This is a genomic window from Acidovorax sp. FW305-C-20-28, from assembly GCF_058783375.1.
Genome location: NZ_JBYSYM010000009.1, coordinates 1 through 55,407 on the forward strand (window position 1 = coordinate 1; position 55,407 = coordinate 55,407).

Annotated in this window: 50 protein-coding genes (1 of these 50 only partly in view); 26 read left to right on the forward strand and 24 right to left on the reverse strand. The window is 68.2% G+C overall.

The window, feature by feature from the left end:
* Window positions 1-131: 131 nt before the first annotated feature.
* Window positions 132-992 carry a MurR/RpiR family transcriptional regulator gene (locus tag AC3WOH_RS12260; protein WP_492229615.1) on the reverse strand — a complete coding sequence of 287 codons (861 nt, stop codon included), beginning with the start codon at window positions 990-992 and terminating at the stop codon, window positions 132-134.
* Window positions 993-1,105: 113 nt separating this feature from the next.
* On the opposite strand from AC3WOH_RS12260, the gene AC3WOH_RS12265 reads away from it, so the two are divergent.
* Entirely contained in the window at window positions 1,106-2,110 is a 1,005-nt protein-coding gene (locus AC3WOH_RS12265; protein WP_492229616.1) for a Bug family tripartite tricarboxylate transporter substrate binding protein, read from the forward strand.
* Between the two features lie 7 nt (window positions 2,111-2,117).
* Window positions 2,118-3,074, forward strand: a complete 957-nt coding sequence (locus AC3WOH_RS12270; protein ID WP_492229617.1) for a M14 family metallopeptidase — start codon at window positions 2,118-2,120, stop codon at window positions 3,072-3,074.
* Here the strand turns inward: AC3WOH_RS12270 and AC3WOH_RS12275 are convergent.
* Window positions 3,071-3,847 (reverse strand): AraC family transcriptional regulator, encoded by a 777-nt coding sequence (locus AC3WOH_RS12275; protein ID WP_492229618.1) that lies wholly within the window; start codon window positions 3,845-3,847, stop codon window positions 3,071-3,073. The two genes, AC3WOH_RS12270 and AC3WOH_RS12275, sit on opposite strands and share 4 nt — an antisense overlap.
* A gap of 335 nt (window positions 3,848-4,182) precedes the next feature.
* On the opposite strand from AC3WOH_RS12275, the gene AC3WOH_RS12280 reads away from it, so the two are divergent.
* The 3 genes from AC3WOH_RS12280 (at window position 4,183) to AC3WOH_RS12290 (ending at window position 6,347) form a co-directional block, all read left to right on the forward strand.
* Complete coding sequence (locus AC3WOH_RS12280) at window positions 4,183-4,842, forward strand: MSMEG_1061 family FMN-dependent PPOX-type flavoprotein (protein ID WP_492229776.1); 660 nt, start codon at window positions 4,183-4,185, stop codon at window positions 4,840-4,842.
* On the forward strand, window positions 4,829-5,560 hold the full coding sequence (locus AC3WOH_RS12285; RefSeq protein ID WP_492229619.1) for a siderophore-interacting protein: 732 nt from the start codon (window positions 4,829-4,831) through the stop codon (window positions 5,558-5,560). Before AC3WOH_RS12280 ends, AC3WOH_RS12285 begins: the two co-directional genes overlap by 14 nt.
* A 130-nt stretch (window positions 5,561-5,690) precedes the next feature.
* A complete protein-coding gene (locus AC3WOH_RS12290) occupies window positions 5,691-6,347 on the forward strand; it encodes a 2'-5' RNA ligase family protein (protein ID WP_492229620.1) in 657 nt (218 codons plus the stop codon).
* Window positions 6,348-6,414: 67 nt separating this feature from the next.
* Here the strand turns inward: AC3WOH_RS12290 and AC3WOH_RS12295 are convergent, their stop codons facing one another.
* The 5 genes from AC3WOH_RS12295 to AC3WOH_RS12315 all read right to left on the reverse strand — a co-directional run bounded on the left by AC3WOH_RS12295 (window position 6,415) and on the right by AC3WOH_RS12315 (window position 12,861).
* Window positions 6,415-8,223, reverse strand: a complete 1,809-nt coding sequence (locus tag AC3WOH_RS12295; protein ID WP_492229621.1) for a methyl-accepting chemotaxis protein — start codon at window positions 8,221-8,223, stop codon at window positions 6,415-6,417.
* 18 nt (window positions 8,224-8,241) lie between these two features.
* Window positions 8,242-8,766: a chemotaxis protein CheW gene (locus AC3WOH_RS12300; RefSeq protein ID WP_492229622.1), complete on the reverse strand. Its 525-nt coding sequence runs from the start codon at window positions 8,764-8,766 to the stop codon at window positions 8,242-8,244.
* A 244-nt stretch (window positions 8,767-9,010) separates the two neighbouring features.
* Complete coding sequence (locus AC3WOH_RS12305; RefSeq protein WP_492229623.1) at window positions 9,011-11,545, reverse strand: sensor histidine kinase; 2,535 nt, start codon at window positions 11,543-11,545, stop codon at window positions 9,011-9,013.
* Between the two features lie 2 nt (window positions 11,546-11,547).
* Window positions 11,548-12,324, reverse strand: a complete 777-nt coding sequence (locus AC3WOH_RS12310; protein ID WP_492229624.1) for an ABC transporter substrate-binding protein — start codon at window positions 12,322-12,324, stop codon at window positions 11,548-11,550.
* Window positions 12,325-12,489: 165 nt separating this feature from the next.
* Window positions 12,490-12,861: a response regulator transcription factor gene (locus AC3WOH_RS12315; RefSeq protein WP_492229625.1), complete on the reverse strand. Its 372-nt coding sequence runs from the start codon at window positions 12,859-12,861 to the stop codon at window positions 12,490-12,492.
* A gap of 142 nt (window positions 12,862-13,003) precedes the next feature.
* Between AC3WOH_RS12315 and AC3WOH_RS12320 the strand changes: the two genes are divergently transcribed.
* From AC3WOH_RS12320 to AC3WOH_RS12375, 12 genes are all read left to right on the forward strand, one after another.
* The gene (locus AC3WOH_RS12320) at window positions 13,004-13,708 is read left to right on the forward strand and encodes a response regulator (RefSeq protein ID WP_492229626.1); all 705 of its coding nucleotides are present in this window, start codon (window positions 13,004-13,006) and stop codon (window positions 13,706-13,708) included.
* A gap of 51 nt (window positions 13,709-13,759) precedes the next feature.
* The gene (locus tag AC3WOH_RS12325; protein ID WP_492229627.1) at window positions 13,760-14,470 is read left to right on the forward strand and encodes a response regulator; all 711 of its coding nucleotides are present in this window, start codon (window positions 13,760-13,762) and stop codon (window positions 14,468-14,470) included.
* A gap of 203 nt (window positions 14,471-14,673) precedes the next feature.
* Window positions 14,674-15,588, forward strand: a complete 915-nt coding sequence (locus AC3WOH_RS12330) for a nitrilase family protein (RefSeq protein WP_492229628.1) — start codon at window positions 14,674-14,676, stop codon at window positions 15,586-15,588.
* A gap of 64 nt (window positions 15,589-15,652) precedes the next feature.
* Window positions 15,653-16,816, forward strand: coding sequence for a substrate-binding protein (locus tag AC3WOH_RS12335; RefSeq protein WP_492229629.1), 1,164 nt, complete (start codon window positions 15,653-15,655; stop codon window positions 16,814-16,816).
* 124 nt (window positions 16,817-16,940) lie between these two features.
* Window positions 16,941-18,587 carry a methyl-accepting chemotaxis protein gene (locus AC3WOH_RS12340; RefSeq protein ID WP_492229630.1) on the forward strand — a complete coding sequence of 549 codons (1,647 nt, stop codon included), beginning with the start codon at window positions 16,941-16,943 and terminating at the stop codon, window positions 18,585-18,587.
* 8 nt (window positions 18,588-18,595) lie between these two features.
* Window positions 18,596-19,756, forward strand: coding sequence for a substrate-binding protein (locus tag AC3WOH_RS12345; RefSeq protein WP_492229631.1), 1,161 nt, complete (start codon window positions 18,596-18,598; stop codon window positions 19,754-19,756).
* Window positions 19,757-20,174: 418 nt separating this feature from the next.
* Window positions 20,175-21,008, forward strand: coding sequence for a branched-chain amino acid ABC transporter permease (locus AC3WOH_RS12350; RefSeq protein ID WP_492229632.1), 834 nt, complete (start codon window positions 20,175-20,177; stop codon window positions 21,006-21,008).
* Between the two features lie 10 nt (window positions 21,009-21,018).
* Entirely contained in the window at window positions 21,019-22,818 is a 1,800-nt protein-coding gene (locus tag AC3WOH_RS12355; protein ID WP_492229777.1) for an ABC transporter permease subunit, read from the forward strand.
* Window positions 22,815-23,534 (forward strand): branched-chain amino acid ABC transporter ATP-binding protein, encoded by a 720-nt coding sequence (locus tag AC3WOH_RS12360; protein ID WP_492229633.1) that lies wholly within the window; start codon window positions 22,815-22,817, stop codon window positions 23,532-23,534. Before AC3WOH_RS12355 ends, AC3WOH_RS12360 begins: the two co-directional genes overlap by 4 nt.
* 12 nt (window positions 23,535-23,546) lie before the next feature.
* Window positions 23,547-24,554 carry an asparaginase gene (locus AC3WOH_RS12365; RefSeq protein ID WP_492229634.1) on the forward strand — a complete coding sequence of 336 codons (1,008 nt, stop codon included), beginning with the start codon at window positions 23,547-23,549 and terminating at the stop codon, window positions 24,552-24,554.
* A 9-nt stretch (window positions 24,555-24,563) separates the two neighbouring features.
* On the forward strand, window positions 24,564-25,724 hold the full coding sequence (locus tag AC3WOH_RS12370) for a transporter substrate-binding domain-containing protein (protein WP_492229635.1): 1,161 nt from the start codon (window positions 24,564-24,566) through the stop codon (window positions 25,722-25,724).
* A 4-nt stretch (window positions 25,725-25,728) separates the two neighbouring features.
* The gene (locus AC3WOH_RS12375; protein ID WP_492229636.1) at window positions 25,729-26,358 is read left to right on the forward strand and encodes an ANTAR domain-containing response regulator; all 630 of its coding nucleotides are present in this window, start codon (window positions 25,729-25,731) and stop codon (window positions 26,356-26,358) included.
* Window positions 26,359-26,382: 24 nt separating this feature from the next.
* Here AC3WOH_RS12375 and AC3WOH_RS12380 read toward each other — a convergent pair whose 3' ends face one another.
* From AC3WOH_RS12380 to acnA, 3 genes are read right to left on the reverse strand one after another with little or no spacing between them, the layout of a single operon-like run.
* Window positions 26,383-27,123 carry an ABC transporter substrate-binding protein gene (locus AC3WOH_RS12380; protein WP_492229637.1) on the reverse strand — a complete coding sequence of 247 codons (741 nt, stop codon included), beginning with the start codon at window positions 27,121-27,123 and terminating at the stop codon, window positions 26,383-26,385.
* Entirely contained in the window at window positions 27,120-28,052 is a 933-nt protein-coding gene (locus AC3WOH_RS12385) for a GntR family transcriptional regulator (RefSeq protein WP_492229638.1), read from the reverse strand. The genes AC3WOH_RS12380 and AC3WOH_RS12385 overlap by 4 nt, the downstream gene beginning before the upstream one ends.
* 34 nt (window positions 28,053-28,086) lie before the next feature.
* Window positions 28,087-30,735, reverse strand: a complete 2,649-nt coding sequence (acnA, locus tag AC3WOH_RS12390) for an aconitate hydratase AcnA (protein ID WP_492229639.1) — start codon at window positions 30,733-30,735, stop codon at window positions 28,087-28,089.
* 109 nt (window positions 30,736-30,844) lie between these two features.
* Here acnA and AC3WOH_RS12395 point away from each other — a divergent pair, with 109 nt between their 5' ends.
* A complete protein-coding gene (locus AC3WOH_RS12395) occupies window positions 30,845-31,843 on the forward strand; it encodes a Bug family tripartite tricarboxylate transporter substrate binding protein (protein ID WP_492229640.1) in 999 nt (332 codons plus the stop codon).
* A 15-nt stretch (window positions 31,844-31,858) separates the two neighbouring features.
* On the opposite strand, the gene putA is transcribed toward AC3WOH_RS12395, so the two are convergent.
* On the reverse strand, window positions 31,859-35,602 hold the full coding sequence (putA, locus tag AC3WOH_RS12400; RefSeq protein ID WP_492229641.1) for a trifunctional transcriptional regulator/proline dehydrogenase/L-glutamate gamma-semialdehyde dehydrogenase: 3,744 nt from the start codon (window positions 35,600-35,602) through the stop codon (window positions 31,859-31,861).
* 130 nt (window positions 35,603-35,732) lie between these two features.
* Between putA and AC3WOH_RS12405 the strand changes: the two genes are divergently transcribed.
* From AC3WOH_RS12405 to rlmD, 3 genes are all read left to right on the forward strand, one after another.
* The gene (locus AC3WOH_RS12405; protein ID WP_492229642.1) at window positions 35,733-36,206 is read left to right on the forward strand and encodes an Lrp/AsnC ligand binding domain-containing protein; all 474 of its coding nucleotides are present in this window, start codon (window positions 35,733-35,735) and stop codon (window positions 36,204-36,206) included.
* An 83-nt stretch (window positions 36,207-36,289) separates the two neighbouring features.
* Complete coding sequence (locus AC3WOH_RS12410) at window positions 36,290-36,592, forward strand: hypothetical protein (RefSeq protein ID WP_184861069.1); 303 nt, start codon at window positions 36,290-36,292, stop codon at window positions 36,590-36,592.
* A 70-nt stretch (window positions 36,593-36,662) separates the two neighbouring features.
* A complete protein-coding gene (rlmD, locus tag AC3WOH_RS12415) occupies window positions 36,663-38,126 on the forward strand; it encodes a 23S rRNA (uracil(1939)-C(5))-methyltransferase RlmD (RefSeq protein ID WP_492229643.1) in 1,464 nt (487 codons plus the stop codon).
* A gap of 58 nt (window positions 38,127-38,184) precedes the next feature.
* On the opposite strand, the gene AC3WOH_RS12420 is transcribed toward rlmD, so the two are convergent.
* Entirely contained in the window at window positions 38,185-38,547 is a 363-nt protein-coding gene (locus AC3WOH_RS12420; protein ID WP_492229644.1) for a hypothetical protein, read from the reverse strand.
* Between the two features lie 105 nt (window positions 38,548-38,652).
* Window positions 38,653-39,348, reverse strand: coding sequence for a Bax inhibitor-1/YccA family protein (locus tag AC3WOH_RS12425; RefSeq protein WP_492229645.1), 696 nt, complete (start codon window positions 39,346-39,348; stop codon window positions 38,653-38,655).
* Window positions 39,349-39,605: 257 nt separating this feature from the next.
* Here AC3WOH_RS12425 and AC3WOH_RS12430 point away from each other — a divergent pair, with 257 nt between their 5' ends.
* Entirely contained in the window at window positions 39,606-40,013 is a 408-nt protein-coding gene (locus tag AC3WOH_RS12430) for a GlcG/HbpS family heme-binding protein (RefSeq protein WP_184861054.1), read from the forward strand.
* 80 nt (window positions 40,014-40,093) lie between these two features.
* Here the strand turns inward: AC3WOH_RS12430 and AC3WOH_RS12435 are convergent, their stop codons facing one another.
* The 10 genes from AC3WOH_RS12435 to AC3WOH_RS12480 form a co-directional block, all read right to left on the reverse strand.
* The gene (locus tag AC3WOH_RS12435) at window positions 40,094-41,293 is read right to left on the reverse strand and encodes a fatty acid desaturase family protein (RefSeq protein WP_492229646.1); all 1,200 of its coding nucleotides are present in this window, start codon (window positions 41,291-41,293) and stop codon (window positions 40,094-40,096) included.
* 394 nt (window positions 41,294-41,687) lie between these two features.
* Complete coding sequence (gene hemP, locus AC3WOH_RS12440; protein ID WP_184861050.1) at window positions 41,688-41,897, reverse strand: hemin uptake protein HemP; 210 nt, start codon at window positions 41,895-41,897, stop codon at window positions 41,688-41,690.
* Between the two features lie 225 nt (window positions 41,898-42,122).
* On the reverse strand, window positions 42,123-42,530 hold the full coding sequence (locus AC3WOH_RS12445) for an ExbD/TolR family protein (protein ID WP_184861048.1): 408 nt from the start codon (window positions 42,528-42,530) through the stop codon (window positions 42,123-42,125).
* A 3-nt stretch (window positions 42,531-42,533) separates the two neighbouring features.
* Complete coding sequence (locus AC3WOH_RS12450) at window positions 42,534-43,253, reverse strand: MotA/TolQ/ExbB proton channel family protein (RefSeq protein ID WP_492229647.1); 720 nt, start codon at window positions 43,251-43,253, stop codon at window positions 42,534-42,536.
* 15 nt (window positions 43,254-43,268) lie between these two features.
* Complete coding sequence (locus AC3WOH_RS12455; protein WP_492229648.1) at window positions 43,269-43,964, reverse strand: energy transducer TonB; 696 nt, start codon at window positions 43,962-43,964, stop codon at window positions 43,269-43,271.
* A gap of 101 nt (window positions 43,965-44,065) precedes the next feature.
* A complete protein-coding gene (locus AC3WOH_RS12460; RefSeq protein ID WP_492229778.1) occupies window positions 44,066-44,338 on the reverse strand; it encodes a (2Fe-2S)-binding protein in 273 nt (90 codons plus the stop codon).
* 121 nt (window positions 44,339-44,459) lie between these two features.
* Window positions 44,460-45,593 (reverse strand): alpha-hydroxy acid oxidase, encoded by a 1,134-nt coding sequence (locus AC3WOH_RS12465; protein ID WP_492229649.1) that lies wholly within the window; start codon window positions 45,591-45,593, stop codon window positions 44,460-44,462.
* 24 nt (window positions 45,594-45,617) lie between these two features.
* Window positions 45,618-46,304 (reverse strand): Fe2+-dependent dioxygenase, encoded by a 687-nt coding sequence (locus AC3WOH_RS12470; RefSeq protein ID WP_492229650.1) that lies wholly within the window; start codon window positions 46,302-46,304, stop codon window positions 45,618-45,620.
* A gap of 39 nt (window positions 46,305-46,343) precedes the next feature.
* Window positions 46,344-48,596, reverse strand: coding sequence for a TonB-dependent receptor (locus AC3WOH_RS12475; protein WP_492229651.1), 2,253 nt, complete (start codon window positions 48,594-48,596; stop codon window positions 46,344-46,346).
* 309 nt (window positions 48,597-48,905) lie between these two features.
* Window positions 48,906-49,238 carry an SWIB/MDM2 domain-containing protein gene (locus AC3WOH_RS12480; protein WP_184861038.1) on the reverse strand — a complete coding sequence of 111 codons (333 nt, stop codon included), beginning with the start codon at window positions 49,236-49,238 and terminating at the stop codon, window positions 48,906-48,908.
* Window positions 49,239-49,563: 325 nt separating this feature from the next.
* Here AC3WOH_RS12480 and rraA point away from each other — a divergent pair, with 325 nt between their 5' ends.
* Entirely contained in the window at window positions 49,564-50,076 is a 513-nt protein-coding gene (rraA, locus tag AC3WOH_RS12485) for a ribonuclease E activity regulator RraA (protein WP_492229652.1), read from the forward strand.
* On the opposite strand, the gene AC3WOH_RS12490 is transcribed toward rraA, so the two are convergent.
* Window positions 50,062-51,021 (reverse strand): DMT family transporter, encoded by a 960-nt coding sequence (locus tag AC3WOH_RS12490; RefSeq protein ID WP_492229653.1) that lies wholly within the window; start codon window positions 51,019-51,021, stop codon window positions 50,062-50,064. The genes rraA and AC3WOH_RS12490 overlap by 15 nt on opposite strands.
* 115 nt (window positions 51,022-51,136) lie before the next feature.
* Here AC3WOH_RS12490 and AC3WOH_RS12495 point away from each other — a divergent pair, with 115 nt between their 5' ends.
* The 3 genes from AC3WOH_RS12495 to thrS all read left to right on the forward strand — a co-directional run.
* On the forward strand, window positions 51,137-51,556 hold the full coding sequence (locus AC3WOH_RS12495; RefSeq protein ID WP_492229654.1) for a gamma-glutamylcyclotransferase family protein: 420 nt from the start codon (window positions 51,137-51,139) through the stop codon (window positions 51,554-51,556).
* Between the two features lie 345 nt (window positions 51,557-51,901).
* On the forward strand, window positions 51,902-53,221 hold the full coding sequence (gene aceA, locus AC3WOH_RS12500) for an isocitrate lyase (RefSeq protein ID WP_492229655.1): 1,320 nt from the start codon (window positions 51,902-51,904) through the stop codon (window positions 53,219-53,221).
* Between the two features lie 386 nt (window positions 53,222-53,607).
* Window positions 53,608-55,407 carry the 5' portion of a threonine--tRNA ligase gene (gene thrS / locus AC3WOH_RS12505; protein WP_492229656.1) on the forward strand. It continues 120 nt past the right edge of the window, so the window shows 1,800 of its 1,920 coding nt (coding positions 1-1,800); it begins with the start codon at window positions 53,608-53,610; its stop codon lies off the right edge, out of view.

Sequence of the window (55,407 nt, forward strand, 5' to 3'; positions counted from 1 at the left end):
CCGTTCTTCTGCGCCAACCCGGACAACGCGACGCTGAGGCTGTCGTTTGCGACGGCGGATGTGGAGAAGATCCGCGAGGGCGTGGCGCGCCTGGGGCAGGCCGTGTAGCGCGGGTTGCGCTGGGGGGCGCGTCAGGCGCTGCCTTCCTTCCAGTGCCGGGCCCACAGGGCCTCGCCGCGCTCCAGCGTGGCACCCAGCTCCTTCTTGCGGCGCTGCGCCACGGCCATCACGAGCGCATTGGCCACCGAGAGCGCGGCCGTGTACGAATCGAACGGCGAGGCGCTGGAGGTGCGCACCAGCAGCACATGGTCGGCCGAGGCGACCGCAGGCGCCGTCGGGTCGTCGGTCATGAGCACCACCTTGGCACCTTGCTCCCGGAAGTATTTCGCCGCACGCGTGATGGCCAGCGAATGGCGGCGGAAGGTGGGGGCCAGCAGCACGTCGTGCTCGCCCAGCCAGAGCATCTCGTCTTCGATGAACAGGGGGCTGGTGGCCGCCATCAGGCGCACCTCGGGCAGGCACATGTTCAGGTGCAGCGCCAGGTGGCCGGCAATGGGGGTGCCATGGCGCTGGCCCAGCAGGTGCACGCGCGCCTTGCGCTGCGTGAGCAGGCGCACCGTGGCCTCGAAGGCCACCACGTCCAGCGCGGCAAAGGTGGTGGCCAGGTTGTGCTGGTCGTGCAGCAGCACATTGTCCAGGCACGAGCGGATGGAGGTGTCGTCGCCAATGACAGCATCGGCCCGCGTGCCCGGGGTGGCGAGCAAGGCCGTCACCTCCGATCGGGCCTCCATCTGCGCCTCTGCGTAGCTCGCATAGCCCAGCTTGGTGAGCAGCCGCACCACCGTGGAGGCGCTGGTGTTCACCTTGCGCGCCAACTGGGTGGCCGATTCGAGCAGGCCCTGCGGGTGCTGGGCCTGGAGTTCGGCGACCAGGCGCTGTTCGCTCTTGGTGAGCTTCTTGCCGTAGCTGGCGATGCGTTGGTTCAGGTTCATGGCCATGGGATTGTGCGCAGATCGGGGCAATGTCCATTTTGCGCGTGTTGTTGCAAAATTAAAATCAAACTGCAAGAATGCCGTCAAATTTCATACATCCCTCCAGGAAGCCCATGAACTCCACATCCCCTGCCTTCACCCTGCGCCGCCGCGAACTCCTGGGTGCGGGCCTTGCTGCAGCCACGGTGGCATTGCCCTTGGCGGCCCGTGCGCAGGCCTTTCCCTCCCGCCCGGTCACCCTGGTGGTGCCATTCCCCGCCGGGGGCTCGGTGGACCTGATCGCGCGGCTTTATGCCGAGCCGCTGGCCAAGGCTCTGGGCACCCCGGTGGTGGTGGACAACCGCGCGGGGGCGGGCGGCTCCATCGCCAGCGCCCAGGTGGCACGCGCCAAGGCCGATGGCTACACGCTGGTGGTCTCGTCGCAAAGCTCGCACCTGGCCAACCCGCTCACGCAGGCCAATGTGGGTTACGACCCGATCAAGGACTTCGCCTCCATCGCCCAACTGGCGCGCACGCCCAATGTGCTGACGGTGAACCCGGCCGTGCCGGCCAAGACGGTCAAGGAATTCATCGCGCACCTGAAGGCCAACCCGGGCAAGCTCAACTACTGCAGCGCAGGGCCGGGCAGCATGGGCCAGCTCAACGTGGAGCTGTTCAAGAGCACCACGCAGATCGATGCGGTGCACGTGCCTTATAAGGGCGGCGGCCCCATGATCACCGCGCTGGTGGCCAACGAGGTGCAGTTCGCTCTCGACAACCTGGGCCCCTTCCTGCAGCAGATCCAGGCCGGCAAGCTGCGTGCGCTGGCAGTGGCTGCGCCCAAGCGCCTGGCCGTGCTGCCCGAGGTGCCAACCTTCGAGGAACTGGGCTACCCGCTGAGCAACGCCACCTCGTGGATCGGCCTGGCCGCCCCGGCCAAGACGCCGCCCGAGGTGCAGGCCGCGCTGTACAAGGCCGTGCGCGCCGTGGCCGAGCAGCCCGCGATGGTGGAAGGGCTGCTCGGGCGCGGCATGCTCGCGCCCGAGGCCCTGTCGTCTGCCCAGTTCACCGCCATGATGGGCGAGCGCCTGGCGGTCTATGGCGATCTGGTCAAGCGCCTGGGCATCCGCGGTGAGTGAGCGGCCCATGCCCCCGCAAGCGGCCTTCGCCCTCGACGATTCGCCCCTGGAGGTGCTGCCGCGCGACCTGTCGGCCTACCGCCGGGGCAACACCGGCGTCGACTACGTGCACCGCTTCGAATCGGGCCGTCCCGGCCCGCATGTGCTGATCAACGCGCTGACCCATGGCAACGAGATCTGCGGCATGGTGGCGGCCACGCACCTGCTGGACACGGGGGTGCGCCCGAAGATCGGTACGCTCACGGTGAGCTTTGCCAATGTGGAGGCCTACGAGGCCTTCGACATCGAGCGCCCGTACGAGAACCGCCAGCTGGTGCACAACCTCAACCGCATCTGGTCGCCCGAGATGCTTGACGGCAGCGAGCACAGCCCCGAGCTGCGCCGCGCGCGTGAGCTGCGCCCGGTGCTGGCCGCGGCCGACAGCATCCTCGATATCCACTCCACGCGCGCGCCGGTGCAGCCCTTCTGGGTCTACCCGGAGTTTGCGCGCAATGCCGCGCTCACCCTGGCCGTGGGCAACCCGCTGGTGCACCTGGTCATGCCGCCGGGTGCCGCGCCAGGTACTGGCGTGATGTCCTATGGCCGCCATGGCGATCCGGCCAGCGCCAGCCAGGGCGCGGTGGTGGTGGAGTGCGGCCAGCATTTCGCCCGCTCGGCGGCCGAGCTGGCCACCGATGTGACGCTGCGCTTTCTGGCGCACCACGGCCTCATCGAGGCCCTGCCGGCCCCGGCCGACGCTGCGCCTGCACGGCGTTTTCGGCTGCTGGAGGTGCACCTGGTGCAGACGCCGCAGTTCGCCTTCACGCGGCCGGTCATCGGCTTCGAGACCTTTGCCAAGGGCGAGCTGATCGCCACGGATTCCGGCAAGGAGATCCGTTCGCCTTGCGACGACTGCACCATCTTCATGCCCACGCGCGACCCCGTGGTCGGGCGCGAGGGCGTGTACCTCACGGTCCAGATCTAGAGCCGCAGCCGGTACACGGCCGGCGTCTCGCCGAAGGTGCGCCGGAACAGGGTGACGAACGCGCTGGCCGTGGCATAGCCCAGGTCCAGTGCAATGGCGTTCACTGGCACGCCGGCGGCCAGCATCTCCAGCGACCGCATGAGGCGCGCGCGCTGCCGCCAGGCGGTGAAGTGAAAGCCCGTCTCTTCCACGAAGCGCCGGCTCAGCGTGCGCGAGCTCGTGGCCGCCCAGCGCGCCCAGGCCTCCAGATCGCGCGCGTCCGCAGGGTCGGCAATCAGGGCGCGGGCAATGCGCTGCAGGCGTGCATCGCGTGGCAGCGGCAGGCCCAGGGGCTCGACGGGCAGGCTGCGGATCTCGTCCAGGATCACCCCGGCCACGCGCGACTGGACCGCATCGAGTGGCCCCAGTGGCCATTCGGCAGCGCGCAGCACGGCCTCGCGCAGCAGGCCCGAGGTGCGCAGGGTGCAGGCCGTGGCGGGCAGCGTCCGGCAGGCCTCTGGGTCGATGTAGACGCTCCAGCCATGGAAGGGCCCGTGCGATGCCGCCGAATGCCGGTGGTGCGGCGGCAACCACACGGCATGGATGGCCGGCACCACCCACACGGCCTCTTCCACCTTCACCGAGATCAGCCCGCGCAGCGAGCCGAACAGCTGGCCGCGCTCATGCTGGTGCGGCTCGGACATGCGCTCGCTGTCGTCCGAGCCCGCCGCCGCGATGAGCAGCGGGCCACCGGGTGCATCGATGACCCGGGGATCGAGTTTCAGGTCGGACATGGCGCGGGCGTGGAATGGCGGATACGAGCAATTGATTGGCTTGGATAGTTTACAACCGCCAAGTGAATGCGTCCTATTCTTGTCTCCATCGCAACCCTAGGAGCCAGACCATGCGCGCACAGGATGTACTGCCGGACCATGTCAACGAAGTGGAGGCGGGGGGTGTCACCGTCCGCAAGGGATCGGTGGGGGCCTTCCTCGCCAATGCACGGGTGCTGCAGGACCCTGCCACGCCAGCCGGGGAGCGCGACGCGGCGCGGCGCGACATCGGGGCGCTGGCCCCGGGGCTGCGCGCGCTCGGCCTGTTCGATGTGCTCGAAGTCCGGGACCCGCAACTGCGTGCGCTGGTGGCGCAGCCGGCCGCGGCCCGGGCCGATGCCGCCGACCTCGATGCGCTGTATGCGCCCCCGTCGGAGATGATCCAGAAGGCGGTGCTTGACCGCCTCATCGGTTTCCACGAACAGTACCTGAAGGCCGCGACCTTCTTCTGCCTGGCCACGGGCAGTGGCCAGGGGCTCGACGCCTCGCCGCGCGGCGGTCCGCCAGGCTTTGTGCGGGTGCTCGATGCCCACACCCTGGCCTTTGCCGACTGGCCGGGCAACAACCGCATCGAGTCGCTGCGCAACCTGCAGCACGACGATCGCGTGGGCATGCTGTTCCTCTTTCCCGGGCTGGAGGTGTTCCTGCGCATCAACGGCCAGGCCCGGGTGTCCACCGCGCCCGAATTGCTGGCCGAGCTGGCGGAGCAGGGGCGCACGCCCAAGACCGCCACGGTGGTGGTCATCAGCGAGGTGCTCATGCACTGCGGCAAGGCGGTGAACCGCGCCAGGCTCTGGGCACCCACGTCGCAGGTGGACCGCAAGGCGCTGCCCACGGTGGGGCAGATGCTGGCGGAGCTCACGCGGCTCGGGGATGCCGGCGCGCAGGTCAGCGAAGAACAGGTGGGCCAGATCGACGCGCACTACGACCACGAGGTGCGCCATGCACTTTACTGAGCCGCGCAGGCAGGGCCTGCTGGAGCGCACCTTCGATCGGCTGCTGCTGCGGGGCACCCGGGTGGCTGCGGTGGAGCAGGTGGCAGAACGCTTTCGGCTCATCACCCTGGAGGGCGAGGCCCTGCAGGGCGCGCCCTGGGCCCCTGGGCACAAGCTGCAGGTCAAGGTGGCGGGGCCCTTCACGGCGCGCACCTTCACACCCATCTTCTTCGATGCCGAACGCGGGTGCACGCGCATCCTGGGCCATGCCCATGGCGCTGGGCCGGGCAGCGACTGGCTGTGCCGCGTGCAGGTGGGCGATGCCTGCCAGGTTTTCGGGCCGCACCGCTCGCTGGCGCTTGGCGACCTCGCCGGGCCCGTGGTGCTGCATGGCGACGAGACCTCGTTCGGCCTGGCCGCGGCGGTGGGCGCGGCGATGGCCGGCAAGGCCTCGCCGCGTTGCGTGTTCGAGGTGGAGTCCAGAACCGAATCCGCCCAGGTGCTGCAGGCACTGGGCGTGGCACCCGCGCTGCTGGTGGAGCGGTGCGACGAGGCTGGGCGGCTGCAGGCCATCGGCGGGCTGTGGTCGCAGTGCCGTGGCGATGGCACGCGCTTCGTGCTCACGGGCCGGGCGCAGTCGATCCAGCAGGCGCGCCAGGCGCTCAAGGCGCGCGGCGTGCCGGCATCGCGCATCGTTGCCAAGGCCTATTGGGCGCCCGGCAAGGCGGGCATGGACTGAGTGAGGCTTTCCAGCCTGGTCGGTGCCCGGGGGCGTTCGCCCGCAGGTCCTGGTTACAGCTGTTCCCGTTGCGCACTGGACAAGCGGGCGCGCGAGCGCTAGTGTGGGGACCAGTCCATGGAGCCATGCCATGCCACACCAGCTGTCCTTGCCCGGGGTGGAGCCTGCCGAGCCACGTTCATCACGGCCGCACCCCCAGCCTGCTCCCGAGCGGCGTGCCCGGCCCCACCACCTCTTCTTTGCCGTGCTCGCGGACCCCGCGACCGCGTGGTGTGCGGACCGCATGCGCCGCGACCTGGTCGCGCGCCACCAACTCTCCGGCAGCGAGGTGCGCACCGAGCGCCTGCACCTGACCCTGGTCTCGCTGGACTGGCATGCCGAGTTTTCCCCGGCACTGGCCCTGTGGGCCGCGCGGGCCGCCAGCGGGGTGGACATGCCGGCCTTCAACATGCGGCTTGACCGGTTTCTGAGCTTTCACCGGCGCCGCGGCAATCGCCCGCAGGTGCTGTGCGGCGAGGGCGAGGGGGTCGCCGGCTTCCTGGCGCTGTACCAGGCGCTGCACGAGGCGTTGCAGGCGGCCTGGCCGCAACCGCACTTCGCCCGCAACGCGCCGGTCATCACGCCGCACATGACCCTGTTCTACAGCCCGCGCGACGTGCCCGAGCACCCGGTGGAGCCGCTGTGCTGGACGGTGCACGGCTTCCAGCTGCTCTACAACCGGCTGGGCTCGGGTGGCGCCTACCAGGTGCTGGGGCGCTGGGCCCTGGACCACCATCGGTTCCACTAGCCCGCTGACTGGACGCCGCGACCATCCCTCACGGCGCCCCCTGAATGGGCGGCCGGGAAGGCCGCGGTCAGAAGCTTTCCCAGTTGTCGTCCCCGCCTGCCGTGACTGCCTCTGGTGCGGCGGCCCTGGCGTGCTGCTGGCCGGCGGGCCCGGAACCCTGGATGCGGGCCATGGCGGGGTTGCCTGCGCGGGGCAGCTTGCGGCGCTCCGTGGAGATGCGGGACGGTGGCACCGGTTGCGGCATCGCGCTGCGTGGCGCACCACGGGTACCCTGCGGGGCGGGGGCGGTCAGAGCCATGCCATCGCGCGCGGGCAGGCGGAACACGGCCACGGCCTGCACCAGTTGCTGCGCCTGCAGTTGCAGGCTTTGCGCGGCGGCGGCGCTTTCCTCGACCAGGGCGGCGTTCTGCTGCGTGACCTGGTCCATCTGGGCCACCGATTGGCCCAGCGAGCCCACACCCGTGCTCTGTTCGCGGCTGGCAGCGCTGATTTCTCCCATGATGTCCGTCACGCGGCGGATCGAGTCCACGATCTCCTGCATGGTGTGGCCCGCCTGGTCCACCAGGGCGGAACCCTGCTCCACCTGGGTGACGCTGTCGGTGATCAGGGTCTTGATCTCCTTGGCGGCCTGCGCGCTGCGCTGGGCCAGGCTGCGCACTTCGCTGGCCACCACGGCAAAGCCCCGGCCCTGTTCGCCGGCGCGGGCCGCTTCGACGGCGGCGTTGAGCGCCAGGATGTTGGTCTGGAAGGCGATCGAGTCGATCACGCCGATGATGTCGACGATCTTCCTGCTGCTGTCGTTGATGCCCTTCATGGTGCCCACGACCTGGTTCACGACCTCGCCGCCCTTCACGGCCACTTCCGATGCCCCCACGGCCAGCTGGTTGGCCTGGCTGGCGTTGTCGGCGTTGTGGCGCACGGTGGTGCCCAGCTCCTCCATCGTGGCCGCCGTCTGCTGCAGGGCGCTGGCCTGTTCTTCGGTGCGCTGGCTCAGGTCGGTGTTGCCGGTGGCGATCTGGGTGGATCCGGTGGCGATCGAGTCCGAAGCGCCGCGCACCTGGCCCACGATCTCGGCCAGGTTGGCCTGCATGGTGGCCAGCGATGCCAGCACGCTGCTGCCGTGTGCCGCAGCGGCCCCGGGCACCGGGCTCAGGTCGCCGCTGGCCACGCGCTGTGCCGCATCGCCCAGTGCTGCGGGCTCGGCGCCCAGGGCGCGCGTCAGGCTGCGGGTGATGAGCACGCCGGCAAGCGTTGCGGCCAGGAACGCCACCACACAGGCGGCCAGCAGCAGGTTGCGCTGCAGGGCAAAGCGTGCGGCCGACTCGTCCATCATCTGCTGGGCGCGCTTTTCGGTCACGCGGCTGTATTCGCGCGTCTTGGCGATCAGTGCGGCCAGCAGGGGGCGGCATTCCTCGTTCATCTTGGCGATGGCCTCATCGCGCTTGCCGTTGAGGGCCAGGTCCACGATGGCCAGTGCCACGGGGCCGTACTTCGCCTCGATGGCATCGATCTCCTTCACCAGGGTGCGTGCCTGGTCGCTGGAATCGTCGGCGCCGGCGATCATGGCCTTGAGCTTGCCCAGTCGCTCCTGGACGTCCTGGTGCGCCTTGACCACTTCGGCCTTTTCCTCAGCGATCGCCTGCGGCGTGGTCACCAGCACCAGGTTGCGTGCGGCGATGGCGCGGCGGTCCACGGCGGTACGCACTGTCTGGGCCATATCGCCGCGTGCATTGATGCCCGTCACGTAGTGGTCGAAGGCGGTGTTGGCGTCCGACAGGGCCTTCCAGGACAGGCCCGAGACCAACAGCACAAGGATGGCGAGGCCCCCGAAAGCTGCGCCCAGCTTGGCGCGCACGGTCATGTTGCCGAAGTTCATGGTATCTCTCGTTTCTTGTTACAGCGAGATGCCCTTGCCTGAATCGACATGGGCTGCGAGCAATTGGGGGAGATCCAGCAGCAACAGGGTGCGTTCCAGCCCCTCTTGCGTGATGGAGGCGAGTCCGGTGACGTGGTGGGTGCTGCCGTGCTCGCCCAGCGAGGGCATCTGCCGGAACTGGCCGGCCTGCAGTGCCACCACGTCCGACACGGAATCCACCACCAGGCCCACCGTCTGGCGGCCAGCGGGGTTGATCACGACCGTGACCGTGCCAGCGTCGAAGGTCGGCGCCAGCCCGACGCAGACGCGCAAGTCGATGACGGGGACGCTCACGCCCCGCAGGTCGAGAACGCCCAGCACGTGGGGTGGGGCGCCAGCGATGCGTGTGGGTGGCTCGTAGAACCGTATTTCCTGGATGCCCAGGATGCTGATGCCGTAGGACTCGGTACCCAGCCGAAAGGCCAGGTATTCACCTGCTTCGTGGGCAGTGGCTGCAGTCCCGGACGCCACGGTGGGGGCGCTGGAGGCTGAACGGGGTGGCATGGCACGCTCCTTCAAAGTGATCGAAATGATATTTTCTATATTTTAATGATAAATATCATTTTTGCAACTTCGAATTTTTCTTTTCCTGGGGTCGATGGGACGCGTGCCCCGGTGCGGGGGGCGGTGGCCATGAGGGTTGGGGTGAGCAGCCGCGGTGCGGCGCGACAGGCCAAGGGGCGGGAAATGGCGGTGGATTCAGGGAGGGCGCGGCCCGCCTGCCTGTATGGCTGCCTGGCCAGCGGCCTTAGAGTTCTGCCGAAATGGTCTCGCTCGAACCCCGCGCCGGCAACACGACGTGGAACACGGAGCCGCGCCCGGGGGCGTTTTCGGCGTAGATCTGCCCGCCCATGGCTTCCACGATCTTCTGGCAGATCGCCAGGCCCAGGCCTGTGCCGCCCGAACCGTCCTTGGTCTTGCTCGATTGGCGGAAGGCCTCGAAGATGCTTTGGAGCTCCCCGGGCGGTATGCCCGGGCCGTAGTCGCGCACGGCCAGGCGGATCTGGCCGATGCTGTCCACCCGGCCCAGCAACTGGATGGCCGATCCCTCGGGCGAGAAGCGGATGGCGTTGGCCAGGATGTTGCGCACCACCTGTTGAAAGCGCACCGGATCCACCTTGGCGATGAGCGGTACCTCGCCCAGGCGCACGTCCAGGTACAGCCGGCCCGGGGCCAGCAGCGGCTCGAGTTCGCGCAGCACGGGGCGGATCACGCCGCGCAGGTCCAGCCGCTCCAGGTGAAAGGTGCCGACGGTGCTCTCGATCTTGGCCACGTCCAGCAGGTCGTTGACCAGGCTGAGCATGCGTTCGCCCGAGCGGTGGATGTCCTCGAACATGCCGGACAGCCGCGCGTCGGCCTTGGCGCGCAGCAGGCCCAGTTCGGAAAATCCGATGATGGACTGCAGCGGCGTGCGCAGCTCGTGGCTCATGTTGGCCACGAACTCCGACTTGGTGCGGGAGGCTTCCTCGGCCGCATCGCGGGCCTCCTGCGTCACGCGCTCGGCCTCGCGGAAGTCGGTCACATCCATCAGCGTGCACAGGATGCCGGTGGCTTCGCCCTGGGCGTTGAACACCACGGCCTTGGTCACGCGGGTGTCGCGCAGCGAGCAGTCGCCATGCAGGATGCGCGTCTCGAACTGCACCTGTCCTCTCTGGCTGAGCAGCATGCGGTCCGCACGGGCATGCACCATGGCCTCGTCGATGGGCAGGAAGTCTTCCAGGCGCAGGCCGACCACGTGCTTGCGCTGGCGGCCTTGGTACTCTTCCCAGGCGTGGTTGACCAGCACGATGCGGCTGTCCATGTCGGTCAGCGAGATCGGCAGCGGGTTCATCTGCAGCATCAGGTCGCGGAACTCGAGTTGGTTCTGCAGGTTGCGCTGCGCCGCCCAGCGCTCGGTCACGTCCACCGCACTGCCCGCGAAGCCCAGCACCCTGCCGTGCTCCAGCAGCGGTACCACGGCCACGTCGAACAGCAGGCGACGCCCTGTGCCCAGCTGGATCATGGCCTGGCAGGTGCGCACTCCCCCTTGTCCGCCGCGCTCGAACAGCTGGGCCGCCTGGCTGCGGTCCTGTTCGTCCACCAGCTCTGGCAGCAGGCGGCCGATGGCGGCCGATTCGTTGCCCCCGCTCAAGGCCGCCCAGCGCGCATTGACGAAGGTGATCACGCCGGACGCGTCGGTGCGAAAGATCAGCTCCTGCACACTGCGCATGAGAACGGCCAGCTCCCGCTCGCTGTGCGCGATGCGGGCCTGTGCCTGGTCGGCCAGCCGGTGCGCCGTCTCGCGCGCACGCAGGCTGCGCCAGGCCACCAGCGTGAGCAGCAGCAGCAAGGCGCTGGCGGCCGCGCCCACGTACAGGAAGCCCATTGAATTGTTGAGCCAGCGGCTGGCGGAGATCGCATGGCTCTCCTCCACCACCACGACCAGCGGTTGCGTGCGGGAAGCCCGGAACGCAACGATCTGCCTTGCGCCGCCCATGCCGGCACCGACGTAGCTGGCATGCTCCATGCCCGGCAGGTAGTCCCGGAACACCGGCAGCGCTGCCAGATCGCGCCCTGCCAAGGCAATGCCCGAGCTGACCAGCACCTCGCCGTCGTAGGAGGCGATGGCCGAGCCGAAACCCTCCTCGCCCACCGCGAGCTGCTGCCGGTTGGCCAGCGAGTCCGGGTTGAGCAGGCCCACCAGCTGCAGCGGCCGGCCGGCATCGTCCGCATAGCCCCGCACCAGGGGAATGAAGCCCAGGCCGCCGGGGGCGCTGAGGTCTGGCGCATCCCTGGCCAGGCTGGCCAGCCCGCGTCCGCGCAGGAAGGGGCCGATGGTGCTGCCGCCGTTGGACGGCACGGGCCCCAGTTGCTCGACCTTGATCACCAGCTCGGCTTCGCCCGCGAGGCTGCTGGCGATGACGCGGCCGCCGATGTCCACCACCGCAATGGCGCGCAGGTAGGGCGTGCCGGCCAGGGCCTGGCGCAGTGCCGTTTCGGTCTGGGCCGGTTCCTCCAGGGGCTTGCGCAGGGCGGCTGTCTCGGCCAGCGCCCCGAGCGCAAAGATGCCGCCCTCCACGGTGCGCGTGGTCTGGTCCTCCAGCATGCGCGCCAACAGTTCGGCCTTTTCCTGGTCCCAGCGCAAAGCGTTGGCCCGGTCGCCGAGTCCCACCAGCGTCGTGGCCACGGCCACCGCGACCGTGAGCAGCAGGCCGCTGGCCAGTGCCAGGGCGCTGACGCTGCGCCGCACCCGGGCCAGGGCGCGCAGCGCCTGCTGGAAGCGGGGCGGCGCCTGGGTGCCCATGTTCAGCGGATCACGATCTCGCGCAGGCCGTTGCGGCTGGCGGCGGCGTCGAGCCGTCCGTCGCGCTGGATGCGTGCCACGAAGTCGTCCAGGGCCTTGAGCCAGGCCTCATCCCCGGGTTTGGCGGCATAGGCATAGGGCAGCACATGCACGGGCTGGGGCGGCGCCACCAGCCGCGCCCAATCGGCGTTGTCCAGCAGGCGCCGGCTGTAGGGGTAGTCGGTCATGAACACGTCCACCCGGCCGCCCTCCAGCTCCCGCTCGCGCGTGGCGGGCGGGGTCACCGTGACCACCTTGGCGTGCTTGAGCAATTCGGCCATGGCCGGCCCCATGAAGGTGCCTGCCTGCACGCCCACCAGCACACCGGGCTTGTCGATGTCGGACCACTGCCGCACCACGGGGTTGCTCTTGGTCGTGATGCCATAGATCCCGCTGGCCAGGTAGGGGCGGGTGAACTTCAGGTGCTCCATGCGCTCGCGCGTCATGCCGATGGCGAACATGCCTGCATCGCAGCGGTCCGCCTTCAGATCCTGCACCAGGGTGGCGAAGGAGGATTCGACGTACTCCACCTTCATCTGCAGGTCCCGGCCCAGCTCGGCCGACAGATCGATGTCGATGCCGCTCAGCTGGCGTGTGCGCGGGTTGCGGAAGGTGACGCCATAGTAGTCAGGCCAGATGCACACGCGCACACTGTGGCGCGCCTTTACCCGGTCCAGTACCGGGCCGGCATGGGCACTGGCACCGAGCACCGCGGCCAGCAGGGCGGCGCCGAACAGCATGGCCCGGCGCAAGAAGGGGCTGCGCGGCAGGAGCGGGGGGCGAAGGGGCAGGGCACGCATCGATCCGTCAATCCGTCGGTGGTGGGGTGGGGCCAGGGGGTGCCCCGAGTATCGGCAATTCCACCGGAGCAGGCGAGGCCTGCATTGCCATGCCCGCCCGCCCCGTCACATGGCAGCTTCCAGCCGGTAGATGGAGGCCAGCACCTCGGCGGTGCGAAAGGGCTTGACCAGGTAGTCGTCTGCACCGGCCTGCAGGCCTTGCAGCTGGTCCTGCGCCTGGCCGAGCGCGCTCAGCATGATCACCTTGGCGTGCCGCAGGGCCGGGTCCGCCTTGATGATGCGGCAGACATCCAGGCCGGAGCAGGAGCCCGGCATCATCACATCCATGAGCACGATGTCTGGAACATGTTCACGCGCCATCGCCAGGCCGGTGGCGCCATCGGCGGCTTCGTGGATCTCGAAATCGTCGAACTCCAGTGTCATGCGCAGCAGTTTGCGGATGTCGGCGTGGTCTTCGACGATCAGTACCTTTTTCATGCAGTGGTGGCTTGCGTGCCCGGGTCTTGGGGCGGGGTAGGGAAGCAGCGGAGCGAATTTCTGACGGAAGTTCATCAGAAAAATCATTTTTATCAAATGCAGAGTGTAGTGCAAACAGTGAAAGCGTTAAACTGGCGAAGTCATGAAAAGTGAAACATCCTCTGAACCCGAGTTGTCTGGCCAAGCGCACGTGAGCACCTTCGAGGCCGCTCGCATGCTGGGCTTGGCCGTGCGTTCGGTGCAGCTGATGGTGGATCGCAACGAGCTGCGTGCCTGGAAGACCCCGGGCGGCCATCGGCGCATCTCGCGTGAGTCGGTGGAGCAGTGGCTGCGTGGCCGAGCGGGTGGTGGCGCAGTGCCTGCCGGCAGCGAGTGGGGGGGGCTCACCGGGCCTGCACCCCTGGCCGTGGTGCCGTCGGCGCCGCCCATGCCGCAGCCTGCGCCCACGCTGGCCCGTGAGGGTGCTGCGCAGGTCCTGCTGATCGAGGATTCCATCCATTTCCAGAACCTCGTATCGCTGCTGGTAGAGCAGAATTTCCCCGGCGTGCAACTGCACATCGCCAACGACGGCATCACGGGCCTGGCCATGTATGGCCAGATCCAGCCCGACGTGCTGATCGTGGACATCCTGCTGCCCGGCATCGATGGCGGGGCCCTGATCACCACGCTGCGTTCGCACCCGCAGTTCGCCAAGAGCCGCCTGATCGTCGTGACCTCGCTGGACGAGTCGCAGCGTGCGCCCTATGCGTTTGCGCTGCAGGGCGTGAACGTGATCCACAAGCCTCGCCTGGTGGCCGAGCTGCCGGCCCTGCTGGCCAGCGACCTGGCATTGAAGGCCGCCGGGTGAGCGCGTGAAAGCGTTCCAGGTACCAGGCACGCAGTCCATGGAGCCCCTGGCATGAAGAACCGGCGCGTGCTCCTGGTCGAGGACGACGCCTCCATCTCGCGCTTCGTCGCCATGGCGGTCGAAGACCTGGGGGTGGAGCTGGTACCCTGCGCCGATGTGGCTTGCGCGCTGGCCGAGCTGCAGGCCCGGCCCGCCCGCCTGCTGATCACCGACCTGATGCTGCCCGGCCTGTCGGGCTTTGACCTGCTGCAGCGTCTGCAGGCCGACCCGGCCCTGCAGGGCGATGCCAAGGTGGCGATCTTCAGCGCCGGTATCAATGCTGCCGTGCTGGCCCAGCTGGAGGCACTGCCCGTGTGGCGCGTGCTGCGCAAGCCGGCCTCGGTGGTGCAGTTGCAGACCTGTGTGCAGGACGCCCTGGCGGACGCAGAACCGCCCGCGCTGCCGCAGGCCCCCGCCGTGCCGGACGACGGCGATGTCGTCACCACCTACTTCGCCGGCAACACAGCTTTGTTCCACGCCTACCGTGCCAAGTGCCGCGTGCAGTTGCCGCACGACCTGCAGGCCGGCGATGCGGCGCTGGACCTGGGGGACCTCGCGGCCCTGCAGCGCCTGTCGCACAGCCTGGCCACGGTGCTGCGCACCCTGGGATGGAGCGCCGACAGCGTGGTGGCCAAGCAGATCGAAGCGGCCGCGGGGGCCGGCGACCAGGCGGCCGCCAGGCAGGCCTGGGAGCGGCTGCGTCCCCGCCTGTTGAAGGTATAGATTTGCTGCATGGTGCGCGGGCGCGGCATGCACGCCATGTGACAAGTTGTTGACGCGCCATTTTTCCGCGTCCATAATTTGCAGCACCGGCGCGGTATCCGCCGCACCGGGACCTCAGCAACATTGCTGACCACATACCGGCTATGAAAGCCCCTGACATGCGCTACCGCGCGGTCAGGGGCTTTTTGCTTTTTGGAGCTTGAATGTCATCTTTGTCGTCTGCCCCGGGACACCGCCTTGCGCCGGGACCGTCCGCGCGCCTGGTCACCGTGGCCAGCATCCAGATGGAGCCGCGCATCGGCCGCAAGGAGGAGAACCTGGCGCGCTCCGTGGCCCTGGTGGAGCGTGCCGCCGCCAGTGGCGCAGCCCTGGTGGTGCTGCCCGAGCTGGCCAACAGCGGCTACGTGTTCGACAGCCGCGCCGAGGCCTTCGCCCTGGCCGAGGCCGTGCCGCACGGGCCCACGGCAGCGGCCTGGGCCGAGGTCGCGCAGCGCTGCAACATCCATATCGTGGCCGGCATGGCCGAGCGCGACGGCGACCGGCTCTACAACGCTGCCGTGGTCATCGGTCCCACCGGGTGGCTGGGCACCTACCGCAAGCTGCACCTGTGGGGCGACGAGCACCTGTTCTTCGAGCCCGGCAACCACGGCCTGCCCCTGTTCCATACCCCCTGGGGCCGCCTGGGCGTGGTGATCTGCTACGACGGCTGGTTCCCCGAGGTCTACCGCCTGCTGGCCATGCAGGGCGCCGACGTGGTGGCCATGCCTACCAACTGGGTGCCCATGCCGGGCCAGCCTGCGGGCAGCCCGGCCATGGCCACCACCCTGGCCATGGCCAGCGCCCACAGCAATGGCCTGAACATCGTCTGCGCCAACCGCACCGGCACCGAGCGCGGCCAGCCCTTCATCGGGCAAAGCCTGATCGTCGATGCCCAGGGCTGGCCGCTGGCCGGGCCCGCCGCCGTGGAGGGCGCGGACACCGTGCTGCTGGCACAGCTCGACCTGGCGGCCACGCGCCGGGCGAGGCAGCTCAATGCCTTCAACCACGTGCTGCGCGACCGGCGCGACGACCTGTACGACCCCATGCTGGGCACCGGCTGGCCGCTGCCGCGGCACTGATTCCATTTTCTTACCCCCTGTCCCTTTCCGTTCTGTTATCCCTCTTCAACCAAGGAGCCTTCTGATGAAAACCATCGCTTCCCTCGTGCGCTACGGCGCCATCGCCCTGGCCGCCGCGCTGGCCCTGCAGGCCCAGGCCGCAGACCCCATCCGCATCGGCGTGGCCGTGGGCCTGTCGGGCGCCAACAGCGTGGTGGCACCGGCCGTGGTGCAGTCCTCGCAACTGGCGGTCGAGGAGATCAATGCCGCGGGCGGCATCCTCGGGCGCAAGGTCGAGCTCGAGATCGTGGACGACGCCTCGGGCGCCGTGGGCGCGCAGAAGGCTTTCGACACCCTGGTGTTCCAGAAGAAGGTCGACGCCATCATCGCCATGGAGACCAGCGCCGCGCGCAACGCGGCCCTGCCCATCGTTTCGCGCGGCAAGGTGCCCTACATCTACACCTCGTTCTACGAAGGCCGCTCGTGCAACCCCTGGATGTACGTGAACGCCTGGGTGCCCGAGCAGCAGGTGGCGCCCATCGTCAACTATTTCTGGTCCAACCTCAAGGCACGCAACTTCTTCCTGGTGGGCAACGACTACGCCTTTGGCCGCGGCATGCTGGACTTCACCAAGAAATACATCGAGAAGAATGGCGGCAAGGTGGTGGGCGAAGAGTACCTGCCCATCGACGGCTCCGACTGGACCTCGGTGATCAGCAAGATCCGCGCAGCCAAGGCCGATGCGCTGATCAGCGCCACGGCCGGCGGCGCGCCCAATGTCTCGCTGGCCAAGCAGCTGCAAGGCTCGGGCCTGAACCTGCCCTACGGCAACCTCGCCATCGACGAGGCCACGGCCAAAAACATGGGCGATGTGGCCACCGGCATGTACATGTCGGCCTCGTACCTGACGACCATCGACACGCCCGAGAACCAGAAATTCATGGCGGCGATGACCAAGAAGTTCGGCGCCGACCTGAAGACGCCCAACGAGCTGTCCGAGCCGCAGTACGAGGCCTTCCACCTCTACAAGGCCGCCGTCGAGAAGGTGGGTGCGGTGGACAAGGACAAGATCATCAAGGCCCTGGCCGAAGTTGCCTACACCGGCCCGCGCGGCGAGGTGCGCATGGACAAGAGCCGCCACGCCCCGCTGGCCATGCGCCTGGGCCAGATCCAGGCCGGGGGCGCCATCAAGATCCTGCAGACCTTCAAGGGCGTGGACCCTGGCGTGCAGTGCCCTGACCTGAAGTAAGCGCCTCGTTCCCCTCCGGCGCCTGCGGTGCCGGATTTCTCCCCCTCCCATCCCCTGCCCAGGCGGGCGCACCGCGCCGCCCGCTGGCGCAGCCATGCCCACCGTCCTGTCCGAGGAGCCTTGCATGCCCTTGCACCGTTTCACCCATTCCATTGCAGGCCGCCTGGCGCTCGGGTTCGGCTGCCTGCTGGCGCTGATCGTGGCCGTGGCCGCCATGAACGCCTGGTCCTCGCAGCGTGTCGGCCAGCAGGTGCGCCAGATCGTGGAGGTCAACAACCAGCGCGCCACCCTGGCGCGCGAGCTGCTGGACAACATCAACCTCATGGCCGTGCAGGTGCGCTCCATCGTGCTGCTGTCGGACATGGCGGAGCTCAAGGCCGAAGTGGCCGTGCTGGAGAAGGCGCGCAGCGACTATGTGCGCACCGAGAAGGCGCTTGCCGCCGCGCTGGCCGAGGCCCGTGCCGACGAGCGCCGCATGGCGGCCGACACCGCCCTGCGGGGCGCGCGCGGCATGGCCCTGGTGCAGCAGGCGGCCCGGCACGGGCTGGCAGGCGCCAACATCGACGCCACGGCCACGCTGGCGGAGTTGCGGCCCGTGGAGGCGCAGTGGCGGGCCGGGATCAATGCGCTCATCGCCCTGCAGGCCGAGCGCAACGCCGCGCTGGCCACGGAGGTCGGCGCGCAGATCCAGCGCGCCACGGCCATCGGCGCCTTGCTGGCGCTGGCCGCAGTGGCCCTGGGCGTGCTGGTGGCCTGGCGCATTGCGCGTGGCATCCAGCGGCCGGTGGAGCGCGCGGTGCGCATCGCAGAGCGCATTGCCGAAGGCGCGCTGGACAACGCCATCACCCCCGCCGGCCAGGGAGAGGTGGGCCGGCTGCTGGACGCCATGGCCACCATGCAGCGGCGCCTGCGCGGCCTGGTGGCCGACATCCGCGATGCGGCGGTGAGCATCGACGCCGCCAGCGGCGAGGTGGCTGCCGGCAACCTGGACCTGAGCCAGCGCACCGAGCACGCAGCGGCGCGCCTGCAGGAGGCCGCGCATGCGCTGGACCAACTCGCCGGCCGGCTGCACGGCAGCGCCGAGGCGGCCGGGCAGGCCAACGGTCTGGCGGGCAGCGCAGCGGCGGTGGCCCGGCGCGGCGGCACGGCCATGGAGCAGGTGGTGGCCACCATGGGCGAGATCGACCGCTCGTCGCGGCGCATCGCCGACATCATCGGCGTGATCGACGGCATCGCGTTTCAGACCAATATCCTGGCGCTCAATGCGGCCGTGGAGGCGGCCCGCGCCGGCAATGCGGGGCGCGGCTTTGCCGTGGTGGCGGGGGAGGTGCGTGCATTGGCACAGCGCAGCGCCGTGGCGGCCGCCGAGATCAAGGGCCTGATCGCCGACAGCCTGGCCCATGTCACGGCCGGTGCGCGCCTGGTGCAGGGCGCGGGCACCACCATGGCCGATATCGTGGCCAGCGTGGGGCAGGTGTCGGGCCTCATCGGCGAGGTGGCCATCGCCTCCACCGCGCAAAGCGGGCGCATCCAGGGCATCAACCAGGCCATTGCCGAGCTGGACGATGCCACGCAACAGAACGCCGCGCTGGTGGAGGAGGGCGCGGCCGCAGCCGGCAGCCTGCAGGAGCAGTCGCGCCGCCTGCTGGCACTGGTGTCCACCTTCCGCCTGGATGCCAATGCCGGCATCGGATTGCCCAGGGACTTGGCCGTAGCCACTGCGCCCCGGGCGGTTGCACCATGGCCCTTGCCCCTGGTGGCCGCACGATGAGCCGCGCGATGGCAAGGCCGATCCACCTTCTCGCCTGGCTGCTGTGGGCCGCCGCCGGTGCCGCACCTGCGCAGCCGCGCGCGGGCGAGCCCATCCGCATCGGCGTGGCCGTGGGCCTGTCGGGCGCCAACAGCGTGGTGGCACCGGCCGTAGTGCAGTCCTCGCAACTGGCGGTCGAGGAGATCAATGCCGCGGGTGGCATCCTGGGCCACCTGGTGCAACTGGAGGTCATGGACGACGGTTCGGGTGCGGAAGGGGCTCGCAAGGCGGTCGAGGCGCTGGTGTCCCACAAGCGCGTGCATGCCCTGATCGCCATGCAGACCAGTGCCGCGCGCAATGCGGTTCTGCCCATCGTCGCGCGCGCCCAACTGCCTTACATCTACACCTCGTTCTACGAGGGGCGTTCGTGCAACCCCTTCATGTACGTCAACGCCTGGGTGCCCGAGCAGCAGGTGGCGCCCGTGGTCGAGTACCTGGCGCGGCAGCGCAATGCGCGCAGCTACTTCCTCATCGGCAGCGACTACGCGTTCGGCCGCGGCATGCTGGAGTTTGCGCGCCAGACCATCCAGAAGGCGGGCGGCAAGGTCGTGGGCGAGGAGTACCTGCCCATCGACGGCAGTGACTGGACCGCAGTGATCGCCAAGGTCCGCGCGGCCCACCCCGATGCGCTGGTCAGCGCCACGGCCGGTGGTGCGCCCAATGTGTCGCTGGCCCGGCAGCTCAGGGCGGCCGACGTGCGCCTGCCGCTGGGCAACCTGTCCATCGACGAGGGCACGGCGCGCGAGATGGGCAGCACGGCCACGGGCATGCTGATGGCGGCGTCGTACTTCCCGTCCATCGACACCGCACACAACCGGGCCTTCCGCATGCGCATGCTGGTGCGCTTCGGCGCCGATCTCAAGGCACCGAACGAACTGTCGGTGCCGCAGTACGAGGCCTTCTTCCAGTACAAGGCCGCGGTGGAAGCAGCGGGCAGCACCGATGCGGCCAAAGTCCTCAAGGCGCTGGGCGAGGTCACGGTGACCGGCCCGCGCGGCACCCTGCGCATGGACAAGGGGCGGCACACGCCGTTGCCCATGCGCCTGGGGCAGGTGCGCTCGGACGGCAGCATCCGCATCCTGGAGACCTTTGCCAGCGTGGACCCGGGCGCGCAGTGCCCGGGCCTTTGAAGCACCTGTCCGGCGCGCAGGCGCTGGACGCACTGACAGGAGGAAATTGCGGGGCAGGCCGCCCCGCGCTTGGTTGACGCTGGTGTGACCGGCTGTCATAATCGATTCGACTGCACTGGCACAGCCACGGCAGTCCTTCAGCAGCATTGCTGACCACATACCGGCTATGAAAGCCCCTGACATGCGCGCACCGCGCGGTCAGGGGCTTTTTGCTTTCTGGAGTCTGAAAAATGTTCCGAGTGGGATCCCTCCCGCCACCACCACCGCTACGGCTACCCCAGCGCACGCCGCAGGCACGGCCTGTGCATTGCGCTTTGCGCTCTCTCGCCCCTCACAAGAATCCTGGAGACCACCGATGACAAGAACAACCCCCCGCACCCGCTTCGGCTGCACCCACCCCTTCGACTAGGAGCACACCATGGTTCTATTGCTGGATCTGCTCACCACCGCGGCGATGCTGTTCGTCGTCACGGCGGGTTTGATGATGGTCTTCGGGGTCATGAAGATCGTGAATTTCGCGCACGGCGCGCTGCTCACTTTGGGCGGCTACGCGAGCTATGTGGTCACGCGGCTGCAGCTCGATCCCTGGCTGGCCTGGCCGCTGGCCATCGTGGTCGGCGTGGCCGTGGGCATGCTGGTGGAGGCGCTCATCGTGCGCCCGCTGTACAAGCGGCCGCTCGACGCCATCCTGGCCACCTGGGGCCTGGGCATCGTGATCGGCCAGCTCATCGTGATGGCCTTTGGCCGCGAGGTGCAGTTCGTCGGCGCACCGCTGTCGGGCACCTGGCGCGTGGCGGGCGTGGACTACTCGGCCTACCGCCTGGTGCTGGTGCCGGTGGCCATCGCCCTGTGCCTGGCGCTCACCGGCCTGCTCAGCGGCACGCGCTTTGGCGTGCGCACGCGCGCCGTCATCATGAACGAGGACCTGGCCAGCAGCCTGGGCATCCACTCGGGCCGGGTGCGCTTCATCACCTTCAGCCTGGGCGCGGGCCTGGGCACGCTGGCTGGCGCCATGATCACGCCGCTGTCCAGTGTGGACCCCAACATGGGCCTGCCCTGGCTGGTCAGCGCCTTCATGCTGGTCATGGTCTCGGGCCATTCCATGGCCAGCCTGCTGCTGACCTGCGCCGTGTTCGGCGCGGCCCAGGTGCTGGTCAGCACCTATGCCAGCCCCGTCCTGGGCGGGCTCACCATCGCCGTTCTTGCAGCCGTCACGCTGCGCATCCGTCCCAAGGGGTTTGCCCGTGGCTGATACCACCCTCATGAACCATGCTTCTGCGCCGCAGTCCGCGGCCGCGGCGCCGCCCGGCGCCACCTACCGCTTCGTGGTGCTGGTCGCCATCGGTGCGGTGCTGCTCATCGCCGGCCCGTGGATGTTCGACACCTACCTGCTCAACATCCTGATCAAGGCCTTCTTCTTCGCCATCGCGGCGATCACGGTGGACATCCTCTGGGGCTACACGGGCTACCTGAGCTTCGGCCAGTCGGCCTTCTTCGGCATCGGCGCCTATGCGGCCGGGCTGGTGTTCACGCATGGCGGGTTCAGTGCGTTCACGGTCACGTTGGCGCTGGGCGCCACGCTGCTGGCCAGTGCGGCCGTGGCCGGCCTGGTGGGCTGGCTGTCGTTCTACCGCGGGGCCTCGCCGTTCTTCGCCACGGTGATCTCGCTGGTGCTGCCCATCGTGCTCACCCAGTTGCTGCTGTCGGGCGGCAGCGCCACGGGGTCGAGCTCGGGGCTCACCGGCTACCCCACGTTCGACTGGTCCATCGAGGCCTGGTATTGGGTGGCCGGCGGCATGCTGGCCGTGGCCGGTGCCATCGGCTGGGTGCTGGTGCGCAGCGACGCGGGCCGCGTGCTGGTGGCCATGCGCGACAACGAGGTGCGCTGCACCTACCTGGGCATCGACACCTCGCGGGTGAAGATCGCGCTGCTGGTTGCCATGGGCGCCATGGCCGCCGTCGCGGGCTTCGGCTATGGCAGCTTCAGCGGCGTGGTGGCGCCCGAACTCGCGGGCTTTGCGCTGGGCACCGAGCTCATCATCTGGGTCGCGCTGGGCGGGCGGGGCACGCTGTGGGGGCCGCTCGCAGGCGGGGTGCTGATCAACGTGGCCACGGCCTACCTGAGCAGCAGCATGCCCTTTGCCTGGCAGCTGATCCTGGGCGCGGCCTTCGTGGTGGTGATCGTGCTGTTTCCTGAGGGGCTGATCCCGCTGCTGCTCAAGCCCTTCGGCCTGCTGCAGGGCGCGGGGCGCAGGCCGCTGCTGCAGGAGCGGGCGCCCGCTGCCGAGGCCAGTGCGCCTGGCGCGGCGGCCATCCGCATGCAGGGCGTGACCAAGCACTTCGGCTCCCTGAAAGTGCTGCAGGGCATCGACTTCGAGGCGCGGTCCGGCGAACTGGTCGGGCTGATCGGCCCCAACGGTGCCGGCAAGACCACGCTGATGCGCTGCATGAGCGATGGCGCCGAGCGCAGCGGCGGCGTGGTGGAGCTGTGCGGCAGCGATATCGGCCAGCTGCCGCCCGAGGCCTGCGTGCGCCTGGGTCTGGGGCGCAAGTTCCAGAACGCCAACATCTTCGAGTCGCTGACCGTGGCCGAATGCCTGCGCATTGCCGGCACGCGCCTGTCGCGCCCCTCGTTGCTGCGCCAGGACCCTGTGCTGCGCCTGCCGCCCTACGCGCTGCACGTGGTGCGCACCACGGCGCTGGAAGGCAAGCTGGCCACCGTGGCGCGCGACCTCTCGCACGGCGAGCAGCAGGCGCTGGAACTGGCCATGGTGCTGGCGCTGGAGCCGCGCGTGGTGCTGCTCGACGAGCCCACTGCCGGCCTGACCAAGACCGAGCGCACGCAGATCGGCGAAGTGCTGTCATCGCTGGCGCAGCGCTATGGCCTGTGCTGCCTGCTGGTGGAGCACGACCTCGACTTCGTGGAGTTGATCTCCACCCGCATCGTCGTGCTGCACCAGGGCGCCATCGCCATGCAGGGCAGCTTCCAGGAGGTGGTGAACTCACCCCTGGTCAAGACCATTTACTCGGGCAGTGCCCACACCCCCCAGGAGGCCGCATGAGCGCCACCCCTTTTCCGCCCGCGCTGGCACTCGACGGCGTGACCAGCGGCTACCGTGCCTCCGTGGTGCTGCGCGACCTGTCGCTGCAGGTGCGCAAGGGCGAGGCCGTGGCCCTGCTGGGCAAGAACGGCATGGGCAAGAGCACCTTGCTCAAGACGGTGATGGGCTTCCTGGCCAAGAAGGCCGGCGCCGTGCACCTGAACGGCGAGAACATCACGCGCCTGCCGCCGCACCGCATCGCGCGCCAGGGCATCGCCTACGCCTCGCAGGAGCAACCGCTGTTCGCCGACCTGAGCATCCGCGACAACCTGCGCCTGGGCCTGGCGCAGGAGTCGCTGTTCGAGGAGCGCTTTGCCGCGGTGGAGCCGCTGGTCCCGGTGTTCAGGAGCCGCCTGGCGCAGTACGCGGGCACGCTCTCGGGCGGCGAGCAGAAGATGCTGCTGCTGGCGCGCGCGCTGATGGTGCGCCCCTCGGTGATCCTGCTCGACGAGATCACCGAGGGGCTGCAGCCCTCGGTGATCGACCGGCTGGCCCAGGCCCTGCTGCACGAGCGCGCGCAGCATGGCACCAGCCTGCTGATCGTGGAGCAGAACGTGCCCTTCGCGCTGCAGGTGGCGGACCGCTATGTGGTCCTGAAGCAGGGCGAGCTGGTGGACGAGGGCCTGGCCAAGGCCGAGGGAGCGGTCGAGTCCGTGTTCAACCATTTGAGGGTCTGACGGATGTTTGCCATGGACCACCTGGCCCCGGTGGCATCGCCCCTGCCGCTGTGCCAGCTCATTGCCACGGGCGGCACTATCGCCATGAAGATCGACCCCGATCGCGGCGGCGCCGTGCCTGCCCTTTCGGGGGCGGACCTGCTGGTCGCCGTGCCGGCCGTGGCCCGCGTGGCCCGGCTGGAGGTGCGCGAGCTGTTCAACATCCCCTCGGACCACATGGATGCGGGGCGCTGGGTGGAGCTGCAGCGGGCGGTGGACGAGGCGCTGGCACGCCCCGAAATCACTGGCGCCATCGTCTCGCACGGCACCGACACGCTGGAGGAGACCGCCTGGTTCCTGGACCTCACCCTCGCCAGCGACAAGCCGGTGGTGCTGGTGGGGGCCCAGCGCAATGCCTCGGTGCCCGATTTCGACGGGCCGCGCAACCTGCTCAATGCGGCGCGCATCTGCGTGGAGCCGCGCGCGCGGCGCCAAGGCGTGCTGGTGGCGATGAACAACCAGATCCACGCCGCACGCGAGGCCACCAAGACCCACACGGCCGATGTGGAGGCCTTCAAGTCCGGCGACTTCGGCCTGTTGGGCGTGGCCGACGAGGACCGGGTGGTCTTTTCGCGCCAGCCCGCGCGGCGTATGCACCTGCCACTGCAAGCGGGGGAGCTGCCGCGCGTGGAGATCGTGCCCATGTTCGCGGGGGCCAGCGGCGATCTGTTGCGCGCTGCAGTGGCGCTGGGCGCGCGCGGCATCGTGGTGCAGGCCCTGGGTTTTGGCAATGTGAACGCCGATATGCTGGCCGCCGTGCGGGAGGCGATTGCGCACGGGGTGGCCGTGGCCATCTCCACCCGTGTGCCCAATGGCCGCGTGCAACCGGCCTATGGCTTCGAGGGCGGGGGGCGCACGCTGCAGGCAGCGGGCGCGGTGTTCGCCGACAATCTGAGCCCGCACAAGGCCCGCATCCTGCTCATGCTGGCGCTGCAGAGCGCCAGGACCACCCACCAGCTGCAAAGCCTGTTCGACCAATGAAGGAGCGCCATGCCCGATGACCTTTCCCTGCCGCCGCAGCCCGCCCAGGACGAGGGCTGGCGCGTGGGCGTGCTGTTCTCCCGCTCGGGCCCCACGGGTGTCACCGAGTCGGAGCACTTCTTCGGCACGGCCCTGGCCATCGAGGAGATCAACCAGCTGGGCGGCGTGCTCGACCGGCCGCTGGTCCCCGTGGTCTACGACCCCAAGGGCGACATCGCCGAGTACCGCAAGCTGGCCACGCGCCTGTTGCTGGAGGACGAGGTCACCGTGGTCTTCGGCTGCTCGCGCTCGTCGAGCCGCAAGGCGGTGCTGCCGGTGGTGGAGCGCAACAATGCCCTGCTGTGGTACTGCTCGTTTTACGAGGGCTTCGAGTACTCGCCCAACGTGATCTACACGGGCGCCGTGCCCAACCAGAACAGCGTGCAGCTGGCCGCCTACCTGATGCAGAACCGCGGCACGCGCTTTTACCTGGTGGGGGCCGACTACATCTACCCGCGCGAGTCCAACCGCATCATGCGCGACATGGTGGAGCAGCACGGCGGCGAGATCCTGGACGAGGTCTACCTGCCCATCGAGGCGGGCAGCGCCGAACTCAAGGAGGTGCTCGCCGACATCCGCGCCCAGCAGCCCGACGTGGTGTTCTCCACGCTGGTGGGCCAGTCGGCCCGGCTGTTCTACCAGCTGTACCGGGATTTCGGGCTGGACCCGAAGAAGATGCCGATCGCCAGCCTGTCCATGGCCGAGGAGGAGATCCGCCTGATCGGCCCGGCACTGTGCGAGGGGCACATCACCTCGGCCACCTACTTCGGCTCGGTGCAGAACGAGAGCAACCAGCGCTTCACGGCGCTGTGGCGTGAGCGTTTCGGCGACCGGCCGACCAGCACCTGGTCCGAGATGGCCTACACCCAGGTGCACCTGTTCGCCCGGGCCCTGCAGCGCGCCGGCAGCATGGACCGGCGCAAGCTGGTGGAGGCGGCGCGCGCCGTGTCCTTCGACTCGCCCGAAGGCCGCGTCACGGTGGACGCCGAGAACAACCACTGCACCCTGACGCCGCGCATCGGCATCTGCCGGGCCGACGGGCAGTTCGACATCGCCTGGGAGGCCTCGGAGCCGGTGCGGCCCGATCCGTACCTGTCTACTTTTGGTTTCTCAGAGTTTTGGCTGAGGTAAGTCGATGAGTTCCAGCCTTCGCCGTCTTTACGAAGACCTGCGCAGCATCAGCGTCACCGTGGTCTACCCGCCGGGGGAGGACCGCGACGTGGTGGTGCAGCAGTTGCAGCGCATCGGCTGCCGCCTCAAGGTGGTGTGGCCGTTTCCTGCCGAGCCGCCCACGGGGGTGGACGTGATCTTCTTCCAGGTCTCGCAAGACCTGGAAGGCAGCAGCGCCTGGAACGCCAGCGCGGTGGACGCAGCCTTCGTGGCCCTGTCGGACTACGAAAGCCCCACCACGCTCAAGCTGCTGCTGGATACGCGGGCGCACGGGGTCATCACCAAGCCGTTCCGCTCCTCGGGCATCCTCAGCACGCTGGTGCTGGCGCGTGCGTCCCAGGGTTTCCAGCAGCGCCAGCAGGGCAAGATCGAGAAGCTCGAATCCACCATCAAGTCGCGGCGCCAGATCGAAAAGGCCATCCGCGTGCTGGTGGACTACCAGCGCATGACCGAGGCCCAGGCCTACGAGCACATGCGCGAGCGCGCCACCGGCCTGCGCGTGACGGTGGCCGAGGTGGCCGCCATGCTGCTGGAGACGCACGAGGCCATGGAGAAGCTGGGCTTCGGCGCGGCCAAGCCGGCCGGCCGCAAGTAGCAGGGCGCGGGCGCCAAGGGCCGCCTACGCGGCCGGGGCGACGCTGGCGCCTTCGATCCCGTGCCGCGCCAGGGCCTGGGCGACGAAGCCGCCGGTCTTCATGGCCTCGACGAAATCGCGCAGGTACTGCACGGCGGCGCCATCGCGTCCCTTGGGCAACCCCATGGCCTGCTGGATCACCATGAACCGGCCGGGCAGCAGGCGCAACCCGCCGATGCGCTGTGCATCGGCCTGCAGCTGCTGTTTGACGCCGGCCGCCACGGCCAGGCGCTGGGCGATGAAGGTGTCGACCACGGCGGGGGAGGTCGGGGCGCGCACGATCTGCGCGTTCTTCAGCTCCCGCGTGAGGTACAGGTCGTAGGCGCTGCCCTGGCCCACGGCCACCGTATGGCCGGCCTGGTCCACCTCTTCGTTGCTCTGCAGGGGCGAATCACCACGCACCAGGTAGGCCCCTTCGATCAGCACATACGGGGCGGTGAAGGCGATGCCGGCGCCGCGCACCGGGTCCACGGCGAAGAAGCCCACATCGGCCCGCTCCTCGGTAACCACGTCCACGGACTTGCCCGCCGCGTCGACCACGACCAGCTCGATGCCCGTTCCCAATTGCCGCGCCAGTTCGCGTGCGAGATCGACCGACACGCCTGCGGCCTGGCCATCGCTGTCGCGGCGCGCGAGGATGGGGTTGCCCAGGTTGATGGAGGCGCGCAGCACGCCGGTGGGCGCGAAGGCGCGGACGATGCCGGAAGAGGCTGCAGCAGGGTTCATGGTGTTTGGGAAGGGGGTTGAGCAGGGGCGGGGCGGGCCTGCAGGAGGTCGCTGATCTGCGCCAGGTTGCGCAGGGTGCTGGACAGGTGTTCGCGCATGGCATCGGACGCTTCCTGGTTGCGCTCGTGCTCCAGCAGCTGCAGGATGTGCAGGTGCTGCTCGCAGTGCTGCTGGTAGCGGCTGCGGTCCTGCATCGAGCGGTACGAGAGCAGGCGGCGCACGCGGTTGACGCGGCGGATGGTGTCGATGAAGAAGGCATTGCCCGAGGCTTCCACCAGCGACTCGTGGAAGCGCACCCCCCGGTCGTGCAACTGGTCGGCTGTGTCGGTGGCGATGCCGCCCTGCAGCAGGTGCATCTCGGCGGCGCGGCAGCGCGCTAGCACCTGGGGGTCGAGCCGGTAGCCCGGCTCCAGCAGCGCGGCGGGCTCCAGCGCCAGGCGCAACCGGTAGGACTGCAGCAGGCTGTCGGGTGTGGTCAGCATGGAGGTGAACTCCCACCCATAGCCGGGCTTGCGCTCGGCCCAGCCCTCCTGGGCGATGCGGCCCAGCACGGCGGTGAACTGCCCCAGCGTGAGCTGGTAGCGCGCGCGCAGGGCCGTCTCGGTGATGCTGTCCGGCAACTGGCCGCGCAGCCGGTCCTCGGCGATGCGGAAATAGGCCGTGCCCACGGCATCGGTCTCGGACACGCCGATCTCCTCCAGCGTCTCGCTCGACAGGTCTGCGGGCAGGGCCGAGAGAAAGTAACCGCGGTTGCGCTCGCGCGACAGCACGCCTTTCTCGGCCAGCAGCTGCAGCGCATCATTGATGGGCGAGCGCGACACGCGCAGGCGATCGGCCAGGCCCTGGGCCTTGAGGTGCGTGCCCAGCGCCCACTGTTCGGATTGGGCCAGCGCGATGATCTGGGCCGCGATGGTGGATTCGGTCTTCATGGGGACCGATTTTCCACGCCCGGCGGCCTTGGGCCTATGCCGTGACCGGTGCGTTCGCATGGGCGGCCACGGTCTGGCGCAGGATCAGCGGGATCACGCCGCCGTTCCTGAGCAGTTCCACCTCGAGCTGGGTTTCCACCCCGGCGGTGGTCACCAGGGATTCGCGCGTGCCGTTGGCCCGCAGAATCTCCACGCGCACCGGGCAGCGCGGGCGAAGATCCTCTGCCCGAGCATCCACCACGATGCGGTCGCCCGGCTGCAGGTCCAGCCTGTCGGGGCCGACGCCTGGCGCAAAGCGCAGCGGCAGAATGCCCATGCCCACCAGGTTGGAGCGGTGGATGCGCTCGAAGCCCATGGCCAGCACGGCGCGGATGCCCAGCAGGCGCTGGCCCTTGGCGGCCCAGTCGCGCGAGGAGCCCGTGCCGTAGCGCTCACCCGCCACCAGCACCACCGCATGGCCTTCCTCGCGGTAGCGGGCTGCGGCCTCCCAGATCGGTAGCACCTGTCCGCTGGGGGCGTGCAGGGTATGGGCCACGGGCGCGCCGGGCGCGAGCCGGTTCACCAGCGTCTTGCTGTGGAAGGCCGCGCGCAGCATCACCTCCCAGTTGCCGCGCCGCGAGGCGAAGACGTTCAGGTCGTCGCGGTCGTCGCCACGCGCCACCAGGAAGTCGGCCACCAGGCTGTCGGGCGGAATCGCGCTGGCGGGCGAGATGTGGTCGGTGGTGATGTCGTCGCCGACCACCAGCAGCGGGTAGGCCGTGTAGCGGCCCAGCTGGCTGCCTTCGTCCAGTGCGGCGAACGGCGGGCGCCGCAGCGCGGTGGACGCCGGGTCCCAGGGAAAGCGCGGCGTGGCCGGCGCGTCCAGCCGGTGCCACAGCGGTGACTGGCTGGCGAGGCGGAAGTCGCGCGCAAAGTCGGGCGCCTGCACCGCATGCGCGGTGAGTTCGGCGATCTCTTCGTGGCGGGGCCAGAGGTCGCGCAGGAACACCGGGCGCCCGTCGGCCAGCGTCTGAATGGGTTCCTCGCGCAGGTTGCGCTCGGCATCGCCCGCCAGGGCGAAGGCGATGACCAGCGCCGGCGACATGAGAAAGCCCAGGTCCAGGTCGGGGTGCACGCGCCCGGGGAAGTTGCGGTTGCCCGAGATGGCCGCCACCGGGCGTATGCGGCCCTGGGCCAGCTCGCTGCGGATGGTGGCGGGCAGGGGCCCGGGGTTGCCGATGCAGGTGGTGCAGCCGTAGCCCACGATGTCGAAGCCCACGGCCGACAGGTCTTCCAGCAGGCCCGCGCGTTCGAGGTACGAGGCCGCGGCCGGCGAGCCGGGGCCGAGCGAGGTCTTGACCCAGTGGGGCACCTGCATGCCCAGCGCGCGCGCCTTGCGCGCCACCAGGCCGGCGGCGACCAGCAGGGCCGGGTCCGAGGTGTTGGTGCAGCTGGTGATGGCCGCGATGGCAATCGCATGGCGCGGCAGCCCGGCACCGGGCCCAGCATCCGCGCGGGGGGTGAAGCCGATGGCGCGCAGCACGCGCGCCGCATCGCCATGATCGAGCAGGTCCTGGGGCCGCTGGGGGCCGGCGATGTGCATGCCCACCGTGGCCAGGTCCACCGCGATGCTGCGTGTGAAACTGGGCTCGGCCTCGGGGTCGAACCACAGCCCCGCGAAGCGCAGGTAGGCCTCGGCCCGCCGCACGTGTGCCGCGCTGCGGCCCGTGCTGAGCAGGTAGTCGGTGGTCTGGCCGTCCACCGGGAAGAAGCCGGTCGTGGCGCCGTACTCGGGCGCCATGTTGGCCACCACGCTGCGCTGGCCGGCGGTCAAGGTGGACACGCCGGGGCCGTAGAACTCCACGAATTCTCCCGAGACACCGATCGCGCGCAGGCGCTGCGTCACGGCCAGTGCGAGGTCGGTGGCCTGCACGCCAGGCGCGAGGGTTCCTGTCAGCTTCACGCCGATGACGTCGGGGATGCGCAGCATGGTCGGCATGCCGAACATCACCGTCTGCGCCTCCAGCCCGCCCACGCCCCAGCCCAGCACGCCGATGCCGTTGACCATGGGGGTGTGGCTGTCGGTGCCGATCATCATGTCGGGCACGGCCCAGCGCAGGCCGTCGCGCACTTCGGTGGTGACCACGGTCGCCAGCTGCTCCAGGTTGATGGTGTGCATGATGCCCGTGCCCGGCGGGTGGATGCGCACGCCGTCGAGCACCGCGGCCGCCCAGCGCAGGAAGCGGTAGCGCTCGCCGTTCCGGCGGATTTCGTGCTCCAGGTTGCGCGCCAGGGCATCGCGGCGGGCGTGGATCTCCACGGCCAGCGAGTGGTCCACCGAGACATCGACCGGCAAGCCTGGGTTCAGCACCGCCGGGTCGACGCCGGCCTCGGCGAGCGCATCGCGCATGCCGGCAATGTCCACCAGGGCCGGGGTGCTGGTCGTGTCGTGCATGAGCACGCGGCCCGGCTGGAAGGCGATTTCCGCCGTGCTGCTGCCCGTGTCCAGCCAGGCCAGCAGGGCGTTGACGGCGGCCTCTCGCTCCGCCCCCCGCATGTTGCGCACGGCGTTCTCCAGCAGCAGGCGCAGCACCACAGGCAAGCGCATGAGGCGTGGGCCGAACAGCGCAGGCAGATCCACGGCGCGCAGCACCTCGCCATCGACTTCGAAGGGCCTCGAAAGGCAGGTATCGGTGTTTTCCATAGGTTCTATTTTTGCACATTACAACCGTAAAATGCAATTAAGCGCGAACCCGAAGTGCACTTTGGGGTCCGCCGGACCGCACACCTCACCTATGGATGGAGAACAGAACATGCACCTCATGCACCCCCGATGGACCCGAAGGACGGCGATTGCCGCCGCGCTGATGGCTTGTACGGCACCAGGCCTGGCCCTTGCGCAGCAAGGGGCTGCGCCCTACCCGGCCAAGGCCATCACGATCATCGTGCCCTTCGCCGCAGGCGGAAACACGGACGTCAAGACGCGCCTGGTGGCGCAGCAACTCTCGGCCATCCTGGGCCAGCCGGTGATCGTGGACAACAAGCCGGGCGCCAGCGGCAACATCGGCACGGAAATGGTGGCCCGCGCCGCGCCGGACGGCTACACCATCGGCATGGGCAGCTTCGGGCCCCTGGCCGTGAACCCCTGGATCTACCCCAAGCTGAACTTCGCGCCCGACAGCCTGGTGCCCATCATCCTGCTGGAGAAGAGCCCGCTGGTCTTGTCGACTCCCGCCAGCAAGCCGTACAAGACCGTGGCCGACATCGTCGCGGCAGCCAAGAAATCCCCCAATGCGCTGAACATTGCCAACGCGGGGCCCGGGGGCGCGCACCATCTTTCCGCGGAGCTGTTCGAAAGCACCGCAGGCATCGAGATGACGGGCATTCCGTTCAAGGGCGGCGGCCCCGCCGCCACGGCGCTGCTGGCCGGCCAGGTGGACCTGATGTTCGAGCAGACGGGGGCAGCGCTGCAGTCCATCAAGGCCGGCAAGATCCGGCCCATCGCCGTGACCTCGGCCAGGCGCCTGTCGACCCTGCCAGACACGCCCACCTTCGCGGAGCTCGGCTACCCGCAGGTGACCGTGTCCAACTGGATGGGCTACGTGGCGCCCAAGGGCACGCCGCCGGCCATCGTGGCCCGGCTGCACGAAGCCTTTGCCAAGGCGATCGAGCGGCCCGAGGTCAAGGACGTCATCCAGTCGCAGAACAACGAGTTCGGCGGCGGCACGCGCGAGGACTTCGCCCGCTTCATCGCCAGCGAGAGCGAGCGCTGGGCCCGGCTCATCAAGGAGCGCAACATCTCCATCGAATGAGCCGGTGCCGCGGGGTCAGCCGATGGTCATCAGGCTGGCATTGCCGCCGGCCGCCGCCGTGTTCACGCTCAGCGCGCGCTCGATCACCAGGCGCTCCAGTGGCACATCGGTGCTGCCCGGGTGCACCGCGGTGACGGCGACGATGGGGCCGGCGCGGCGCGCCAGCTGTTCGCAGGTGCTGCGCAGCGCCTCGCTGCTGCCGTGGTGCAGCACGGCAGCCAGTTCGACGCCGCCATCCGTGAGCGCATTGGCGGTGGTCGCGATGCGCGCCTGCACCTCGGCGGGCAGGGTGGTGCGCAGGGCAGTGTGGGCGTCGCTCCACACGGCCTTGCCGCCGCTGGCCAGCACGGCGGCCAGTTGGGTCAGCAGGTCGTCTTCGGTGCTGGCGATGCACAGCACCGTGGCGCGCGGCTGCAGGCTGTAGACATTGCGCTCGCCCGTTGGGCCGGGCAGGGTGCGGGCGGTGCCGCTCTGGCTTTCGCTGGCAAAGCGGCGGCAGGTGGTGGCCAGCGCGGCCTTGTTCTCCATCTGCGCCCAGCGCTCCAGCGCCCGCAGCGGTGCCAGCAGTCCCTCGCGCGCGGCCATGTCGGGCGGGGCGGCGCGGTCGGCCGTCGCAAAGGTCTGGGCCAGTGCGTTGGCCGGGCGCTCGGCCAGCAGGCGCAGCAGGTACAGCGGGCCGCCGGCCTTGGGGCCCGTGCCTGACAGGCCTTCGCCGCCGAAGGGCTGCACGCCCACCACGGCACCCACCATGTTGCGGTTGACGTAGACGTTGCCGGCATGCGCGCGGTCCACCACGCGGGCGATGGTCTCGTCGATGCGGGTGTGCACGCCCTGGGTCAGGCCGTAGCCGGTGGCGTTGATCTGGTCGAGCAACTGGTCCAGGTCCTTGCGCGCATAGCGCACCAGGTGCAGCACCGGGCCGAAGACCTCGCGCTGCAGTTCCCCGATGTGCTTGAGCTCGATCAGCGTGGGCGGCACGAAGGTGCCCTCTGCAACCTGGGCGGCTTCGCTGCGGCAGTGCTGGAACACGCGGTGGCCGCGCTGCTTGAGGGCCTCGATGTGCTTTGTGATGCCGGCCTGGGCCTCGGCGTCGATCACCGGGCCCACGTCCACCGCGAGGGCGCCGGGGTTGCCCATGCGCAGCTCGCCCATGGCACCCTGGAGCATCTCGACCACGCGGTCGGCGGCATCCGCCTGCACGCACAGCACGCGCAGTGCCGAGCAGCGCTGGCCCGCGCTGTCGAAGGCCGAAGACACGGCGTCGGTGACCACCTGCTCCACCAGGGCCGAGGAGTCCACGATCATGGCGTTCTGCCCCCCGGTCTCGGCAATCAGCGGGATGGGGCGGCCGGCCGCGTCGAGCCGGCCGGCGATGGTCTTTTGCAGGATGCGCGCGACTTCGGTGGAACCGGTGAACATGACGCCCATGACGCGCGCATCGCCGATCAGGCGTGCGCCCACGGTCTCGCCCTGGCCGGGCAGCAGCTGCACCGCGCCGCGTGGCACACCCGCGCGCCAGAGCAGGCGCACGGCTTCGGCGGCGACCAGCGGCGTCTGCTCGGCCGGCTTGGCCAGCACCGGGTTGCCTGCGGCCAGGGCCGCTGCCACCTGGCCCATGAAGATGGCCAGCGGAAAGTTCCAGGGGCTGATGCAGGCCACGGGGCCCAGCGGGATGTGCGTGGCGTTGTCGAAGGTGGTCTCGACCTGGGCTGCGTAGTAGCGCAGAAAGTCCACGGCCTCGCGCACCTCGGCGATGGCGTTGCTGGCGCTCTTGCCGGCTTCCCGCATCAACAGGCCCATCAGGGGTTGCATGCGGTCTTCGAGCAGGTCGGCCGTGCGCTGCAAGGTGGCGGCACGCTCGGCGGGGGCGATGGCGGCCCAGGCGGGGGCCGCCTGCTGCGCGTTCTGCAGGGCCAGGTCCACGTCCTCGGCCGTGGCTTCCTGCACCTGGCCGACCACATCGCGCAGGTCGGCGGGGTTGCGCACCGGGGCCGTGGGGCCTGTGGGGGCATCGGCGGCCAGCAGGGGGCCGGCCTTCCACTCGTGCAGCGCACTGGCCTGCAGCGTGGCGCTCAGCTGGGCCAGCACGGCGTCGCTCGCAATGTCCAGGCCCTGCGAATTGGCACGGCCGCTGCCGTACAGACCCTCTGGCAGCGCAATGCGCGGGTGCGGCAGGCCGGCCCGGCCTTCGCGGGCGGCGGCCTCGTCCACCACCTGCACGGGGCTGCGCACCAGTTCGGCCAGGGGGATGGTCTCGTCGGCGATGCGGTTCACGAAGGAGGTGTTGGCGCCGTTTTCCAGCAGGCGGCGCACCAGGTAGGCCAGCAGCGTCTCGTGCGTGCCCACGGGGGCGTAGATGCGGCAGGGCCGGCCCAGCTTGCCGGCGGTGACAGCGCCCACCACCTGCTCGTACAGCGGCTCGCCCATGCCGTGCAGGCACTGGAACTCGTACTGGCCCGCGTAGTAGTTGCTGCCCGCCAACTGGTAGATGGTGGCCAGGGTCTCGGCGTTGTGCGTGGCGAATTGCGGGTACACGGCCTCGGGGGCGGCCAGCAGCTTGCGTGCACAGGCCACATAGGAGATGTCGGTGTGCACCTTGCGCGTGTAGACCGGGTAGCCTGCGAGGCCATCGATCTGGGCGCGCTTGATCTCGCTGTCCCAGTAGGCGCCCTTGACCAGGCGCACCATGAGGCGGCGGCGCGTGCGCCGGGCCAGGTCGATCACGAAGTCGATCACGTACGGGCAGCGCTTCTGGTAGGCCTGGATCACGAAGCCGATGCCGTTCCAGCCGGCCAGGCTTTCGGCATGGCACAGGCGCTCCAGCAGGTCGAGCGAGATCTCCAGCCGGTCGGCCTCCTCGGCGTCGATGTTGATGCCGATGTCGTAGCTCTTGGCCAGCTCGGTCAGGCGCAGCACCAGGGGGTAGAGCTCGTCCATCACGCGGCCGAACTGCGCGCGGCTGTAGCGCGGGTGCAGGGCCGACAGCTTGATCGAGATGCCCGGCCCCTCGTAGATGCCGCGCCCGGCCGATGCCTTGCCGATGGCGTGGATGGCCTGCTCGTAGGAGGCGTAGTAGCGCTCGGCGTCGGCCGTGGTCAGGGCCGCCTCGCCCAGCATGTCGTAGGAGTAGCGAAAGCCCTCGGCCTCCATGCGCCGGGCGTTGGAAAGCGCCTCGGCAATGGTCTCGCCGGTCACGAACTGCTCGCCCATCATGCGCATGGCCATGTCCACGCCCTTGCGGATCAGCGGCTCGCCGCCCCGGCCGATGAGCCGGCCCAGCGACGCGCCCAGGCTGCCCTCGCTGTGCGTGGCCACCAGCTTGCCGGTGATGAGCAGGCCCCAGGTGGCGGCGTTGACGAAGAGCGAGGGGCTCTTGCCCAGGTGCGGCTCCCACTGGCCGTTGCTGATCTTGTCGCGGATCAGCGCATCGCGCGTGGCCTTGTCGGGAATGCGCAGCAGCGCCTCGGCCAGGCACATCAGGGCCACGCCCTCCTGCGAGGAGAGCGAGAACTCCTGCAGCAGGCCCTGCACCAGGCCCGCACGCCCGGTGCCCGCCTTGCGCTCGCGCAGCGCGCCGGCAATGCGCAGCGCCAGCTGCTGCGCGGCGGCGGCCACGTCCTGCGGCACGCGGGCCTGCTCCAGCAGCGGCGCCAGGGCCTCGGACTCGGGCCGGCGGCAGGCCGCGGTGATGGCGGCGCGCAGCGGGCTGGCCAGCGGGGTGCGCGGGGCGAAGTCGGTAAAGGCGGTGGTGGGGGTCATGGCAGCGGGATCTCTCTGGTAAGGATTCGGGTCCGGCAGTTGCCGGGCCCACTGCAATGGATCATCTCTGGACTTTTGGCGAATAAATGTTCGAAAATTGCCAGATTCAACGAACTATTCACTGGCACTAATGGGCAACGAAGCCGATCTGGACCGTATCGACCGCAGAATTCTGTCAATCCTGCAGGAAGACGGGCGCATTGCCAACCTCAAGCTGGCCGAAGCCGTGGCCCTGTCGCCCACGGCCGTGCTGGCGCGCGTGCAGCGGCTCACGCGCGACGGCTTCATCCTGGGCTACGAGGCGCGGCTGAACCCGCTCAAGCTCGGGGCGGGCATGCTGGTCTTCGTGGAAGTGCTGCTGGACCGCACCACGCCCAATGTGTTCGACCAGTTCAAGGCCGCCGTGCAGGTGCACCCGGAGATCATGGAGTGCCATATGGTGGCGGGGGGATTCGACTACCTGCTCAAGACCCGCTCGGCCGACATGAATGCCTACCGCGTGTTCGCCGGCGACGTGCTGTGGCAGCTGCCGGGTGTGCGCGAGACGCGCACCTATGCGGTGATGGAAGAGGTCAAGCACACCAACCACCTGGTGTTGCGGTAGGCACGCGCGCAACGCTTGCATTGGCGAGCGGCCCCCCAGCCGCCATAATGGGCGCAATACCGAAAGTTGCAGGAGGAGTTCCCATGTCCGCATTCAAATACGCTGCAGCCGCCCTGGTGGCCGCCTGCTTTGGCCAGTCTGCCTCTGCCGCCTGCTACGTGGTCTACAGCCCGGCCAAGGAAATCATCTACCGCTCGCCCGAGCCACCGGTGGACATGTCCTACCAGATCCACGAGGTCCTGCCCCGCGTGGCGCCCGGCAGCACCCTGGTGTTCACGCTGGACAACCATGGCTGCGACCTGCGCATCAACGAGCTGCCCCGTTTCGCTCCTGCCAGCATGACCGGCCCCGGCGGCCGCCGCGCACCGCGTGCTGACCGCGGCTGATTGCGCTGGCCTCCCCCTGCCGCCTGCAAGGGGCGGCGGGCAGGTTCGCGGCCTCTGAGACAATCGGGGGATGAGCGAACCCAAAGAATTGTCCCCCTCGTATGAACCCGCCCAACAGGAAGCGGGAGAACTGCCGGAAGGCTGGCTGTCCGTGCAGTCCCTGGACCTCGAAGCCCAGGGTGTGGCCCGCAAACCCGATGGCAAGGTGGTCTTCATCGATGGCGCGCTGCCCTTCGAATACGTCAGCGCCAACACCCACCGCAAGAAGAATAACTGGGAGCAGGCCAGCCTGACGGCGATCCACCGCGAATCGTCGCAGCGGGTGCGCCCGGGCTGCCAGCATTTCGGCCTGCATGCCGGTGCCTGCGGCGGCTGCAAGATGCAGCACCTGCACGTGGGCGGCCAGGTGGCCGTCAAGCAGCGCGTGCTGGAGGACAACCTCTGGCACCTGGGCAAGGTCAGGCCCCAGACGGTGCTGCGCCCCATCGAAGGGCCGGCCTGGGGCTACCGCTACCGCGCACGCCTGTCGGTGCGCCATGTGATCAAGAAGGGCACGGTGCTGGTCGGCTTCCACGAGCGCAAGAGCCGCTACGTGGCCGACATGCAGACCTGCCCGGTACTGCCGCCCCACGTGGATGCCATGCTGATGCCCATGCGGGCGCTGATCGCCTCCATGGACGCACGCGACACCTGCCCGCAGATCGAGCTGGCCTGCGGCGACAGCGTGACCGCGCTGGTGCTGCGCCACCTGGAGCCGCTGAGCGCCGCCGACATGGGCCGCCTGCGCGCCTTCGCGGCCGAGCACCAGGTGCAGTGGTGGCTGCAGCCCAAGGGCCCGGACACCGTGAAGCTGATGGAAGAGGGCGGCGAGCAACTGTCCTATGGCCTGCCGGACTTCGGCATCACCATGCCCTTCAAGCCCACCGACTTCACGCAGGTGAACCCGCACATCAACCGGGTGCTGGTCACGCGTGCGCTGCGCCTCTTGGATGTGCAGAAGACCGAGCGCGTGATCGACTGGTTCTGCGGCCTGGGCAACTTCACGCTGCCCCTGGCCACGCAGGGCCGCGAGGTGCTGGGCATCGAGGGCAGCGAGACCCTGGTGGCGCGCTCGCGCGAGAACTACCGGCTCAACCAGCGCCTGGTGGCCGAGGGCGGCAAGGCGCTGGCGCCCACCGATTTCGTGGCGCGCAACCTGTTTGACATGACGCCCGAGATGCTGGTCGCCGACGGCTCGGCCGAGAAGTGGCTGGTGGACCCGCCGCGCGAAGGCGCCTTTGCGCTGGCCAAGGCGCTGGCGGACATCGAGCAGGCACGCATCGGGGCCGAAGGCGCAGCGCCGCTGCCGGCCGGCGCCGAGCATTGGACGCCGCCCAAGCGCATCGTCTACGTGAGCTGCAACCCCGCCACGCTGGCGCGCGATGCGGGCCTGTTGGTGCACCTGGGCGGCTACCGCTGCACGGCGGCGGGCATGGTCAACATGTTCCCGCACACGGCGCACGTGGAGAGCATGGCGGTGTTCGAACGGGACTGAGGCCCGGGTTCATTGCAGCAAAAAGAAGGGGGCCTCGGGCCCCCTTCTTTTTGCGGTTTCAGTGCTCGGCGGGGGCGGACGCCCGCGGCGCCGCGCGCTTGGGCGGCGGCTCAGCCGGCCTGGCCACCACCGCGGGCGTGCCCTCGATCTTGTTGTCGCGCATGTACTGGTCCATCTCCTTCCAGCCGTCGAACACCGCGGCCTTGGGGGCCTTGGGGTTGAGGGTGTAGCAGTCTTCCACGCCGCGCAGCGCGTGGCGGCAGGCGCCGCCGATGGCCCGGGCCTCGGTGTCCTTCTGCTGGGCCTCGTTCAGCCCCAGGCTGGCAGTGATCTTGTCGCACCCGGCCAGTGCCAGCAGGACTGCAGAGGCGGCCAGGAGGCGCACGAGGGGCTGAGGGGCAAGGAAGGAGGTAGGGTGCATGTACTTCCATTATCGGCAGCAGCCCGCCCAGGTTGAGGGGTGACCACTGCGCGAGGTCAACAAAAAGGCTCCCGAAGGAGCCTTTGTGCAGGGAGCGGGGCGATGTCAGTCGCGCTCGCCGCCCATGATGCCCAAGAGGGCCAGCAGGCTCTGGAACACGTTGAAGATGTCCAGGTACAGGGCCAGGGTGGCGCTGATGTAGTTGGTTTCACCGCCGTCCAGGATCTGCTTGAGGTCGTACAGCATGTAGGCGCTGAAGATGCCGATGGCCGCCATGGAGATGGCCATCATGCCGGCCGTGGAGCCCACGAAGACGTTGATGATGGCGCCAGCCATGAGCACCAGGGCGCCCACCATGAGCCACTTGCCCATGCCCGAGAGGTCGCGCTTGATCACGCTCGCCAGGCTGGCCATCACGAAGAACACGCCTGCCGTGCCGGCGAAGGCCGTCATCACCAGTTCGGTGCCGTTCTTGAAGCCCAGCACCATGCCGATCAGGCGCGAGAGCATCAGGCCCATGAAGAAGGTGAAGGCCAGCAGCACGGGCACACCGGCGGCCGAGTGCTTGGTCTTTTCGATCGCGTACATGAAGGCGAACGCGCCGCCCAGGAACACGATCAGACCCACGCCGCCGCGCAGCGACTGCGTGATGCCCGTGGCGACGCCGATCCAGGCGCCCAGCACGGTGGGAATCATGCTCAGAGCGAGCAGCCAATAGGTATTGCGCAGCACCTTGTGGCGCTCTTCCTGCGAAATGCCATAGCCCGCCGACGGGTTCAGGGTGGTGACTTGGTCATTCATCTGTGTCTCTCCTTGTGCCTGCACGGTACAGGCCTGGACAAATTCTAGGTGGAGGCGTTCTCGCCAATGGCAATACCCGCACCGGCCAACGGGCTTGCGGTGGGAGGAGCAGGGGGCGGGGAGGGGGATTGCGCTGTCCCTGGTCACTATTCTTTCGCCCCAGGCAGGCTTGGTGGCACCCGCGGGAGCCGCTATGCTTGCCGGTTTCCATCCCTTGGGGGGCGCGTTCGCACCCCCTCCAACCTCGCACCGCATCCATGAAGACCAAGCACGAACTCGAACTGGCCGACGTCAAGGCCATTGCAGCTGCCGCCGAAGCCGAAGCCCTGAAGAACAATTGGGCCGTGACCATCGCCATCGTGGACGATGGCGGCCACCTGCTGTGGCTGCAGCGCCTGGATGGCGCCGCTGCCGTGTCCTCGCACATCGCCCCCTCCAAGGCCCGCACGGCCGCCCTGGGCCGCCGCGACAGCAAGGTCTATGAAGACATCGTGAACGGCGGGCGCACCGCGTTCCTGAGCGCCCCCACCATCGACGGCCTGCTCGAAGGCGGCGTGGCCATCCTCAAGGACGGCCAGTGCCTGGGCGCCGTGGGCGTGAGCGGCGTGAAGTCGACCGAAGACGCGCAGATCGCGCGCGCCGGCATCGCTGCCATCGGCCTGTAAGCCCTGGCATGCCCCGCGGCATGCAGCACCCATGAAAAAAACCGGCCTTGGCCGGTTTTTTCGTTGGGAGACACCAGGTATCAGGCGGTGGCGTCCGCCATGGGGTGGGGCAGGGCGTTGCCGTTGGGCGCGAGAGAAGGGCTGGGCATGGGGGCCTGGACGGGCACCGCAGGCCGGCGCACGGGGTTGCGCAGGGCGACCAGGCCCTTGCGCTCCAGGTCGATGCGCGGGGCGCTGGGCTGGCCCTTGAAGTCCAGCCACTGGTGGTTCTCGTAGTCGTAGAGCTTGCAGGTGCGCATGGTCCTGAGCAGGGTGCGCACGGACGCCTTCTCGATCACCAGCTTGTGGCCCACCAACTCGTTCATGCGCTTTTGCGCGGCCAGCAGGTGGTACGAGGGGATGCCGGCATGGGCATGGTGGGCGGCATGGTTGTAGACGTTGTTGACCACCTTGGAGAACCAGTCGGGAAGCACCCAGACCACGGAGCAGACCTCGGGGCTGTGGCGGTTGCTGCGCAGGTCGTCGCTCTTGAACCAGGGAATGTCGGGGTGGGTGTGCATGATGTACAGCGAGGTGCTGCTCAGGAACATCAGCGTGAACAGTGGCAGCACCCAGCCCAGCAGCACGGCCTGCAGGGCGTTGATGGGCGCAAAGGCGGGTGCGCACAGCAGGAAGGCCACGTAGCTGCCGTGGTAGGCCAGCAGCAGGGCCGAGTACTTGCGCGACTCGGGCACTTGGTCCTTGGGCGTGCGCACATTGGGGTAGATGCGGGTCGGGAACCAGTGGATCGCGAAGTACAGCCACAGGCCGATGCCCAGGGGCGCGCGGTAGATGTGCTCCAGCACCTTCTTGTGCCAGGGCAGCGCGTCGTAGCCGGCCTTGGAGTAGGGCGTGTAGTAGTCGAAGTGGTCGCCGTTGGTGTAGGGGTGGTGCACCTTGTTGTGGTCGTGCGACCACATGCGGTAGTTGTGCGTGGCGGGCACGCCGGCCACGAGGGCCAGCACCCAGTTCAGGCGCTTGGAGCGGGCCAGGGTGCCATGGGCGGCGTCGTGCGCCAGGGTGTAGAACGAGGACAGGCGAAAGCCCGCCATCAGCGCGGCCACGACCTTGAGCCACATCGGCTCGGCCAGCAGCACGGTGGCGATGAAGGCCCAGTACAGCACATGGTCGCGCAGCACCAGGGTCACGCCCTTCTTGTCGCTGGGGTTGGCGAAAGCCGACAGTTCCTGCAGCAGCTGGGCTTTGGAAATCTCGGGCCGGGCGGTGGAAGGCTGGGTCATGGGTGGTGCACAGGGTGGGCAGATGGCCTCTTTGCGTGGCACTTCCGGCATGTGGCAGGCGCTTGGATGGCGCCTGGCGGGTGGTGCCTGCAAAGGGGAGAAACGTCAAGAAGTGTTTCACACCGGACCCGCCTTCCCGGGGTCGAACAGCGGGGTGAAACCCGGCCATTTCGGGCGTTTGCCTGGAATGCCGCGCACCAAAGAAAAACGGCCCCAGAGGGGCCGTTTGGGGCAAGCGGCCCGGTGAGGGGCTTGCCTGAGGGAAGCAGGTACCGTGGAAAAAAAGGCCTGGCTACGCGGGTCAATCAAGCCCGTTGGCTGGCAAAAACGACCCTTGCGGACTGTGTGCCCGGGAGTCGCCCCACGATGAAACCTGGAAAAGAAGGGCTCTTGCTTACTTGGTGAGGATCAGCTTGCCGAGCTTGGTGGCCTGCAGCCGGTACACCGACCCGTTGTGGCTGATGGCCACGGCCTTCTGGCCTTGCAGCAGGTCATTGCTGTCCACGGCGACCGTTGCGTCCACGCCGGGGGTGCCTTGCTGCGGCTGCAGGGAGTCTGCAGAGGCGGGGCGCAGGAGCGTGGCGGCAGTCAGGGTGGCTTGCATGGGAGGATTCCTGGTGCGTTGAATTCTGTACGGTTCGCTAATGATAGTGATTCGCAATTACTGGTCAAGCAATTTCTGCAGGGACCGGTGAGAATCTTTGCTGCGGCTGGCCGGGCAGGCGCCGAGGGCCGCATGCACACCGCAGGCACCATGCAAAACAGGCCCGAAGGCCTGTCGCTGCGTGGGGGGCGCGGCCGGTACCTTGCGGCGCCGCAGGCGCGCTGCCTACTGCGGATCGGTCACGAAGCCGATCTTGCGCACACCGGCGCGCTGGGCGCTGGCCATGGCCTGGGCCACGCGCTCGTAGCGCACTTCCTTGTCGCCGCGGATGTGCAGGTCCGGCTGGGGCTGCTTGGCAGCCTCGGCCTGCAGGCGCGGGAAGAGCTCCTCGTCCGTCACCTGCGACTCGTTCCAGTAGTACTTGCCGTCGGCCGACACCGACAGGCGCACGGTTTCGGGCTTCACGTCCTCGGGCTGGTTGGTCGCGCGGGGCAGGTCCACGTTCACCGAGTGCTTCATGACGGGCACGGTGATAATGAAGATGATGAGCAGCACCAGCATGACGTCCACCAGCGGCGTCATGTTGATCTCGTTCATCACGTCATCGGCTTCGTCTTGGGTTCCGAAGGCCATGGCTTAGCTGCCTTTCTTGATGGGCAGCACCTTGCCCTGTTCGCCGCCAGCGGACACGCGGGCACCGGTCACGAAGTAGGCGTGCAGGTCGTGGGCAAAGCTGTTGAGGCCGCCCAGGATGGACTTGTTGCCGCGCACCAGGGCGTTGTAGCCAAGCACGGCCGGGATGGCCACGGCCAGGCCCAGGGCGGTCATGATCAGGGCTTCGCCGATGGGGCCGGCCACCTTGTCGATGGTGGACTGGCCCGAGGTGCCGATGGCGACCAGCGCATGGTAGATGCCCCACACGGTGCCGAACAGGCCGATGAAGGGGGCGGTGGAGCCGACCGATGCCAGGATGGCCAGGCCCGATTGCAGGCGCGCCGTGAATTCGTCGATGCAGTTGCGCAGGCAGCGCGTGACCCAGTCGCTCACGTCCAGGCTGTCGTGCAGGTGGGCCTTGGTGTTGCGGTGGTGGGCCGTGGCTTCACGGCCTTCCAGTGCCAGGTGGCGGAAGGGGTTGGTGTTGTCCTGGCCCAGCTTGGACAGGCCGGCCGCGAAGTCCTCGCTGTGCCAGAAGTCCTGGGCGGCGCGGCTGTGCTTCTTGAACTTCACGATGTCCAGCGCCTTGATGATGATGACGATCCACGAGGCCAGGGACATGGCCAGCAGGATGACGGCCACTGCGCGGGTGACAAAGTCGCCCTGGATCCATACGTTGGCGATGCCGAATTGCGATTCCATGAGAACTCCTGATGATTATTCGAGAACAAAATTGACGGGTACCAGGTTCCACATGGTCTCTGGCACGCCATTGCGCTTGCCGGGCACGAAGCGCCAGCGCATGACGGCTTCCTGGGCCTGGCGGTCCAGGCGTTCGAAGCCGCTGGACTTGTTGATCTCCACCTTCTGCGGCGAACCGTCGGTGCCGATGAGCACCCGCAGGATGACCTTGCCCTGCTCGCCCATGCGCTTGCTGATGGCGGGGTAGCTGGGCTTGGGGTTGTTCAGGTAGGCGGCGTCGCTCGAGGGCAGCTCGATCTTGGGCGGGGCCGGGGGCGCGGGTGGTGCCGGTGGCGGCGCTTCCACGGCCACGGGCGCGGCGATGGGCGGGGCCGGAGGCTGCGGCGTGGTCACGCCGGTGGGGGCATTGGGGGCGGGTGTCGGGTCGGGAATGGCCACCGGCATGGGGGCCGGCTTGGGGGCCTTGACCTGCTGCGGTGCGGGTTTGGGCGGGGGCGGTGCGGGCTTGGGTGGTGGTGGCTCCACCTTGGGCGCGGGCGGCGCGATGAACTCGCTGAGCAGCTCCGCCGGCACGATGACTTCCGCCGCACGGCGCAGCAGGCCCGATTGCAGCGCCCAGATGCCCGCCACATGCAGCAGCACGACGGAACCTACGATCACGGTATTGCGACTGACGCCCGCGGGAGGGGCAAAACGATCAGGGTGAGACATAAGTGTGATGGCGGCTGCCGCCGCTTGCGCGGCAAACGGCATAGGCCTGTGAGACCTTGATTATTTGCGGAAGATCCACCAGGCCGAGCCTGCGACGAGGATCAGGCTGCCGGCGAGTGTAGAGAGGAGTTCCATGCCTTGCTTTCCGTGATGGAGCTGGCAAGCTGGATCGTCTGGGGCGCTGCCTCGTTGTGCAAGGCGGCGATGGGACCCGAGGCGCTGCACTGGGCCACCACGTCGCGGGCGCAGCTTTCGCAGCATCCGCATTGGGTTGCAACGCCCAGTTCGAACTGGATTTCATCAAAGCTCATGCCTGCACGGGCGTGGCGGGCGATTTCGCGGTCAGAAATCCGGCGGCAAACACAGACGATCATGGCGGCAGGCAGTGGTGGCTGGCTGGTAGAAGATGGCTGATTATAAATGCGAATTTTTCGCATTTGCAACAAATCATTCCTGGCGAGAGGGGAAAACCCGATTGCCGGTCTGGCGCACCTGCTAGTGATCGGCGTCCAGCAAGGCCGGCGAGGCATCCGCCAGCGTGGCGCAGCCGGTGAGCGCCATGGCGATTTCCAGCTCGTCGCGCAGCAGGCGCAGCACATGGGCGACGCCTGCGGCGCCGGCATTGGCCAGGGCCCAGACCACAGGGCGGCCGACCAGCACGGCCGAGGCCCCGAGCGCCATGGCCTTGAGCACGTCGGTGCCGCGGCGAATGCCGCCGTCCACCAGCACCGGCAGGCGGCCTTCCACGGCCTGCACGATGCGCGGCAGGGCCATGGCCGTGGCGGGGGCGGTGTCCAGCGTGCGGCCGCCGTGGTTGGACACCACCAGGCCCGCGACCTGCAGGCCGGCCGCCTGCCGGGCGTCGGCCGGGTGCAGTACGCCCTTGAGCAGCACCGGCAGGCGGGTGATGGATTGCAGCCAGGCCACGTCGTCCCAGGTGGGGGCCTGGTGCAGCAGGGCGTCGAACAGGGCGCTCTGGCCGGGTTGCAGGGCCACACGCGGGGCGGGCGGGAGCTGCGCCAGGTTCACGGCCGTGATGCCGGGGGGCAGGTGAAAGCCCGCACGGCGCTCCCGGTCGCGCGCTCCGCTCGAGGGCGCATCGACGGTCAGCACCAGGGCCTCGTAGCCTGCGGCTTCGGCGCGCTCCACCAGGGCGCGGGTGAAGCCCCGGTCGTGCTGCAGGTAGAGCTGGAACCACAGGGGGCCGCGCCCGGCGTCGTTCAGTATGGCCTGGGCAATGGTTTCCAGGGGCAGCGTGGCCTGGGTGCTCAGCACCAGCCCGGCGCCCAGCGCGGCGGCTGCGTAGGCCGTGGCCAGCTCACCGTCGCCGTGGGCCATGCGCTGGAAGGCCACGGGCGCCAGCAGCACGGGGTGGGCCAGCGTGCGGCCCAGCAACTGCACCCGAGTGTGGCCGCCGGCCAGGGGGCGCAGCACGCGCGGCCACAGCGGCAGGGCGTCCCAGGCGCTGCGGTTGGCGCGCAGCGTGATCTCGTCAGCCGCACCGCCGGAAAAGTAGGCCCAGGCGTTGTCGTCGAGCTGGCTGCGCGCATGGCGCTCGTGGTCGTCGAGGGTGACGATGTGCGCCGGGATTGGCTGCAGCGCAGGGGTGTCGGGGGAGGGGGGCGGCATGGGCAAGGTGCCTGCAGGATGCGGCTACACGTCGGCCCACATGCGCAGCAGGTTGTGGTACGAACCGGTCAGGCCCACGATGGCGCCCGAGGTCTCGCCCACGCTGCCGCGCAACTGCGTCAGGTGCTGGTCCATGTCGAACAGCAGGCGGCGCTGCTCGTCGCTGCGCACCATGCTCTGCACCCAGAAGAAACCAGCCAGGCGCTGGCCGCGCGTGACCGGCTCCACGCGGTGCACGCTGGTGCCGGGGTAGACCACCATGTCGCCCGCAGCGTATTTCACGCGCTGGGGACCATGGGTGTCTTCGATGACGAGCTCACCCCCGACATAGTCTTCGGGGGCACTCAAAAAGACGGTGCACGAAATGTCCGTGCGCACGCGGCCCTTGCCGTCGGGCAGGAAGCGCACTGCACTGTCCACATGGTTGCCAAAGGCATTGGTGGCCCCGCCATAGCGGTTGAACATGGGGGGCGAAATGGTCTTGGGCAGGGCGGCCGAGAAGAACAGCGGGCTGCGCTCCAGCCCGCGCAGCAGGATCTGGCGCAGGGCCTGCGCCGCCTCGCACTGCTCGGGCAATTGCTCGTTGTTCTTGGCCTGCGCCGCCTGCGGCCCGGCCGAGACGCGCCCGTCGTGCCATGGCGCATCCCGAAGCAGCTCCTGCGCGCCGCGCAGTTCGTCGGCGCTCAGGAGGTTCGGGATGTGCTGCAGCATGGTGGGTGTCGGTGGCTCGGGATGGACCGATGGTAGGGCTTAGAAGCGCGTGCCCACCGTCAGGCGGATGTTGCGCGGCTCACCCAGCGTGACGAAGCCGGGGTACAGCTGGTCGCCGTAGCTGCGGTTGGCCACGTTGTTGATGTTGAGCTTGGCGTACACGCTGTCGGTGAAGTTGTACTGGGCCATCAGGTCCATGGCCACATAGCCCTGCGCGTAGGCGGTCGCCGAGGCCGCTCCCGTGGTGCCGGCCACAGGACGGTTCTCGCTCACGCCGCGCGCGCCGCCTGCCACGCGCAGCTTGGGCGTGGCCTGGTAGCCGAGCCAGACGCTGGCGCTGTGCTTGGGCGTCAGGCCCACACGCTGGCCAACGGTGTTGGCCGCGGCGCTGCCCGTCTTGTCGATGGTGGCTACGGGGATCCAGGTGTAGGAGGCGTAGATGTCCCACTGGGGGTTGATGCGGCCGACCACGTCGAGTTCCAGGCCGGAGGCATGGCGCTTGCCGTTGAGCAGGTAGGCGGTGCCGGCAAAGTCGGCATCGGTGGTGCGCTCGTTGTACTTCTCGGTGCGGAAGATGGCGGCGCGTGTCGACAGGTTGCCGTCCAGCCAGTCCAGCTTGGCGCCCAGCTCGAAGTTGCGGCTCTTTTCCGCGTCGGTGTTGGCGTTCTGCTGAGTGGTGAAGCGGTAGGTGTCGGCCGAGGTGTTGAACGAGGTGCTGTACGAGAAGTGGTAGGACGCGGTCTCGCTCGGCTGGAACAGCACGCCCACGCGCTGGCTCCACAGCGAGTTGTAGCGCAGGCGCGTCGTCTCGTGGGTGATCACGCCGTTGGTGTACAGGTCACGCTCGGGGGTGGAGCTCACGCGGTCCCAGCGCAGGCCGCCCAGGAGCTTCCAGTGCGGGGCGATCTGCACCAGGTCCTGCACGTAGGCACCGACCGACGAGGAGCTGTAGTTCTGATCGTAGCGGTACGAGGGCGAGATCGCGGTGGTGCGGCCGTCGTCCGGCGTGCCCACGGTGGTGTTGCCCTTGTTGTAGTTGGTGCCGGGCTGGCCCAGGGCGACGTTGAAGAACGCCTTTTCCTGGCTGGCATCGATGCCGGCCATCAGCTCGTGCTTCATGCCGCCCCAGTTGGCCTTGGCGGTGTAGTTGGTCTGGGCGTACACGCCTTCATGCGTGTCGGCGCGCGGGCTCAGGCCGGCGCTGGTCAGGATGGTGCTGCCGTTCAGGTTGGCCCAGGTAGTGGCTACGCCGCCCGTGGTGCCGTAGCCGGCGGTGGTGCCCCATTGCGAGCGGTCGAACTTGCCGGCGCGCAGTTGCGTGGTCAGCTCGCTGTCGTTGTCGAAGCGGTGGATCCACGAAGCCATGCCGTAGGTGGCCTTGCCGCGCAGGTAGTCGCTCTGCGTGCCGTAGAAGTTCTTGGGGTTGATCAGCGTGGGGGCCGAACCCTGCAGGTAGCGCAGGTTGGCCTGGGGCACGTTGTCCGTGTCCAGGTGGAACAGGCCCACCGAGAACTCGTCGCGCGTGCCCACACCCCAGCTCACGGTGGGGGCGATGCCGTACTTGTCGATCTTGGCGCCGTGGTTGTCGCCCTTGGTGCGCATCAGGTTCAGGCGGAAGGCTGCGTTCTCGCCCAGGTGCTTGTTCAGGTCGGCCGTGGTACGCAGCACGCTGTCGGTGCCATAGGTGGCTTCCAGCTCGTACTGGTCCAGGAGCAGGGGCTTCTTGTTGACCTGGTTGACCACGCCGCCGGTGGAACCCCGGCCGAACAGCATGGAGGCCGAGCCGCGCAGCACTTCGATGCGGTCGTAGTTGAAGGTGTCGCGCTCGTACTGCGAAGGGTCCTTCATGCCGTCGATCATCAGATCGCCCACGGTGGCCACGGGGAAGCCGCGCAGGCGGATGTCCTGGTCGGTACCGTTCTCGGTGGCTGCGAAGGTGATGCCCGAGGTGTAGTGCAGGGCCTGCTTCAGGGTGTCGAGCTTGGCCTCGTCCATCAGGCGCTCGGTCATCACCGTGAGCGACTGGGGAATGTCGCGGATGTCCTGCGTGCTCTTGCCGATGCTGCTCTTCTTGGTTTGCAGCGTGTCCTTGGATTGCACTTCAGCGGCTTCCTTGACCGTCACCGTGCCCATGGTTGCTTCGGGCGTGGCGGTCTGGGCCCAGCTGCTCACCGATGCGGCCAGCATGAGGGCGCCCAGGGGCAGCAGGCCTTTGTCGGAGATAGGGGAGGTGGCGACGGGGGCGGCGGCGCGCGCGACGGGCTGTGCGCGGCGGTGGTGTTTCTTGGCCAAGGGGCTTCTCCAGCGGAACGGTGGGGGGCGCGAGGGGCTCGCGACGGTGTTCTGAAGCAGTGGCTGGCAGGCGGCGTGCGCAGGCAGGGGCCTGGGGGTGTGCAGTGGCTGGCAACCGCAGATCGCGTGCGTGGCTGTGCTTCGGGGCGCCGGAATCTTAATCGTGTTGCTAATAATTCATATTCAATTCGTTACTTTTCTGCAACAGCTTTACCCGGACTTTACGGCGCCAGACGCAAAAAAGCCGGCACGGGGCCGGCTTTTCAGAGGGCGCAGGGAGCAAAGTCCTGCGCACTGGCGTGTGGCTGCTTACTTGACGTGCTTGCCGATCAGGCCAGCCAGTTCGAACATCGACACCTGGGGCTTGCCAAACAGATCCTTGAGCTTGGCGTCTGCGTTGATGTTGCGCTTGTTGGCTGCATCCTGCAGGTTGTTGGCCTTGATGTAGACCCACAGCTTGCTGATGATTTCCGTGCGTGGCAGCGGTGCCGAGCCGACCACAGCCGCCAGGGCGGGGCTGGGGGTGAGGGCCTTCATGAACGCAGCGTTGGGCGTGCGCTTCTTGGCAGGAGCGGCGGCCTTGGTGGCTGGCGCCTTGGCGGCGGGAGCTGTTTTTGCCGGAGCCTTTTTTGCAGTTGCCATGTTGGATTTTCCTTGTTGGAAGTAGATTGTCTGACCAGTGAGAGCTTGCCTCTCTGCTGGCAGGCCGATGCTACTGGGAAAAAAACGCGTTTCCAAGGGAGAAAACGCTTTTTTTGCCTCGATTTGTTGCTTGCTTGCCCCAGGGACGGTAAAGCTCACCGTTTTGGTGCTTTCCCAGGGGAGGAAAGTGGCCTGTGGGGGTTATGCGCTTGCGCGATGGGCCGGGGCTTCGCGTGCGTTGCACGACAATGAGGAAAGGAGGCGGCGGGTTGCGCCGCCGCGCTGGTTCCTCTTTTCATTTTTCGCCCGAAAGGTCTTTGCAACAATGACAGCCCCATCCTCACCGGCCTTCAGTACCTGTGATTTCTGCGACGCGCACAAGGGCGACGACAGCGGCGCCTTCCGTGTGCTGCCCCCGGTGTTCCAGGACCTGGGCGGCGTGCCGGCCTTCAGCGGCCCGGTGAGCACCGTCAAGTGCTTCGAGGACAACACCCTGGTCAAGGCCGCGGTGGATTCGCCCGGCAATGGCCGTGTGCTGGTGGTCGATGGCGGCGGCTCGCTGCGCAAGGCCCTGGTGGGCGGCAACCTGGCCGCGGCTGCGGCGCGCAATGGCTGGGCGGGTGTGGTGGTGGACGGCTGCGTGCGCGACATCGCCGAGCTGCGCGCCGCTGCCGTGGGCATCCGCGCCCTGGCCTTGATGCCTCTGCCCACCGAGAAGCGCAACGAAGGCCAGCGCGATGTGGCCGTGCAGATCCAGGGCGTGTGGGTGCGCCCCGGCGACTGGCTCTATGCGGATGCCGACGGCATGGTGGTCAGCGCGGCGTCACTGTCGGCCTGAGGCGTCTTTTCCGACCCGCCAGGCCAGGCGCGAGGGCAGGGTGGCCAGCAGCACGCTGACCAGTGCAATGCCGAAGGCCATGAGCTGCAGACCGCTGAGCGATTCGCCCAGCACCAGCACGCCCACCAGGGCGGCGCTCACCGGCAGCAGCACGGTGAACACGCCGCCCTGCGCGGCCGGCACCACGCGCAGGCCGGTCATCCACAGCCACACGGTCCAGATGCTGGCGGCCAGCGCATAGAACACCAGCAGCACCCAGGTGCCCCAGCCCACGGCCGCGAAGTCGAAGTGCCAGGCGGCATACAGGCCCAGGGGCGCCGACAGCGTGAAGCCCCAGAGGTTGATGATGGAGGTGATGCGCCGGGGGCCGAGTGCGCCGGTGAGCTTCTTGCCGATCACCGAGTAGGCTGCCTCGCAGAACACGGCGCCCAGCAGCAGCAGCTGGCCCAGCCAGGCTGGGCCGGTTTTGCCTGCGCTTGACTCAGGCTCGGGTCCATGGCCCGGGCTGGCGATGGCGAACAGGGCGATGCCGGCCACGGCCAGGCCCACGGCCACCCAGGTGCGCGGCGCCACCTTTTCGCGCAGAAAGGCCCAGCTCATCACGGCCACGGCGGCCGGCATGCTGGCCATGGTGACCCCGGCGGTCACGGCATTGGTCAGGCTCACGCCGTAGATCATGCAGGCGGTGAACAGGAAGTTGCCCAGGAAGGATTCGAGGAACAGCAGGCGCCGGGTCTGGGCCGTCAGGGGCGGCTCGTCGGCCGGCTTTTTCAGCCAATGCAGCATGGCCAGGCCGCCTATGCCAAAGCGCATCCAGGCGAGCAAAAACACGGGCAGCACGGCTGCCAGCGGTTTGGACAGGGCGACATAGCTGCCCACCAGGGACATGCTGAGGGCCAGGCACAGGTAGGCCAGGGGCCGGGAGGGTGGGGCTGAGCGGGACATCGGAGCGGAGCGGTGCAGGCGGCGTTGCGCGGTTGGGGTGGCCATGCCGGCCTTCGATCAGCGGGGCCCACGGGCTCCCTACACTGGCGCACTGCAAATCAAACGGACCCGCATGATGCCTGACGAAACCCCTTCCCCGAGCCCTGTGCGCTGTGTTTTTGTCTATGGAACCCTGCGCAAAGGCGGCTCCAACGACATCACGCGGCTGCTTCCTGCGCCCCGCTTCGTGGGCAGTGCGCAGATCCAGGGCACGCTGTACCACCTGGGGGCCTACCCGGGGCTCGTGCTGGGGGGGGCCGGGGTCGTGGTGGGCGAGGTCTATGCGATCGGGCCCGCACTCGAACAGCGCCTGGACGGCATCGAGGAAATCCATGGGCGACCCGACGACGAGTACTTCAAGCGCGAGGTCCGCTTGCTGGTGTATGGGGTGCCCATGGACTGCCTGGTGTACGAGATCAACCCCGATCGGCTGCGCGCAGCCCCCTGCATCGATAGTGGTGACTGGATGCGGCAGGCGGGGAGCGGGCCCAACTGATGGATGGCGCTTGCGCGCCTCGGCTTTGCGCGAAGGTGCAAGCACTTGTGTCGTACATAGACGGCCGCGCCGCTTTCCCTGGGGAGATGGGCGATATTTCACATTGCAAAAATTGCTTTTGCCGATGTGGAATGCAAGAATGTTGCGGTGCGGCAATTTCTCTCAATACGAGAAAATGGTTTTCACATTGAGGAATTTGACGCATAAAGTCTTGTTTTATAAGGGAAAAATTTATCTCTTATATAAGACATAAGAGCTTGTGCAACTCTTATACAAGACTTAAAGTTCTCTCCATGGGCAGCAGACGCAGCCCGGTGTTTTCAACCAACCTCAGGAGTAGACCCCATGCCCCAATCCTTCAACGAACAACTGAGCCGCGAACAGCAGATTGCCGCCCTGGAAAAAGACTGGGCGACCAACCCCCGCTGGAAGGGCATCAAGCGCGGTTACACCGCTGCCGATGTGGTGCGTCTGCGCGGCTCCTTCCAGGTCGAGCACACGCTGGCCCGCCGCGGCGCTGAAAAGCTGTGGGACCTGGTGAACAACGAGCCCTACGTGAACTGCCTGGGCGCGCTGACCGGTGGCCAGGCCATGCAGCAGGTGAAGGCCGGCATCAAGGCCATCTACCTGTCGGGCTGGCAAGTCGCTGCCGACAACAACGAATACTCGGCCATGTACCCCGACCAGTCGCTGTACCCAGTGGACTCGGTGCCAAAGGTCGTGGAGCGCATCAACAACTCCTTCACCCGCGCTGACGAAATCCAGTGGTCCAAGGGCGTGAACCCTGGCGACAAGGGCTACATCGACTACCACGCGCCCATCGTGGCCGATGCCGAAGCCGGTTTCGGTGGCGTGCTCAATGCCTACGAACTGATGAAGGCCATGATCCGCGCCGGCGCCGGTGGCGTGCACTTCGAAGACCAGCTCGCTTCCGTGAAGAAGTGCGGCCACATGGGCGGCAAGGTGCTGGTGCCCACCACCGAAGCCTGCCAGAAGCTGATCGCTGCCCGCATGGCGGCCGACGTGTACGGCGTGCCCACCCTGGTGATCGCCCGTACCGATGCCGAAGCCGCCGATCTGCTGACCAGCGACTACGACGAGAACGACAAGCCCTTCCTGACCGGTGAGCGCACCGCCGAAGGCTTCTACAAGACCAAGAAGGGCATGGAGCAAGCCATCTCGCGCGCCGTGGCCTACGCCGAGTACGCCGACCTGGTGTGGTGCGAAACCGGCACGCCGGACCTGGAGTTCGCCAAGAAGTTCGCCGAAGCCGTGCACGCCAAGCACCCCGGCAAGCTGCTGGCCTACAACTGCTCGCCTTCGTTCAACTGGAAGAAGAACCTGGACGATGCCACCATCGCCAAGTTCCAGCGCGAGCTGGGCGCCATGGGCTACAAGTACCAGTTCATCACGCTGGCTGGCATCCACTCCATGTGGTACAACATGTTCGATCTGGCCCAGGACTACGTGGCCCGCGGCATGTCGGCATACGTCGAGAAGGTGCAGGAGCCCGAGTTCGCAGCACGCGATCGCGGCTACAGCTTCGTGTCGCACCAGCAGGAAGTGGGCACGGGTTACTTCGACGAAGTGACCACCGTGATCCAGGGCGGCAAGTCCAGCGTGACCGCGCTGACCGGCTCGACCGAAGAAGAGCAGTTCCACTGATCTGAAATCCCTCGCAAAGGGGGATGGGGAGACTCCAGAAGGCCACCCTGCGGGTGGCCTTTTTGCGTTCGGTGGCCCGGGTTGGCGTTGCCATGGAGCGACGGCAGGTGCCGCGGCAAGGCGCCACAGGGCGAACATGGTTAAAATGGCGGGATCAACTGTTTGATTTCCCACAAGGGCGAGAAAGGCAATCTGGTTATGACACCGCGAACTACCACGGAGACCTCCACCGGCCACTAGTGGCTGGCCGTTCGCGCCTGCACGAGATTCACCTCTCCCCCAACAAAAGCGCGGCCGGTTCCGCGCTTTTTTGTTTTCCGATTTCCGATGGCCTGGGCCTTCGCGATCGACCCCCATCCCCACAATCCACGGATTAGAGACCCATCATGATTCACATCACGCTCCCCGACGGCTCGCAGCGAGAGTTTCCCGGCCCGGTGACGGTCGCCGAAGTGGCGGCCTCCATCGGCACCGGCCTGGCCAAGGCAGCCCTGGCCGGCAAGATCGGCGACAAGGTGGTGGACACCAGCTACCAGATCACGGCCGATAGCCCGCTGTCCATCGTGACGGCCAAGGATGCCGATGGCCTGGACGTGATCCGCCACTCCACGGCCCACTTGCTGGCCTATGCCGTCAAGGAGCTGTTCCCTGAAGCCCAGGTGACCATCGGGCCGGTGATCGAGAACGGTTTCTTCTACGACTTCTCGTACAAGCGCCCCTTCACGCCCGAGGACCTGGTGGCGATCGAGAAGCGCATGGCCGAACTGGCCGCCAAGGACGAGCCCGTGGTGCGCCGCGTGCTGCCGCGTGACGAGGCCGTGGCCTACTTCAAGGGCCTGGGCGAGCACTACAAGGCCGAGATCATCGCCAGCATTCCGAGCAACGAGGACGTGAGCCTGTACCGCGAAGGCAACTTCGAGGACCTGTGCCGCGGCCCGCACGTGCCCAGCACCGGCAAGCTCAAGTTCTTCAAGCTCATGAAGGTGGCTGGTGCCTACTGGCGCGGCGACCACCGCAACGAGATGCTGCAGCGCATCTACGGCACGGCCTGGTCCACGAAGGATGAACTGCAGCAGTACCTCACGATGCTGGAAGAGGCGGAAAAGCGCGACCACCGCAAGCTCGGCCGCGAACTCGACCTGTTCCACATGGACGAGCACTCGCCCGGCACTGTGTTCTGGCACCCCAAGGGCTGGGCCCTGTGGCAGGAGGTGGAGCAGTACATGCGCCGCGTGTACCGCAACAATGGCTACCAGGAGGTCAAGGGCCCGCAGATCCTGGACAAGCAGCTGTGGGAGAAGACCGGTCACTGGGACAAGTACCACGAGAACATGTTCACGACCGAGTCGGAAAAGCGCGAGTACGCGCTCAAGCCGATGAACTGCCCCGGCCACATCCTGATCTACAAGCAGGGCATCAAGAGCTACCGCGACCTGCCGCTGCGGTACGGCGAGTTCGGTGCCTGCCACCGCAACGAGCCCACGGGCGGCCTGCACGGCATCATGCGCGTGCGCGGCTTCACGCAGGACGACGGCCACATCTTCTGCACCGAAGAGCAGGTGCTGGAGGAGTGCGCCAACTACACGGCCCTGGTGCAGAAGGTCTACAAGGACTTCGGTTTCACCAACATCATCTACAAGGTGGCGACGCGGCCCGAGGCGCGCATCGGCACCGATGAGTCCTGGGACCGTGCCGAGAAGGCGCTGATGGATGGCCTGCGCCATTCGGGCTGCGAGTTCGAGATCGCCGAAGGCGAGGGCGCTTTCTACGGCCCGAAGATCGAGTACACGCTCAAGGACGCGCTGGGCCGCCAATGGCAGTGCGGCACGATGCAGATCGACCCCAACCTGCCCGAGCGCCTGGACGCCGAGTACGTGGCCGAAGACGGCAGCCGCAAGCGCCCGCTGATGCTGCACCGTGCCACGGTGGGCAGCATGGAGCGTTTCATCGGCATGCTGATCGAGCACTATGCTGGCGCCTTCCCTGTGTGGCTGGCTCCGGTGCAGGTCTCGGTGCTCAATATCACCGACGCGCAGGCCGATTACTGTCGCGAAATTGTTGAACGGCTGCAAAAAGCACTGCCGAATCAAGACCTTAGGGTGGCCCTGGATCTGCGCAACGAGAAGATTACGTATAAAATACGGGAGCATTCGTTGCAAAAGCTGCCGTACATCCTCGTCGCGGGC

Coding starts and splice junctions, on each gene's coding strand:
- AC3WOH_RS12385 (WP_492229638.1), bottom strand. CDS start 28,052: ATGAAGACCGAATCCACCATCGCGGCCCAGATCATCGCGCTGGCCCAA.
- AC3WOH_RS12450 (WP_492229647.1), bottom strand. CDS start 43,253: ATGGAATCGCAATTCGGCATCGCCAACGTATGGATCCAGGGCGACTTT.
- AC3WOH_RS12360 (WP_492229633.1), top strand. CDS start 22,815: ATGAGCGCCACCCCTTTTCCGCCCGCGCTGGCACTCGACGGCGTGACC.
- AC3WOH_RS12305 (WP_492229623.1), bottom strand. CDS start 11,545: ATGGGCACCCAGGCGCCGCCCCGCTTCCAGCAGGCGCTGCGCGCCCTG.
- AC3WOH_RS12460 (WP_492229778.1), bottom strand. CDS start 44,338: ATGATCGTCTGTGTTTGCCGCCGGATTTCTGACCGCGAAATCGCCCGC.
- AC3WOH_RS12330 (WP_492229628.1), top strand. CDS start 14,674: ATGTCATCTTTGTCGTCTGCCCCGGGACACCGCCTTGCGCCGGGACCG.
- AC3WOH_RS12420 (WP_492229644.1), bottom strand. CDS start 38,547: ATGCACCCTACCTCCTTCCTTGCCCCTCAGCCCCTCGTGCGCCTCCTG.
- aceA (WP_492229655.1), top strand. CDS start 51,902: ATGCCCCAATCCTTCAACGAACAACTGAGCCGCGAACAGCAGATTGCC.
- AC3WOH_RS12310 (WP_492229624.1), bottom strand. CDS start 12,324: ATGCTGTTCGGCGCCGCCCTGCTGGCCGCGGTGCTCGGTGCCAGTGCC.
- AC3WOH_RS12285 (WP_492229619.1), top strand. CDS start 4,829: ATGCACTTTACTGAGCCGCGCAGGCAGGGCCTGCTGGAGCGCACCTTC.
- putA (WP_492229641.1), bottom strand. CDS start 35,602: ATGACCCCCACCACCGCCTTTACCGACTTCGCCCCGCGCACCCCGCTG.
- AC3WOH_RS12320 (WP_492229626.1), top strand. CDS start 13,004: ATGAAAAGTGAAACATCCTCTGAACCCGAGTTGTCTGGCCAAGCGCAC.
- AC3WOH_RS12315 (WP_492229625.1), bottom strand. CDS start 12,861: ATGAAAAAGGTACTGATCGTCGAAGACCACGCCGACATCCGCAAACTG.
- AC3WOH_RS12375 (WP_492229636.1), top strand. CDS start 25,729: ATGAGTTCCAGCCTTCGCCGTCTTTACGAAGACCTGCGCAGCATCAGC.
- AC3WOH_RS12480 (WP_184861038.1), bottom strand. CDS start 49,238: ATGGCAACTGCAAAAAAGGCTCCGGCAAAAACAGCTCCCGCCGCCAAG.
- AC3WOH_RS12300 (WP_492229622.1), bottom strand. CDS start 8,766: ATGCCACCCCGTTCAGCCTCCAGCGCCCCCACCGTGGCGTCCGGGACT.
- AC3WOH_RS12380 (WP_492229637.1), bottom strand. CDS start 27,123: ATGAACCCTGCTGCAGCCTCTTCCGGCATCGTCCGCGCCTTCGCGCCC.
- AC3WOH_RS12455 (WP_492229648.1), bottom strand. CDS start 43,964: ATGTCTCACCCTGATCGTTTTGCCCCTCCCGCGGGCGTCAGTCGCAAT.
- AC3WOH_RS12405 (WP_492229642.1), top strand. CDS start 35,733: ATGGGCAACGAAGCCGATCTGGACCGTATCGACCGCAGAATTCTGTCA.
- AC3WOH_RS12365 (WP_492229634.1), top strand. CDS start 23,547: ATGGACCACCTGGCCCCGGTGGCATCGCCCCTGCCGCTGTGCCAGCTC.
- AC3WOH_RS12445 (WP_184861048.1), bottom strand. CDS start 42,530: ATGGCCTTCGGAACCCAAGACGAAGCCGATGACGTGATGAACGAGATC.
- AC3WOH_RS12295 (WP_492229621.1), bottom strand. CDS start 8,223: ATGAACTTCGGCAACATGACCGTGCGCGCCAAGCTGGGCGCAGCTTTC.
- AC3WOH_RS12355 (WP_492229777.1), top strand. CDS start 21,019: ATGAACCATGCTTCTGCGCCGCAGTCCGCGGCCGCGGCGCCGCCCGGC.
- AC3WOH_RS12370 (WP_492229635.1), top strand. CDS start 24,564: ATGCCCGATGACCTTTCCCTGCCGCCGCAGCCCGCCCAGGACGAGGGC.
- AC3WOH_RS12265 (WP_492229616.1), top strand. CDS start 1,106: ATGAACTCCACATCCCCTGCCTTCACCCTGCGCCGCCGCGAACTCCTG.
- AC3WOH_RS12290 (WP_492229620.1), top strand. CDS start 5,691: ATGCCACACCAGCTGTCCTTGCCCGGGGTGGAGCCTGCCGAGCCACGT.
- AC3WOH_RS12430 (WP_184861054.1), top strand. CDS start 39,606: ATGAAGACCAAGCACGAACTCGAACTGGCCGACGTCAAGGCCATTGCA.
- AC3WOH_RS12425 (WP_492229645.1), bottom strand. CDS start 39,348: ATGAATGACCAAGTCACCACCCTGAACCCGTCGGCGGGCTATGGCATT.
- AC3WOH_RS12340 (WP_492229630.1), top strand. CDS start 16,941: ATGCCCTTGCACCGTTTCACCCATTCCATTGCAGGCCGCCTGGCGCTC.
- acnA (WP_492229639.1), bottom strand. CDS start 30,735: ATGGAAAACACCGATACCTGCCTTTCGAGGCCCTTCGAAGTCGATGGC.
- AC3WOH_RS12465 (WP_492229649.1), bottom strand. CDS start 45,593: ATGCCGCCCCCCTCCCCCGACACCCCTGCGCTGCAGCCAATCCCGGCG.
- rlmD (WP_492229643.1), top strand. CDS start 36,663: ATGAGCGAACCCAAAGAATTGTCCCCCTCGTATGAACCCGCCCAACAG.
- AC3WOH_RS12335 (WP_492229629.1), top strand. CDS start 15,653: ATGAAAACCATCGCTTCCCTCGTGCGCTACGGCGCCATCGCCCTGGCC.
- AC3WOH_RS12470 (WP_492229650.1), bottom strand. CDS start 46,304: ATGCTGCAGCACATCCCGAACCTCCTGAGCGCCGACGAACTGCGCGGC.
- AC3WOH_RS12395 (WP_492229640.1), top strand. CDS start 30,845: ATGCACCTCATGCACCCCCGATGGACCCGAAGGACGGCGATTGCCGCC.
- AC3WOH_RS12350 (WP_492229632.1), top strand. CDS start 20,175: ATGGTTCTATTGCTGGATCTGCTCACCACCGCGGCGATGCTGTTCGTC.
- rraA (WP_492229652.1), top strand. CDS start 49,564: ATGACAGCCCCATCCTCACCGGCCTTCAGTACCTGTGATTTCTGCGAC.
- AC3WOH_RS12275 (WP_492229618.1), bottom strand. CDS start 3,847: ATGTCCGACCTGAAACTCGATCCCCGGGTCATCGATGCACCCGGTGGC.
- AC3WOH_RS12410 (WP_184861069.1), top strand. CDS start 36,290: ATGTCCGCATTCAAATACGCTGCAGCCGCCCTGGTGGCCGCCTGCTTT.
- AC3WOH_RS12495 (WP_492229654.1), top strand. CDS start 51,137: ATGCCTGACGAAACCCCTTCCCCGAGCCCTGTGCGCTGTGTTTTTGTC.
- hemP (WP_184861050.1), bottom strand. CDS start 41,897: ATGCAAGCCACCCTGACTGCCGCCACGCTCCTGCGCCCCGCCTCTGCA.
- AC3WOH_RS12260 (WP_492229615.1), bottom strand. CDS start 992: ATGAACCTGAACCAACGCATCGCCAGCTACGGCAAGAAGCTCACCAAG.
- AC3WOH_RS12325 (WP_492229627.1), top strand. CDS start 13,760: ATGAAGAACCGGCGCGTGCTCCTGGTCGAGGACGACGCCTCCATCTCG.
- AC3WOH_RS12345 (WP_492229631.1), top strand. CDS start 18,596: ATGGCAAGGCCGATCCACCTTCTCGCCTGGCTGCTGTGGGCCGCCGCC.
- AC3WOH_RS12490 (WP_492229653.1), bottom strand. CDS start 51,021: ATGTCCCGCTCAGCCCCACCCTCCCGGCCCCTGGCCTACCTGTGCCTG.
- AC3WOH_RS12270 (WP_492229617.1), top strand. CDS start 2,118: ATGCCCCCGCAAGCGGCCTTCGCCCTCGACGATTCGCCCCTGGAGGTG.
- AC3WOH_RS12435 (WP_492229646.1), bottom strand. CDS start 41,293: ATGACCCAGCCTTCCACCGCCCGGCCCGAGATTTCCAAAGCCCAGCTG.